Source organism: Ktedonobacter sp. SOSP1-85 (assembly GCF_016587415.1).
GTDB lineage: Bacteria > Chloroflexota > Ktedonobacteria > Ktedonobacterales > Ktedonobacteraceae > Ktedonobacter.
In genome coordinates this window covers 687514-744232 of record NZ_BNJI01000003.1, presented here as the reverse complement: position 1 = coordinate 744232, position 56719 = coordinate 687514, and the positions used below count along the sequence as shown (strand labels likewise).

Below are 56719 nucleotides of genomic sequence, written 5' to 3'. Positions count from 1 at the left end.
ACAAAATCACAATTCTAGTGGGACAATCTACGCTGTTGATAACCCATTCAGATCAGGCGCGCGTCGAGAGGAAACTGCGGATGGTGCTGGTCACCAGCTCGTGATCCTCGGCCTGGGGCAGCCCGGAGACGGTGATGGTGCCGACAATGCCCACATGTTTGATGATCAAAGGGAAGGAGCCGCCATGCGCGGCATACTCACGCTCAGAGATCAGATACTTCTCCTCGATGCTCTTGCTTTGACTGCGCAGATAGGTCCCGATATAGAAAGAGCTATGACCGAAGCGCGTTACGACGCGATTCTTGCGCAGAATCCATTCATTGTTATCGTTGGCCGTTCCCTCCATCGAGAGATGAAAGAGTTGCTGACCGTTGCGCACGATATCGATGGCGACGGGCTTCCCTTTGTGCTTTGCCGCCTCGTAGAGGGCCAGGCCAAGTTTAAGCGCGGTCTCATTCGTGAAGCTGGTAAACTGGAGTTCCTCTTCCTGCTGGCGTAGCTCGCGCAGCAGGGCTTCATAGTTTTGTTCTGTCATTATTTCTTTTCCTTGCTAGTAACTCTTCAGGACTCCTCGCCACTTCGTGGCTCGCAGGGGTAAGGGTGTGTGGTGGAAGTCCGGCTAAGCCGGACTTCCACCACACACCCTTACCCCTGCGAAGCGTCGCAGACGCTGATAATACCACATACAAGGAGGGTCTGAAAGTTATCCTTATTATAAGGTGATGATGCGGCCCTGGTGGGCACTTTTCTGGGCGGCTTCGATGACGCGTAGCACTTCTACGACCTCGCGTGGGTTGACTGGGGGCTGTGTGCCTTCGCGTAAGGCATCGCGCAAGCGGGCGTAGAAGAGAGGATAGCTACCAGGCTCGCTTTCGACCTGGCCATCGAGGCTTACACCGTTGATCTCGCTAACGATATGGCCCCAGCGCTCGCGAGGTTCCTGGCCCCATACAGGCGTATTGGTGGGTGTTTTGCCAGCTTTCAAATCGTCTTCCTGTGGATCAAGGCCCCATTTCTCAAAGGTTCCCAGCAGGCCGCGCACCAGAAAGCGCGGGCCAGAGAGGCGCGCGACCTGGCTGACCCAGAGATGGGCGATGACGCCAGTGGAGAAGCGGAGCGCGACGAAACTATCATCGTCGGCCTGGGCATGTTCGCGGCGTTTGAACATCTCGGCATAGACACTCTCAGGCTTGCCGAAGAGGAAGAGCGCCTGGTCTATGAGGTGACTTCCCAGGTCGAAGAGCTGGCCACCCGCATCCGCCGGATCAGCTGATTCTTTCCAGTTGCCAACTTTGGGTTGCAGGCGATAGCGCTCGAAGCGCGATTCAAAGCGTGTCACAGGCCCCAGGGTATTGGCTTTGAGCAGTTTGCGGATAGTGAGAAAGTCATTATCCCAGCGCCGGTTCTGGAAGACGGTAAGCAGCTTGCCTGTCTCTTTACTGGTCGCGATCAACTGTTCGGCGTCGGCGACCGTGGCAGCCATGGGTTTATCGATGACCACATTCAGCCCGGCGCGCAGGGCCTCCAGCCCCAGAGGAACATGGGCGCGATTGGCTGTGGCGATAACGACCAGGTCATACTCGCTGGCATCGCTCCATAAATCCTGGACGTGGGAGTAGATCTGGGCCTGGGGATACTTTTCCCTGGCCTGCTGCTGGCGATCAGGATTACTGGTGACTATGGCTGTGAGGCGCATACCAGGCGTACTGGCGATCAGGGGCGCGTGAAAGACAGAGCCAGCCAGGCCGAAACCAACGACGGCGACGCGTACAGGCTCGGCTGACTGAGAGGAAGACGAAGGCATATCTATACTCCTTGTTATTGCTTGCTAGTCAGGCTCTCTCTCATTATCCGCATTCGGCAAGCGACTTGCAAGAGTAATACCTATGGGATAGTGGCGGGACAATGCCGCAGACATTGCCCCGTCACTATCCCATATTTCTGCTTCCTCTTCTTAATAGGTGATTTTAAATCTAACGAGGCCCATCTGTTCTAGCTCTATCAACAACTGGCGCACGCTGAGGATGGAGCTACCGGTCAGGCGCGCTAAATCGACGATGGTGCGTTGACCGTCGAGCAAAAAGTAGAGGTGGCGTTGAGAGCGGGTCAGGGGATAGTGACCAATGAGCGAGATAGCGTCTGGACCTTGCAGGAGGCGGTAGGGAACAAGCGTTGTTTCCTGTTGGGCAGACGCCTGCTGAGCCCCCCATGAATTATAGGCTGGCGATTTTGGGGTGTTGGTCGGCGGAGAGTTAAGCACAGACTCATTCTGGAAAGGGAGCAGCGTATTGGGCGCGAATGGCCCTTTATTTGTGCGTGTAGGAGGGATGTTTGGTGTATAGGATCCCGGTGTGAGGGTATTTGATCGTGGCCGTATGCTGGCGGGAGGTATGGGAGCTTGGGGAGGTATAACTATAGGATCTGAGGTTGGCTGACTTCTTTGAGGAAAGATGCCCTCCATTTCCATAGGCGAGGTGAGGGCAAATGTATACCTGCACTGGCCCCATGCAAGCAGCCAGTTTAAAGCCTCTTCGCCGGTGCGTGTTCCCACGCTTGCCTCGACTATTCCTCCATGGAGTAAAATGACGCGCCCTTTTTCTTTCACGCCGGCTTTGCTGCGCTGTAAATCAAGGACACCACTGCGCTGCTCGTCAGCGAGATTTTGTAAAAAAGTCTCTAAGTTTGTTGCCCATCCTTGTTGCGGTTCTTGTTCGGGCATGCTGTACCTCACTGTTTCTTACCCGTAATTGACATTCCTCCAATTATCTTGTAAATGAGCACGGCGACTCTGCCCTCTGCCGAATTACGAGACAATGCGGTCTTTGGAGGAAAAAATAGTAGTGTAAATTATGTTTTGCTAATCTTTTATGGGAAAAAAGTAGTTGTAGCAACTAGACAATTATAACCAGCATAGTAAATATAAGGTGAAGGTACAATGTTTGTCAATGTTTTTTCTATTAAAAAAGCACTTGTTGGTTTGAAGTTATCACTCGCCCTGGACGGGAGCGAAACCCACTTCGACGCGTGTGCGGTCGCCCTGGTGAAAGGTTCGCGAATACTCGTCCTAACTGGAGTAGTCAATAAATTGTAGAGTCCAAGCTGGCTTGAACCCTACAACAATCATCAAATGTGATCCAGTCGACCAATCCGTGGGGCAATGGCAGAGTTGAGTTGCAGGAGGATCAGTAGCACAATGCTGATATATGTATTGATGATGCTAAAGAGCATGGTGACGGCGTAGAGTACCTGGTAGAAGACTATGCGTCGCTCGGTGGCGGAGCGTATTTCGGTGGTCACCTCGTCTTTCAGTAATCCTGCACGGCGGGCATAGCGCCAGCTGGCGAACAGGATGCTTCCTAGCAAGAGCAGGTGAAGCCAATATATGCCCAGGGCGACGCGATAGGTGATAAATGCGGCTAAGAGTCCCGTTGAGAAGGGCATGAGCGAGACAATAAATAAGAAGGCCAGGTGGATCCAGGTGAGGTGGCGATTACTCGTCACAAAATAATTAAGCTGTGTTTGCTGGCCAACCCAGAAAATACCCAGGGTGAGAAAACTCATGGCATAAGGGAGAAAGTGTGGCACAAGATCGACTAACGCATGCAATAAGGGCAATTCTCTCCCCAATCCCTCACTCGTCCATAGGGGTGGCGTAGAAAACCTGGAGCTGGTATTATTCAGAGGAGTGTGCAGGTCGAGAACGAGCAGGGTCATCGCAACGGCAAAGATGCCATCGGAGAGTGCGGCAAGCCGTTCCAATTGTTGGCCGGCGATACGATTATAAAATATTTTCATGGATGGTTCCTTCCTGAGCATATAGGTAATCTCTTTCCTAATGATAAGTCGTTTGCCTTTCCTGATACAAGTGTGAAATCGAAGGGAGCGCGTAGCCGTGCGCCGCTTTCTCAGGAGAGCCTTCGCGCCTGCGGTGCTCAAGGGTAAGGGATGTGCAAAAGAGAATCGGAAACTCTTGCCAGAAAGGATGAGAACTCTAGCAGAAACGAAAAGAATGTGTTATACTAAACGAACACTGTATGGTGCTTTGTTGCTCTAAGTAAACTGACTGAGGTGATGGTGCGCAATACAGAAGTTCAACTATTAGATCCGTATAGCGGATAATGAGAAAGAGAGTTTCCTTTGACTGACCAGACACTGTATTGTCGCGACTGTAACCAGGAATTTACCTTCACTGTCGGTGAGCAAGAATTTTATGCGAGTCGTGGACTGACGAATGCCCCAAGTCGTTGCCCCGAGTGCCGTGCTGCCCGCAAGCAGGCAAATGGAGGCTCACGTGGTGGCTACCAGCGCGAGGCACGCCAAATGTACACGGCTACTTGCGCGAGTTGTGGAAATGAAGCGACTGTTCCTTTTCAGCCACGAGATGATCGCCCCGTCTATTGTCGGGATTGTTATCAGCCCCGTGAGACGTCGTATTCCAACAACCGATCAAGCTGGTAATGCCAAAGGCAGAAGCAATCACGCTTCTAGCCACTAGCCGGTTGAATAATATGGCTACATCCTAAAAAGAGGGTGTGCTTCTCTAGTAGAAGCACACCCTCTTTTTAGGATGTAGCCATACGCATCCTCCAGCAGAAAATCTTTGTTCTTTTAGTTTCTCCTTATGATATTGTGCCATTGCTGCTAGCTTCTGCCGTGCCTCGCGACGCGTGTTTGGGAATGCAAAGGTGGCGCGAGGGGCTACCCCTCGCGCCGCCTTCCTCTGCGTCACCTCACCATCGGTCGCGCTCAGACCCAATTGACCATCCGCGCGCCTCAGAGGCCCGCTCCCTCCTGCGCCCGCTCAACCCAGTCAAGCGCCTCGTCCGGGGTGCCGTGCTGTCCGAGAAAGAGGCTCAGTTGGGCCGCATGCTCCTGGACGTGACGCATGGTATATAACTGGAGCTCTAAAAAGCTTATGGACGTTCCTCCAGGCCAGGGGAAAGTGAACGGTTGATACGCTTTCTCGTCTGTTAGCTCAGCAATCGTTGTTTGGCACTTCTTACGCAAATGCACTAGATAGCCGTGGAGCTCATCTTTGGTATAGGGCTGTTCGGGAAAGACACTTGCCGGGTCAAGCGCATTTATGAACGGCGCGGGGGGAGCAAAGCCTTCGTGTGAGCCGGTGAGATACAAATCGAGCCAGAAGAGAGTGTGATAGGTGAGCGACCAGAATGCTGCGTCTTCCGGAGACTGAGAGTGGTCCGAGGGTGCGCTCCAGAGGCGCTCTCTCCACAGCGAGGCAGGGCAGGCCAGCAAGGCATTTTCAAGCATATCGATGGCCGCGCCGAACTGTTGCCACAAAACGGTGCGGAACGTCATCTCTATCGTTTGTTCAGCCATAACGTATCCTCCTTTTTACTTCTTTTTTCATAATATATCACGAAAAGCGGTGAGAATATGTCCTATTATCGAAAGTTCTGCCGAAAACCCTGGGTTGTTTTAGAGTTAGATCTGCGTTTTCAACTCAGGCTTTTCGGCAGAACACGTGGTGCCTGTTGTGCTATCCTGTAAATCCCTACCTAAAACTGGCCGCTTTTGCAATACATACTATGGCCTGACTCTACTGGTAAATAAGGCCAAATCCGCAACAATTTTAAGATGAACCTGAGAAAATCAGCGCGAATTGTAGGAATCGACCGTCTATCAAGAGACAAATCCGCACCAGAAGAGCCGTTACGCACACATCTCTTGTAAATTCATAGTGGAACAGACAGCAATTATTCGCCCTTCCTGGGTGGTACTTTCCCGAAAAGTGCTATTTTCCCTGAAAAGTTGCTCATTTCCCTGAGAATGTGATACGCTCTGCACATTCGTAGGGATGGTAGTGCATCGCAAGGTTCGATGTGTTTATCTCCGAAAAGTGAGTATTTCCCTGAAGGTTCGGTCAGATTGTATCTGTATTAGTATGCTTGTGTGAGCATTCCCTTCCTGATAGAGTAGCTAGAAGAATTCTCATAAGGAGAAGGAACCAATGAGCATTTCAGAACAGCAGGAAGCGTGTTTTGTTTGTCAGAAACACAAAGGCCAACTTGCTCTTCCTGGCGGGATTATTTATGAAGATGAATTGATCTTTGCAAGCCATCATATTCCTGAAGATGGGCCGACTTCGTATCTTGGATGGCTCATTGTTGAACCCAAACGGCATTTTCCAGGGCTTGCAGAACAGACAGAGGAAGAAGCCAAAGCCTCTGGTTTGCTTATCGCTCGACTGAGCCGCGCCTTAAAAGTGTGCACAGAGGCAGAACATATCTATTCCTTTGTCTTAGGACATCACGTTCCTCATCTGCATATTCATCTTCTACCTCGTTATCCTGGCACTCCTCGTGACTACTGGGGAGTGCGGGTCCCCGAGTGGCCTGATGCACCTCAAGGTGATGCTCAACACATTGCACTGCTGTGTGAACGAGTACGTGACTATCTCACCACTGAAGAAGAAGGCCCTTCTTTCAACTTCCCTGATTGATGTTCATGGAGTTTGTTGCGTAAACAAACTCCATCGTATACATTCATTAAAATAAACCGCTACTGGTAATGGGAAGTTCATCATATTTTTGAATTTGTAGAAAGGGTAACCTTATCTTGCGCATCAATGAGATAAAAGCTTTCTTCGATTATACTTACTGGGCGACGGAAAGGCTGCTCGACGCGGCGTCAAGCCTCAGCGTGACCAAGCTGGATAGGGACGTGGCTGGGCGCCTGGTGCAGCAACCAGCTAAACACAACAATACTGGGCAGCAGAAGCATCGCCAGACCCAGCATCCAGTAGAATGACACCGCGCCTCCCGCAAATTGCATCCCTCGCAGGTCGGTGGGGATGAATGTCACTAACATGATGAGTAAAGCCAGATCGCGTTTGCGTCAGATCGTCGGCAACGCACCAGACACCTGGGGAGGCTTCCCCTCTGAGGAGGCTGCTCCAGAATGTGGTAAGCCATGATGTCGTGCATGCAAGGTCATAGGTCTCTCCAGTAAACCTCGGTTGAGCAGGAAGTACGCTCTTCTTTCTCTATTGGCACATACAGTCAAAGAAAAGCTGACCATGGTCGGCTCTTGATGTCCAAGGGGGAACCAGGTGAAACTCGACAAAAAGGCAAGAGCCGGGCCGTACCAATAACTATTCCCACAAGTACATGATACTGACAGGGGAATGATTCTTTCCAAACCGACTCAGAAGTATTCATCCTCCCCAATCATCAAAAGTGCGTTTGAGCCCAAAGTTCGCTGCAATTATACTTATAAAGCTGCTTGAAATGGGGCCTCAGAAGGGAAAACGTTGACAGTAAATTTGTTGTCCAAGGCTAGATATGAATAGGCAAAACTTGACAATATTGACTGTGGCTCTGAGCTCAAAGGCAGGGTTGAGCGGGGGAAAAAGGGTGATATACTTACAAATTGTAAGATCGCAAGAGAGTGCTTATGGAAAGTGCTGACCAATAATGATATAGAACGCGGCATTGTAGGCCGCGGGAGGATTTGTAATGCCACAGTTTGATTTTACTGCGCTCCGCGAGGGCAAGACCACCTACGCGGACATGGTTGCCGAAGTTAGCTATAAGGATCTGCAAAATTATATCGAGCTGGCCTTTGAGACCGTTGAGACCATTCTCAAGGACGCGACGGATGCCGCGGTGAATTTTGTTCCTAATGATCCCAAGGCGACTGAGGACGGTGAACGTGGCTGGACTATCAGTCACATCGTGGCGCATTTGACTGCTGGCTTTGAAGAGAATGCTTCCGTCTCCTCTATTCTTGCGCGCGGCCTGGCTCTTGAGGCACGCCTGCACGCTGAGGCCCCCTGGGAGACCCTGAAGACCGCGGAACAGGTTCGCGCCCGCCTCAATGAGAGCCGTCGCATGAGCCTGGCTTATCTCTCCGCCTGGCCTGACCAGCCCAATCTGACGACGACCATCACGCGTATTCCCGCCTTTGGCCCGATGAATGCCATTGGTGTTGGTATGCTTGGCTTCTTCCACGCACAGATGCACTATGAGCAACTGCGTGAAACGCTGAACCAGGCTGCTGAAAGCGCGAACGCATAAGTTATAGTAGATAGTGTAAAATGCCTGCGCATTTTACACTATCTACTATACTCCCATGAAGCACATGTTATAAGGAGAGTAAGAACAGCAATCGAACATGTGCGCGACTCTGCTGAAAGGTGTGCTAGTTGTTCACCTTTGGAGGCGTTGACAGAGAGACGATACCATGGTATGCTACACGCATGAGATAAGAAAAAATGTTCTAATTCATGATACTGATGTTTCTTGCGAAAGAGGCGAAGTCCATCTCTCAGTGTCGTGTTGAAAGGGAAGGGGTCTTCATGCTCCTGTGCAAAAAGATCAAACTTGACCTCAGCGAGCAAGACATCGCCACCCTTGAGTTCATGCAAGCAAAATGCCGAGGCCTCTACAATTGGTGGGTCATGAGGCTCAGAGACGGGGAGAAGTGGCACTTCAACGCATGCAAGAAAACCCTGGCCGAGAGCCGTGCCTATGATACTGAACTCAATCAGGTGTATGGCAAGCTGCTCGCCGAAGTCTACTACCGCTTGGATGCAGCCATGTGGGCCTTCTTTCGTCGCCTCGCCAATGGCGAAACCCCAGGTTTTCCCCGCGTGCGCCCTCGCCATGGCTTCTTTACCCTATGTTATCCAGCAATGTATCTCACGCTCGAGGGAAACACCCTCATTCTGCCCACAGGGGGCAAGGGCAAGAACAAGCAGTATCCCGCTATCCGTGCCACCCTCAACGAACTGCCTCCCGAAGACTTTCGAGAGGTAGCCATCAGTCGCGATGGAAGGGGCAACTACTATGCCTCCTTCAGCTATCGGCAACAAGAAGAGACCAAACTCGATGGTGGAACTGTGGCCTTTGATCTGGGCATTAAGACGCTCGCAACGGGTGTTACTGAAGAGGGCCGCTTCTATCACATCGGTGGGTTCAAAGGCTCGCGTTGGTACAACCGACAGCTTGACACACTTCGCTCGAAACGAAGCAAGTGCAAGAAGAAGTCCCGCCGCTTTCTTCATCTGAGCAAGGTCTATAAGCGCGTGTCGCAGAAGAAGCGTAACAAACAGCGCGATAGCCTGCATAAGGCGTCGCATCTCATCGCACGGCGACTGGTTGAGAGAACTGTCGTCGTGGGGGATCTCTCTCAACGGCAAATGGTCATGAAAGAGCATCAGGAGCGAAACAAGGCGCTCAATCGAACAGTGTACAACGACTGGGGCCTGTATGCTTTTGTCCAGATGCTCACCTACAAATGCCAGTTGTATGGGAAAGAGCTTCAGTTTCTAGATGAGCGCAACACGTCCAAGCAGTGTAGTGGCTGTGGGAATCTGCAAGACATGCCACTGCGCAAGAGGACGTATCGGTGCGCGGAATGCGGACTCGTCATGGATCAAGACGACAATAGCGCCGTCAATATCTTGATGAGGTTCCTTGCCCGGCGAGGGCCACACACTCAGGCTCGTCCTGAGTGCGGTGTGCTGCAGACGACCCAAAGCAGCGTAGAAGTCATGGGGACTTCCTGTGAGGGCCAAGTGCAGCAATTGAATCTATTCGAGTGTGGATAAGCACATTTGAGGAGATTTAGAAAAGCAGAGTAACAGTTATGGTACAGACGCAAGATGTGTCTTTCTCCTCGGGGAAGCGACAGGTACAGGGTTACCTGGCGCGACCGGAGGGCGAGGGCCCTTTTCCCGGCGTGATTGTGATCCATGAGATCTTTGGCATGAATGAGAACATTCGGGATATTGCGCGCCGCTTCGCGGATGTGGGATATGTCGCCCTGGCCGTGGATCTGTTCTCCGGACGCAATCGCACGGTGTGTATGTTCCGCTTTATGGGGCAGATGTTTCTCAAGTCGCTCAATAATGAGAGCCTGAACGATTTAAAGGGCTCACTTACCTATCTGACGGAGCAGCCGGGGATAGATGACTCACGCGTGGGCGCGATTGGTTTCTGCATGGGTGGTGGTTTTGCGATTGCCTGGGCCTGTACCGATGAGCGCCTCAAGGTCGTTGCTCCCTTTTATGCCGCCAATCCCAGGCCCCTGGACGCAGTCAAGCGTGCCTGTCCAGTGGTGGGCTCCTATCCCGAAAAGGACTTTACAGCTTCTCAGGGACACAAGCTTGAGCAAGCCTTGGAGCAGTATACCATTCCCCATGATATCAAAATTTATCCCGAGGCAAAGCATTCCTTCTTTAATGACCAGGGGAGCATGTATCACGCCGAGGCGTCCGAGGATGCCTGGCAGAGAGTGATGACGTTCTTTGAAGCGCAGATTGGACCAGTATCCGTATAGATATTGATTGATGTGAACTACCCCTGAGCGAAAGATTCAGGGGCTTCTTCGGAAGCCTGAGTTCACCAGACTGGTTTCCCGAAATGGAAACAGCGTTTGAAAGGTCATGACACCGACGGTTGACGCATCAGACTGTTGCTCTGTCGCCTGGGTTTAAGTAGGACTGAGGCAAGGTCCGGTGATCCAGGCCCAACAAGCCTTTTAAACAGTGTCGAGATGAAGCCGGATTCTCTTCGTGGTTACAGCGAAGAGATACGCATTACCCGGCGCTTGCTGGAGTATTTTCCGAAAGGAATCGCTTTCTATGAATAGTGTGTATGTTCTCTCACCGCAAAGAGCTCCATTGATGCCGTGTCGGCCTGTCGTTGCGCGTTTGCTCCTCAAACAAGGAAAAGCGAAGGTGAGGCGTCGAACCCCTTTTACCATCCAACTGCTGGCACCACCAGAGCAGGGGTATACCCAACCGCTCACGCACGGCGTCGACACGGGCAGTTCCGTGATTGGTTCGACTGTGGCTGATACCATGGGGAAGGTTTTTTATCTCTCGGAAGTCCAGGTACGCAACGATATCGCCGAGACGATGAAAGAGCGAGCGACGAAACGCCGCAATCGCCGTGCCCGAAAAACACGATACCGATCCGCACGCTGGCTCAATCGCAGGAACTCTATCAAGCAGGGACGTTTCTCACCAACTATGAGGAGCAAGATCGACGCTCATCTGCGAGAAATCCGTTTTGTTCAATCACTTTTGCCCATCACCTCCATGGTGCTAGAAACAGGAACCTTTGATCCTCATGCGCTCAAACATCCTGAAGTGCTCCACAAGAAGTGGCTCTACCAGAAGGGGGTCAACTATGGGTATGCCAATACGAAGGCGTATGTGCTCACACGAGACGGTTACACCTGCCAACACTGTGCAGGAAAATCGAAAGACAAGCGGTTAGAAGTCCATCATCTCGTTTTTCGCAGTCAGAACGGCAGTGATGAGGAAGCCAATTTACTCACCCTCTGCAAAACCTGTCACGATGGGCTGCATGCCGGAACCGTGACGCTCAAACACACGGGAAAGCACAAAGGGGATTTGCGTCATGCGACCCAGATGAACAGTATCCGCGTGCAACTTCTCCAACGAGTGGAAGCGGAGGAAACCTGGGGTTTTGTCACCAAAGAACATCGTCTATTGGCAGGACTGCCCAAGGAGCATATGTTTGATGCGGTGATGATCGCCACACGGGGGAAAACACCCGCGTTTGAGACCACGATCGTCATCAAGAAGCGATGCATCCCTGATGGGGATTACCAGCAAACCAAAGGCGTTCGCAGTGAACAACGCATCCCAACAGGGAAATTAGCCGGTTTCCGTAAATTTGACACCGTTCGCTACAAGGGCCAGGAATACTGTATTAAAGGGCGAATGGCAACAGGGTACGCGATTTTGATGGACATTGGCGGCAACAAGGTCGATTTGAAGCCCATCCCCAAGTTTAGCAAGATGAAGAGAGTGAGTGCCCGTTCCTCATGGATGATGAGACAAACAACCATGCCAAGTTCCTCATCCTCTCTCATATGATCGTTGTCTGTAAGTACCGGAAAAAGCTCTTACTGCCATATGGGGAAGAGGTCAAAAACCTTTTTGAGAGCATTGCTGCACGATCAAGCGTCTCTTTTGAGAGAATGAACGTGGATGAAGATCATATTCATTGTCTCAAAAGAAGCGAGCCGAAGCTTTCCCTACTGGTCATCGTATGCTGGTGAAAGCAAGAATCGACGTTTCAGCTTTGGCGTCTGCACGAACAAGAACGAAAAGACAATTTTGGAAGGAAAAGACCTTTTGGAGCGATGGGTATTTTTGCTGTACTGTCGGCAATGCAAGCCAGGGAACCATTCGGCTCTCCATTGAAAGTCAAGGCTGAATGTGGCAATTCATCCACGAAGCTAAAGACTTCGTGGTTTTCTTGCCACAATTGTATAAATTTTCGATATTGAAGTTTCACTGATAGTTGAGAAAGAGATCCTTATGACACAGACACTTCTGACTTTTATGGCTGTTCATGCTCATCCCGATGATGAGGTATTTGGCACGGGCGGCACGTTGGCTATGCTCGCGGCCCGGGGTGTGCGCACCGCCCTGGTAACGTCAAACCTGGGCGAAGAGGGCGAGATCGTTGATCCCGAGCTGGATGAGGCCGCGAAGCAGGCGATGTTCCCGCGCCTGGCTGAGGTGCGTCGGCAGGAGCTTCAGGCCTCTGTTGAGGCCCTTGGTATTCATGAACTGCGCCTGCTCGGCTATCGCGATTCGGGCATGGCTGGCCGTCCTTCTAATAATCATCCTGATTGTTTCCATCGAGCTGTGTTTGACGAGGCAGTCGGACGCTTAGTGGCGATTATTCGTGAGCTGAAGCCGCAGGTGATCGCGACCTACGATGCTTTTGGTGGTTATGGTCATCCCGATCACTTGCAGGCACATCGTGTGGCCCTGGCGGCCTTCGATGCCGCGGCCGATCCTCGTTGTTATCCCGATATCCCCGGTGCCTGGCAGCCCCTGAAGCTCTATTATACGGCGATGTCGCGCTCGATGATCCAGCAGGCGGTGAAGCAGATGCGCGAGAGTGGCGCCGATGGTCCCTGGAATAATCCAGAGATGAATATGGACCGTATGGGCACACCAGATGAACTCATCTCTACCTGTGTTGATGTGCGCCCACATATCGAACAGAAGATTCAAGCTTTACGTGCGCATAGAACGCAGATCGCGCCCGATAACTTCTTCTTTACCCTGCCTCCAGAGCAGCGCGAACTTGCTCTGGGATATGAGTACTTCACCCTGGCGCGTGATCTAACGGATCGCCGTCCTGGTCTCTATGAGCAGGATATGTTCACAGGCATTCTCTAACTTTATCCATGCTTACTCCTTCTGAAAAACAATACCTTTTCCTCGTGATGAGGCATTAGGGCGGTGAACTGTTTTACGGGAGAAACGGTAGTGCAGTTTCTCCACCAGCGCCACTGCTAGTGGCGCTGGTGGAGAAACATCCAACCGAAATGATCTATCTTTTGCTCTTACCGATACGCCTCCGCCTGCAAATTGAACAGCTCGGCGTAGCGGCCATCAAGCGCGAGCAGCTCAGCGTGTGAGCCGCTTTCTTTGAGCACGCCCTCCTCGATCACAAAGATACGATCGGCCAGGCGCACGGTGCTGAAACGGTGGCTGATGAAAATGGCTGTCTTCCCCTCGGTCAGCAGGCGGAATTTGGTGAAGATCTCATACTCGGCCTGTGCGTCGAGTGAGCTGGTTGGCTCGTCGAGGACAAGAATCGGCGCATTGCGCATAAAGGCACGCGCCAGAGCCACCTTCTGCCATTCGCCCCCGCTGAGCTGAGTACCATCCTTAAACCAACGACCCAACATGGTCGCGTAGCCATCGTGCAGTTTTGTAATGACCGCATTAGCCCCACTCTTGCCCGCAGCCCGCTCCACAAGTTCCAAATTCTCAATTTCATCGATCTGGCCCACGCCGATATTCTCGCGCGCGCTCATATAATATGTTACATAATCCTGGAAGATCACACCCACCACGCTCCGCAACTCTTCAATATCGTACTCGCGGATATCGCGCCCCCCCATCAAGATTTGACCCGCGTCCGGATCGTAGAGGCGCGTCAGCAGCTTCACTAGCGTGGTCTTACCAGCTCCGTTTCGCCCCACTAGCGCGATAGCCTCGCCAGCCTTGATGGCAAAGCTGACATTTTTTAAGGCAGCCTCGGTCTCAGGATCTTTGCCAGGATAGGTGAAGCTGACATTGCGGAACTCCACAGCCAGCCCGGGCGAGTTGGAATCGCGCTGCAAGGCATTTGGTCGGGCTGGCGAGATAATGCGCGGCTGATATTCCAAGAATTGGTAGAGGGTGTCCACAAAAAGATTGTTCTCGTAGATCCCTGAGAGATTGCCAAGAATCCCCTGGAAGCTTGAGCCAACCTGCATGGTCGCTTGTGTATACATGGTCAGGCTACCAATGCTGATCGCACCGATTACTGCCCGCAAGGCCACATAGATATAGATGGCCGAATTTGCCACGGCCGAGAGACTGCTCCAGGCAAAACTAGCCAGATAGCGCCGCACAATGATGCGTTTATCTTCTTGGTACAACGCCTCAGCCAGATCTTTAAATTGATTAATGAAAAAGTGTCCCAGACTGAAGAGCTTGATCTCTTTATTATAGGTGTCAGTGGTCATCAGGCGGTTCAAGTACATCATGCGCCGCCGCTTTGGTGACTGATGGCGCATCTTTTTATAGCCCCGCCAACCATAGCGTGTGCTGGAAATAAACGAGGGAATCGGCATAAACAGGGCGATCACCGCTAGCCACCAGGTTAGGTTGAGCAGCAGGAAGAGCATGGAGAAGAGCGTCACTAGCGTCTTGGCGAAATCGAAGAGTTGCGAGATAATTGACATCGGCTTATAGCTTGATTCGTCGGAGGCGTTGCGCAGCTTATCATAAAATTCCGCATCCTCAAAAAAGGCCAGGTCAAGTGTATTGGCTTTCTCCAGGATCATCGCCTGCACGCGATTGCTCACGCGCTCCTGCAAAAGCTGTTGCGCAATATTGCTCAAGGTACTCAAAAGGTTCTGTCCCAAACCCACGACCAGCTGCGCCCCTACAAAAAACCAGACCATGCCCAACGTGTGCGTGCGACTAAACGCGGCAGTGATCACACTATCGACCACGCCCCGCGTAATCCAGACGCTTAGCGCAGGCAAAAAGCCGCTGACAAAGCTGATCAGCGCCATAGTGATCGTGAGCAAAGGGCTGGTAGACCAGACCAGACGAATCACTCTCGGCAATTGCGTAAAGGCTAGAAAAACTCTGCTTAACTGAAATGTATCGTCGTTTTGTTCTTTGGTTTGCTTCCTTTTCGGTGTTTGGGGAGACCGTTGTCCGTTTCCATTACTCGACATGGACGAGGGCCCCTTTCTCGCTGGAGGTAATCACAATGCATTGCTCTCCCATTAATGGGGTTTGAGTACGAATGAAGTGGGAAAGCGAAAAGGGCAGTTGTGTAGCATCGGTATTCTGCATCGGTTGCATCCTTTGTAGATCTACTTTTACTCATCGGATCTCCACAGGCGTTCCTTAGTTGGGGCTAGGAAGAGTGGCTTCCCTTGTCCTTTGACGATGTGCGCTTTCCTCTGAGCAACCAGGAGCGCCAAGACAGCCAGGTCAAGACGCGACAGGTCTCCACTTTCGCTGCTTGCGTGAGTCGTGTGTTCGTTCGGTATTCGTGCAAGCTGATGGTGTTTCGCTTGCGGTCAACTCCGCCGACGGTACAAAGTCCGTATTTCTTGTGCTTGACAAGGGTTCCCCGTTTCACGCCCAATGAGCGGGTTCCCCCATAGGGCTTGCGCACGCCTCCCTTTGACGCTTGCAAACGATGGAGTTGGCGACGATGCAAGATGGCTGGCACCATGTACCACAGACGGGTGCAGGTGGGGTGCTCCGCCCCACTGATCGAGGCGGCGAGCACCCAACTATCCACCGTATGCGACTCAAAGGACTGCTTCGACTTGCTCTTCGTCTTTTTGAGGCCATGCTGCTCTCGAAGTTCCTTCGTCTGCCAGCCCTCGCGCAGATGCAGGGTGAGTCCCATCTCTCGCAAGAGTCGGTAGAGATGCTCCTTCCCCACTTGGACAGGACTAAAGGAGCCGTTCCATGTGCCCCCTTTGCCCTTGCGTGTGACCGCCTGCACATCTTCTACCACCACATCCGTCAATGGAAGGATGGTCCGCAAGTGCGCAAGAATCCTGGCTTTGGCTTCCCATCGACTTCTCGTTGAGGGGGGAATGCGCTGCATGCGGTTGAGACGGTTGTGAAAGCGCTTGGGCCTGCGCCACTTGCGCTGCCGTCTGGCCCTGCGCATCGTGCGCCTGGTCGCAACCGCACCTTTGACATGATCGGGTGCTTCCACCATCAAGTTGAGCACGGTGTCTTTGGTGCCAACCACGCTCAAACCCTCAAACTTCGACCCAGGATCGACCCCCGCGACGAGGGATTGGTTGTCTGGTTCCTGTTTGTAGCTCAGTTGGACGTAAAACAGCCCGAGCTTGTTGCGCTTGGGTCGTGCGTTGCCGCTTTTGAGCAAGTGGCGGGCTTTCGCTGGTGTGCATGGCATGAGCGCGATCCCGCGTGTATCGACAACAGGTATGCGCATAAGGGATTGCCCTTCTCCTGGTCCAGGCCAGGGTGAATATGACCCTTCGTGGTGGCATGAGAGGCGTAGCTACGAGTGTATCCGTAGCATCAGCTTCGGCGTGGCTAGGAGTGGTACGGATTAGGGTGGCGTCCGTGTACATCCTTGTAGCCCCTCACGCTGCTGTCTATTCCGAAAAACAAAGCCCACTAGTCCAAGAATTGCGTTGCTCTAGCCGTTTGAGCAAGCCCCCACATTCAATATGGGGGTTCTTGACTTCTCTTGAAAGCTCTTACTTTCTGTCTAAGCATACGGTAAACTGGAGCATATCGCAACTTTTTAGCTGATGAGTTAATTAGAAGTTAATTGGAGAATGGTGAACGATGACACACGTTATGGATCTAGGAGCTTTGCAGGCTGAGGGAGTGAAATATTGGAAATAGGTCTGGTTTCTATGAGTATGGTTGGCGAGCGTACGCTCGCCAACCATACTCATAGAAACCAGACACAACTTTTTATTTAGGCGTGCATGTGTTCGTGGGAGTGACTGTGGCTATGCGCCATACCCGAAGGGGCTGACCCAGTGGTGAGCAGGGTGCGGCGCTGCTCTAATGGAGCGCTCATCTGTTGCTCAAGCCAGGCAATGAGTTCAGATAGACCAGTTCCGACTTGCATGTTGGTGAAGATAAAAGGGCGTTCTCCACGCTGTTTGGTGGCGTCGTGGCGCATGACCTCAAGTAAGGCCCCGACAAAGGGAGCAAGGTCTATTTTATTGATAACAAGGAGATCCGAGCGACAGATGCCGGGTCCGCCCTTGCGCGGAATCTTGTCGCCGCCTGAGACGTCGATGACATAGATGGAGACATCGACCAGTTCGGGGCTGAAGGCCGCGGCCAGGTTATCGCCACCGCTCTCGACGAAGATCAGTTCCAGCCCTGGCAGGGTCTCCTCCAGCTCTTCAATGGCCTCCAGATTCATCGAGGCATCCTCACGGATGGCGGCATGGGGGCAACCTCCAGTCTCGACACCGCGCACGCGCTCGGGGGGCAGTGTGCCCTGACGCAGAAGGAACTCGGCATCCTCTTTGGTGTAGATATCATTGGTGACGACAGCCAGGTTATGACGCGGCCAGAGCATTTTGCTGAGGCGGTCGATGAGCGCGGTTTTGCCGCAGCCAACTGGCCCGGCAATACCGACGCGAAAGGCGCGAGGGTTTGTGGTTTGTGACATGGTGCCACTTCCTTTCATAACGCTTCAGGTTATCTATTTCCATTGTAATCCTGGTGTTATAGGAATTAAAACAGGAAGTAGCGCTGGGCCATGGGGAGCTCGGTCGCGGGCTCGCAGGTGAGGAGTTCTCCATCGGCGCGTACTTCGTAGGTTTCGGGATCGACCTCGATGGTGGGCATGGATGCGTTGTGGAGCATGTCGGTCTTGCCGATGGTCCGGCAGTTCTGGACCGCGACAGCTTGTTTGCGTAGGCCGAGCTTGCGAGGCAGGTCTGCCTCGATGGCGGCCTGGGAGGTAAAGGTCAGGCTGGTAGCGGCGGTGGCTCCGCCGAAGGAGCCGAACATAGGTCGATACATGACTGGCTGCGGCGTCGGAATCGAGGCATTGGCGTCGCCCATCGCGCCCCAGGCGATAAAGCCGCCCTTGATGATCAGTTCAGGCTTGACGCCAAAGAAGGCAGGCTTCCAGAGTACGAGGTCTGCCAGCTTACCCGCCTCGATGGAGCCGACATGTTTGGCTATACCATGCGTGATGGCCGGGTTGATGGTGTACTTGGCGACATAGCGCTTGACACGGAAGTTGTCGTTGCGCTCCGAGTCCTCTAGCAGGTGTCCGCGCTGCTGCTTCATCTTATGTGCCGTCTGCCAGGTGCGCAGGATAACTTCGCCCACGCGCCCCATGGCCTGGGAGTCGCTAGAGATCATGCTGAAGACTCCCAGGTCGTGCAGAATGTCCTCGGCGGCGATGGTCTCGGGCCTGATGCGACTCTCGGCGAAGGCCACGTCCTCGGGAACCTGGGGATTCAAGTGGTGGCAGACCATGAGCATATCCAGGTGTTCCGCGATAGTATTAACCGTGTAGGGGCGCGTCGGATTTGTGGAAGAGGGCAGAATATAGGGATACGAGGCGATGCGGATGATATCAGGGGCATGTCCACCGCCCGCGCCCTCGGTGTGATAGGTATGGATGGCACGCCCGGCGATGGCGGCGATGGTATTCTCGACGAAACCAGCCTCGTTGATGGTATCGGTATGGATCGCGACCTGCACATCGTACTGATCAGCGACACGCAGGCAGATATCGATGGCAGCGGGCGTCGTGCCCCAGTCCTCGTGCAGTTTGAGACCACAGGCCCCGGCTCGGATCTGCTCACTGAGTGGCTCCGTCGTCGAGGTGTTGCCCTTGCCGAGGAAGCCCAGGTTGACCGGCCAGGCCTCTGCCGCCTGGAGCATGCGCGCCAGGTTCCAGGCTCCCGGCGTACAGGTCGTGGCGTTGGTGCCGGTCGCGGGACCAGTGCCGCCGCCCAGCATGGTTGTGATGCCGCTGGAGATGGCCTCGTAGATCTGCTGGGGCGCGATAAAGTGGATATGGCTATCGATGCCGCCCGCTGTAACGATCATGTTCTCGCCTGCGATAACCTCGGTTGAGGAGCCGACGACAAGCTCGGGATCAACCCCGGCCATGGTATCGGGATTTCCGGCCTTGCCGACCTTGACGATGCGCCCATCTTTGACGCCGATATCACCTTTGACGATGCCCCAGTGGTCAATGATCAGAGCATTGGTGATAACCAGGTCCAGCGCTCCATTGACTCCTTCTCGCGTGGCGCGGCTACTCTGGCCCATGCCATCGCGGATAACCTTGCCGCCGCCGAAGGTGATCTCGTCGCCATAGGTGGTAAAATCTTGCTCCACCTCGATGACCAGGTCGGTATCGGCCAGGCGCACGCGGTCGCCCACGGTTGGGCCGTAGAGGTCGGCATAGGTCTGGCGTGGGATGTGCAGACTCATAGGGCGCTCTCTCCTTTCTCTGTAGGCGCTTCTGATGCCAGGGGACCATTGACACGTCCGGCGTGCCCATATACAATGCGCGCCCCTGCGAAGGGGACAAGCGTCACAACCTTTTCGTCGCCTGGCTCGAAGCGTACCGCTGTGCCAGCGGGAATGTTCAGGCGCATGCCATAGGCCGTGGCGCGCTCAAACTGGAGGACGGAGTTGACCTCGTAGAAGTGGAAGTGGCTACCGACCTGGACGGGGCGGTCGCCTGTATGCGTTACCTGGAGGTCGACGATAGTACGTCCGGCATTCGCCAGGATATCGCCAGCCTCGTCGTCAAGAAAATATTCACCTGGTTTCATATCTGCTCTCCTCCTGAATGGGGTCGTGAAGCGTCACCAATTTGGTGCCGTCGGGGAAGGTGGCCTCGACCTGGACCTCCGTAATCATCTCCGCGATGCCATCCATCACATCTTCACGGCTCAGGATAGTTGTTCCAAACGTCATAATCTCAGAGACGCTGCGCCCATCGCGGGCTGCCTCCATGATTTCAGCCGTCAGAATGGCCATCGCCTCGGGATAGTTTAGCTTGAGGCCGCGCTGCTGGCGTTTGCGCGCCAGCTCGGCGGCCACAAAAATCAAGAGTTTCTCCTGTTCGCGTTGCGTTAGTTGCAAGATAAGCTCCTTTTCTACTTAATAGATTTTGCGTGGCATGGTGGCGCTCCGGCCGTAGAGGGCTGTGCGTGCCTTGTGCCAGAAGTTTGGTAGCTGCTGTTGGAGGGTGCGGCCCTGCTTGCTGAGCGCGCGGATGACCAGGCCATGCGCGGAGAGCGTGCTTACGCCCCAGAGTGTCTCCTGAGAGCTGATCTCCTGGGCCATTTCTGCCAGTTCGCGCTCCAGTTGTGTCCAGCGACTGGCGTCAAGGCCTACGCGGCAGATATAAAAGGTACAGAAATGGGTGTAGGGTCCCAGGCGTGTGGACGAGGTAAGGGGCCGCAGAGCTGGCTCCAGGTGGGCTCGCTCACAGGCAATCAGGCGTTCGGGTGTGTATATATCCAGGTCCAGGAAGAGCTGCTGGTAGGCGAAGCGCTCCTCGCTGCGTCCTGGTGCCACGATCTCCCAGTAGAAGAGGCCTGCGTCCTGGGCCAGCTCGATGCGTGTCACCTGTTGATAGCGAGAGCCAGCAAAAGGTATCAGGGGATCGGGCAGGTATTCGAGCAGGGCATGCTCGCCGACGCGGAGCAGAGTGTTCTGGCGAGCCAGGGAATCACCAAGACGACTGCGATAGAGGCGCGTGGCGCTCGTCGAGGTAAGCTGTGCGTAGGCGCCCGCCTCCAGGGTTGCGTGTAGCTCCAACTGATCGCCGCCCAGGACTCCACCCGAGAGATTGTGCAGGTGAACCAGCGCGCCCCCCTCTGGCAGAGGAAAGGCGCGAATCACGCGTAGCGGCGGGCGCTGTTGCTCAACGCGCAGGCGCGTTATTGTGTGGGCCTCGGAGCGCGCGAAGCGCAGATGAAGCGCTCCCCGGATGTCCGGTCTGAACTGAGCAGTTTCAAGTTGAGTGTGATTGATTTGATTTTCAGACTCTGTATGAAGCATAATAGCCAAAGCAATCCAGGCAAATAGAGAGAACTCTCGTTGAGGCGCGGTACGCTCCGCCTGAGGCAAGACCCACACGATCTTCCTCACTTCCTCCACGCGATGAACAGCGGTTGATCTGGACGCTTGCGGGCGTCTATAGCAGGTAGGCATGGGGTTGGCAGGCTCCGCGATGAGCCATCTTCGGCACTGAGTTTCGAATCGATCACACTTGCTGGCGCAGTCCATACCAGCAAGTGTGATCGATAGCTTTTTTAGCTGATAAAGAGCCGGGTGGTAAGGGTTGGGTGGCGCATGCTCGCCAGATCCGGGAGGAAGGTAAAGCTAGTGATCTCATCCAGGGAGGTGTGATCGATACGCTTTCCAACCTCGATTAGAATTGGCTTGAGATGCCAGATAATGCTACTGGCCTGGTTCTGGCCCACAGGTAACAGGCGCTGACAGGCATAGACCAGGCTGGTCAGGGTTTGTTGTAGATAGGCCAGCACCAGGATTGATTCCTCTATCTCCAATATACCACCAGCCAGGCCAAAGGCTGTGCAATAGTGGGCCTCGCTCTGGGTTAACTTTGCCATGCGTAGCGCCAGCGCCAGGAGTTCGCCCCGGTCGCTCTCCTGAGCCAGCAACTGGACAAGCTGGAGGAAGCGCCTCCCTAGTGTGATGCTTGCCGTACGTGACTCGCGTGCGCTCTTGAAGGCGCTTAAACGCATATTGAGCATTTGCCAGGCGGGAGCGAAGTTAGCAGGCGGAAGCTTGCTAAGGCGGCAAGCTTCGCGGCAGAAGACGCCCTCCAGCAACCCGTTCTCTTGCATATAGTCAGAGAAGAAGGAGAAGAGCTGCTCGCTGGTGAGATGTCCGTCATCGGCGAGCGTCTCCAGGCCATAAGAGTGCGCGGTACTGCCGATGGGAAGGGCGCTATCTGCCAGTTGTAGTAGTTGTAGGAGCTGAAGATCCTGGCTATGTACCAAGCGCGACCTACTTTCTTTCTTAGTTATCAGGGGTTAAAGAGAGTGTACTGTCTAGAAAGCCTAAATACAAGGAAAGAGTACTAGCGGATAATTACACTGGCTTCTGCCCCAGCGTGATGAACGAGGTCAGCGCGTGAAAGAAGCCCCCAGAGCGGTTGGCCTCTTCAATGTGGGCGATCCATTTATCGGCCTCTTCCATGGTAACGCGTCCATGTTCCTGGGCTGTGCGCATACCCTCGATCAGGCGCGTAAAGGGGCGGATCGTCTCGTAATCGGTGGTAACCTGGGTGATGGTCTCAACGGTCACATTGACGAGACCGGCGCGCTTGTACATGCTATAGAGGCGATGCGCGATATCTGGCTGCTTCATGCCCGCGTTGCGGAAAGCGAGAAAGCGGTTCGTCACCTCGGGATAGGGCGTATCGATCACACGTGTCAGGTGATCTGGCTCGACGATGAGGATATAGCCGCCGGGCCGGATGACGCGTAGCATCTCGGCGAGGGCCTGTTCTGGCTCCTTCAGGTGCATAAAGACCCGGTCGGCGCGGCAGCGGTCGAAGCTATTGTCCGCGAAGGGCAGTTCATAGACGCTTCCCTGCATAAAACGTACGGAAAGGTGGCCTCCCTGGCTGCGCTGCTCGGCCTCGTCAATCATCACCTGGCTATAGTCCAGGCCCGTAACCAGGCCGCCCGGCGTGACCAGCCTGGCCATCGCGCGTACCTCCTCACCTGTCCCGCAGCCAATGTCGAGCACCTGCTGGCTGGGCTGAAGTGTGAGCAATTCGATCGTGCGCCGCTTATACTGGCGCGTGAAGTCGGTCGCGTGCTGTGCGTCCAGGCACTCCACATAGCCCTGGGGAGCGCCCGCCTGGTCCACGCGATCAAAGCCTGATTCCGCCCGTCGTTGTTGGCTCATAAGATATGCCCCTTTTCAGGAAGAGTTACATATTGATTTGTTTTTAGAGGGCTTCCTGTTTGAGAAAATCAATAATCGTTGTAAGCGCCTTCTCATGCTTTGTGTTAAGAGCATATTGCAATTCATGAGTCATTGTTTGTAACAACTCAATATAGAACGTATCCATTGCTCTCTCATTCTCGGGGTATAGATAGCGTTTCAGCTGTATGCTTTCTTCATATGTATCCAGAAGCTGATACTCTAAAAGGCCCAAACGCTCTACTGAGAAATCATGACATATCTCTTGATATTTGTTTAAAAGAGTACGGTCAAGCTGTGCTTTGTAGAACTTGTACGCGCTGAAGTGTTTTCCTCGTTTCCGATACTTCATATACCGGATAGCCCCTAAATGATATCCATATAGGGTGTTGAGGGGTTCTTCAAGCATAGTGGGGAGAAAAGTAGGTGCCACGTGAGGAGGAAGCGCCTCTCTTCGATATACACACGCCTGCTCAGCAAAAGAGGTATTTTCTGTTCTGTCAGCGATGTTGATATCAAGTTTAGTGTAGAGCGGAAAGTTCTCAAAAAGTATCATAAACGCTGTGTAGCCAACGCGGGCAACCAGGGGGAAGGCCATAAGTACTGGACCGATCTCTTCAAGGTAGTGCCAGAGTTGGCTCATCGTTGCATCAAAGTTCTGCGAGACAATATGTAAATCCACGTCAGAATAACGATCATGCGTCTTTTTTGCATATGATCCGAACAAATATATTTCGTAGACATAGGGATCTGATGCAAAGGCCTGGATTGCTTGGGATAGGAGTTGTTCTACCTGGCTGGCTTGTTCCATTTGGCCTGATCTCCTTCCATATGTTCCTGAGTATCAGGAGAGTTGTAGCATACCATTTACTCAACAGGATCATCAAGAGGGAAACAATAGCTTTCGAGCATGTGAGGACCTTACTTCTAGCTGCCACCCATTTACATGAGTAACCTGAAAGAAGGATTGAAACATCTAGAAGAGAAAATGTATGGCTGGTATGATGGACGGGTATTGAGTAAGAAAGGATAGGAAAGATAATATCATGGTGCAGCCAACTGCCTCTCTCTTGCGTTTCATGTGGAGCGATCCTGAGAGACAATCTACTGCTTTGACCGCGTTCGCTCAGTGGGTAAAGGATGGTAATTCCAGGCGTGAGAGCGAGAATAGATTGAAAGAACTGGCAACTATGTTTGTACGAGAGCAAGCAACAGATGAATTGCCAGAGCTAGATCTTGAACAGATTCGCTGGGGTCAAATCATGGAATTTTTGTTTATCAGCGAAAAGCGAAAGCGTTTACATGAGCAGTTGCCGCCTGTTCCCCCAGATGAGCTCTGGACTGAACTCACTGACGAAAATAACGGAGGGCCTTTATCATCTCACCCACAACAGGACAGAGCGATCAAAGATACCGTACCTGTTCCTTATCTACCCCTGGAGCAGAAATTACTGGCATTGGGTGGTAGGCGTATGGTTTATCAAAGTGAGCGTACTCCGGGAGCTTTGTTGGAGCGTGGGGAAGTTTGCGCTGGCACCGTCGAATTGGTGCCAGGAGAAGCAAGTGAATGTCATATTAATTCCGCCGACTTGTGGAACCAGAATCGGCAGGCCCTTGCCATTGTTACTGGCTATGGCCTCTCTGAAGATGGTCTGTGGCGGCAACATAGCTGGCTTATACGAAGAGATCCTGAACCAGGCAAGGATCGCATTATCGAGACAACCGTTGCCCGAATAATGTATTTTGGTGTCGTGCTCAATGATAATGAAGCGCAAAATTTTCTAGATGCAAATGTATAAGTGTAGCTCTTATTGTTACTGCTGCTTCATTTCGTTTGGGAGGGTGTATGACTGCTAGTGAGAAAGCATTTCTTGGCGAGAAGGTGGCGTGGGTTGCTGCGGCAATACAGATGCCCGAGGAGTTTCGCAAGCGGGCGAAACTAGCAACTGAGGAATTAGGAGCTAAAGTCATTTCTCTGCTACCCGATTTTTTTCATCAGCCACCTAGAATTCCTGAGAATGCCAAAATACAATTTTCTGGCCTTGGTTTCACGCTATTAGGGCTACCCTGCTTTTGTTACGTCTGATGCCAGAAGATCAAACTGTTAGAGGAAAATTGAATAGCTGGGCAATGAACCCATCCTGATGCGAGCCACTTTAAAAAGTGAACTAGAGCAAAGCTGACCTCTATGCACGCCAGTTTCTTAGTAAAAGCTGGTTCAAAATATTAGCGGTATGTCGTCTAAGTGAACTTACAGGCGCGTGTTAGACCAGAGTAAGGAATGTGCTTGCATAGGTGAGGGCGATTGCGGTACTATGCGTTTTGAGGTTACAGGAATTACGCAAAAGGAAGTGTGATATGATGCAGAATTCTTCTACGACGCCGGAGCCGGTGGCGCTATTGAAGGCGCGGGTCTTTGCCCTGGTGGAGGCTTGCCCGACGGGACGTGTGACGACCTATGGTTGGATTGGTAAGGCGCTAGGCTATCCACGCGGGGCACGCATGATTGGTTGGATCATGAATGATGCGCACGAGGGGGTACCGGCGCAGCGTGTGGTGAATAGCAAGGGTGAGCTGAGTGGAAGCTGGGCCTTTGGGCAGAAAGGGCGTATGCGCGAGCTGCTGGAGGCCGAAGGCATTGAGTTCTCTGGCGAGGATCGCGTGGATATCAAGCGCTATGGCTGGGACCCCTCGCGTGACCTGGATGCGGAGGAACTGCAGCAGATTGTGAGCGCCGCCACGCCTGACAATAGCGGCTCCAGCAAGCGCCTGCTCTTCCTCCTGCAAAACGATCCCGCCTCGCCCCTGCGTGAGGAGTTACAGTAGGCCGCTACTGGCGTACGTGGCTACTGTTTGTAGGGGCCATGCTTGCATGGCCTTATCCTGAAAGCCATGAATTGTGCTGGTGGAGTGAGTCCAAGCAAGCTTGGACCCCTACAAGTTGGCAGGTGCTGTAATTGATTCCGTGCATTAAGAGGGGGTGAGATGATGGTTGGCGATGTGAGTCTGGAGGAGCTGAGGATGTTGCGCAGGCCGCTGCGGCTGTGGCTGGCGCGGCATGGGGTGACGCAGTGGAGCGTGGGGAAGCGCTATTGTGGCTGGAGCGATCCCCCGCTCATCGCAGAAGGAGAGGTGCAGGCCCGCTGGTTGGCGCAACGCTTCGAGAGACAGGCTATCGCGAAAATATATAGTAGCGACGCCCGACGCGCTGTACAGACAGCAGAGATCATCAGTCAGGGGGCGCCTGAACCTGTGGCTATAGAGCAAACGCAAGAGTGGCGAGAGATGCATTTTGGCGCCTGGGAGGGCCTGACCTATACAGAGATTATGGCCAATGCTGCGGAGCAACCAGGCTTTTTCAGTGACCCGGTAGGTGAGGCGCCGCCGGATGGGGAGAGCTTTGAGCGCCTGGTCACGCGTGTACGCCAGGGGCTGCACAGAATATTTATGGATGTGAATGCCGAGGCCGGGTTGCGTGGAGAGGAAGAGGCTCACTATGTGCTTGTCAGCCATGGTGGACCGTTGCGTGTACTGCTCTGTCTCCTACTGGCTTTTCCTGTGGAGCGCCAGTGGCAGTTTCGCCTGGACCCTGGCTCGCTGAGTGCGATAGACCTCTTTCCAGGCCAGAGAGAGGGCGAGCCTTTAGCAGCCATACTGGCGCTTCTGAACGAACAGCGATAATATATAATCAGGAAAAGAGAGGGGAGGCGCAGGAGGGTCGCTCTCCTGCTGGGGTGTGGGGAACTGATTGCTTACTCGATGGATATAGCAATAGAGCAGGGAGAAGGAGCGCAGTCAAAGTGTCAGGTACCCCATGCCTAAAGGCATGGGCTTGTGAAAGCAAGCTCGGACCTGTCCAGACTTAGCCATGGACCTTCTGCGCGAGGCAGGAGGTTATCAGGCTACGATAGAGGAGAAGTGTTCAAGTTCCTACCTACAGGTGCGTGCCAGCCGGTAGCCCTAGAATCTCTGGGTTAAACAGCAAAGCGGGGTCTATGCAGTGCTCAGAGAAAAGTACCGCCCTCTATCATTGTCGAGGCAACCATTACCCTGGAAACAGGAGGCTCAACGTGAGCAATGTTTTTGTGATTGATCGTGACTATACACCTTTAAATCCGGTGCATCCAGGACACGCGAGGCGCTTGCTCAGGCAAGGGAAAGCAGCCGTGTTTAGACGTTACCCGTTTACCATTGTGCTCAAACGGGTGGTAGAACAGCCAGAGGTCCACCCCTTGCGCCTCAAGCTCGATCCAGGCAGTAAAACGACGGGAATTGCCCTGGTGAACGACACCAACGGCAACATTGTGTTCGCGGCTGAACTCTCACATCGAGGGCATGCCATTAAAGATAGCCTTGATAGTCGTCGTGCAAGTCGCCAGGGGCGGAGGCAGCGTAAAACACGCTACCGCAAGCCGCGATTTGACAATCGACGGAGGAAGAAGGGATGGTTGCCACCCTCGTTAGAAAGTCGCCTTGCCAACATTCTGACGTGGGTGGCTCGCCTGTGTCGCTATGCTCCCATTGCCGCTCTCAGTCAGGAGCTTGTGAAGTTTGATCTGCAATTGATGGAGAATCCCGACATTGCAGGCGTGCAATACCAGCAAGGAACCTTGCAAGGCTATGAAGTCCGGGAATACTTACTGGAAAAATGGGAACGCACGTGTGCCTATTGTGGCAAACAAGAGGTCCCGCTTCAGGTAGAGCATATCCATCCACGTGCCCGTCGTGGGACGAACAGGATGAGCAATCTTACCTTGGCTTGCCAAGCATGCAATACTGCCAAAGGCACTCAGGAGATCGACGTCTTCTTGCAAAAGAAACCTGACGTGCTCAAGCGTTTTCTCGCTCAGGTCAAAAAGCCACTCAAGGATGCCAGCGCTGTCAATAGCACACGCTTTGCTTTGCGAGAACGGCTTCAAGCTCTCGGCTTGCCTGTCGAGTGTGGGAGCGGTGGCTTGACGAAGTTTCATCGTAGCACGCGAGGACTGCCCAAAAACCACTGGCTGGATGCAGCTTGCGTAGGCAAGAGCACGCCTGAAGTGCTTTCGTATAAGGGAGTCATCCCACTGCGAATCAAAGCGACAGGGCATGGGAGGAGGCAAATGTGTGTGCCTGACAAGTATGGCTTCCCGAAGCGGCACAAAGAGCGCAAAAAGACATTTCTTGGGTATCAAACGGGTGATCTGGTCAAAGCCATAACGCCCAAAGGACCATTTGAAGGACGGATAGCTATTCGTCATCGGCCTTCATTCCGACTGGAGAAGGTCGATATTCACCCCAAATATATGCGTTGTGTGCAACGATCCGATGGCTATGAGTATACACAGAAAGGAGTGCGCCATGCTCCTCCCCATAGCTAAAGCCAGGGGTCCCTGCATGGCGCAATTTTTAGATGGAGAACGAGCCAACACCACACAGTATGCCAACCGAGCGGGACTCAGGGTCCTGGCGACCGGGAGGAACGAGCTATGGTAGCGTGAGCAGGGGGCGGCAAGCGTCGGGATCACAGCCCCCGCGCGGACCAAAGTGGCGACCATCGCTATCCCCAACAAATACTTCATTGGGTGAGCAGTATGCCGAGTTCGTCGCGGCAGTACAGTTCCTCTCCGTATTGCCAGTACCTTCGAGGTCGGGACGAGCGCCGCAGAGCACGCAGGATGCTAACACAAGCAGTCAGACAAGGATTGGTGCCGCCTATTTCCCTATAGTTGGATTGATCTTTGGCTTGCTCTTGTGGCTGGTCACCTGGGTATTGGGCTTTCGTCTGCCACACCTGGCGTTGACTGCGCTGTGTGTCGTCGGGCTGGTGATCCTGACGGGTGGGCTACACCTGGATGGCTTGATGGACTCGTGCGATGGATTACTGGGAGGGAGAACGCGTGAGCGCAAACTGGAGATCATGCGCGATAGTCGCGTAGGTAGCTTTGGTGTCCTGGGGGGCATCTGCACACTGCTGCTCAAGTGGGCCTTTCTGGGGAGCATCTCGGGCGCGCACCTGGTGCCCTCGCTCATGTTGACGCTGGTCCTGGGGCGCTGGGCCATGCTGCTCGCGCTGTATGTCTTCCCCAATGCGCGCACGAGTGGTCTGGGTGTCAGCTATAGGCAGGTGGTTACACGCGGACAGGTGTTGCAGGCAGGAGTTATCTCGCTGGTGATCGCACTGATAGCGGGCGCCTGGCTGGCTTCGGGGCTGGGCCTGCTCATAGGTCTGCTAATCTGGGTGTGTGCTGGTATCTGCGCCCTTCTGTTTGGCAACTGGATAAACGCGCAGATAGGCGGTCTGACAGGCGATAGCTATGGCGCGATTGAAGAACTCACTGAGGTTGTGTTGCTCCTTGTGCTGGCGCTACTCTAAGCGACATATGCTAGTCAGGAACCCCAGCCTTTAGGCATGGGCTTGTGAAAGCAAGCCTGGACCTGACCAGTCTCAGCCAGAGCGGACTTGATGGATAGAATCATCAAGGCTATCGGGCTACGTTAGGAACGAAATAGGTACGTTGGGGTGCTTTGCCAGCTCCAACCGCTACGGTACAGCATTAAACATCCCTAGAGGGTTAAGGACGTGTGTTGTACGTAAAACCGTTCGCTAACTTTGACGAGGCACACATTACCTACGAAAGTAGAGGCTCAACTTGAGCAATGTTTTTGTGATTGATAGTGACTATAAACCGTTAAACCCAGTGCATCCAGCACGTGCAAGGCGCTTGCTTACACAGGGCAAAGCAGCCGTGTACAGGAGATACCCATTTACCATTGTGCTCAAACGGGTGGTAGATCAGCCAGAGGTGCAACCCTTGCGCCTCAAGCTTGATCCTGGCAGCAAAACCACGGGGATTGCCCTGGTGAACGATACCAACGGGAACGTTGTTTTCGCGGCTGAACTTGAGCATCGTGGGCACAAAATTAAGGGAAGCCTGGATAGTCGTCGTGCGGTTCGTCGCAATCGGCGCAACCGCAAAACAAGGTATCGCAAACCGCGATTCCAGAATAGAAGGCGCAAGAAAGGGTGGTTGCCACCATCGCTGGAAAGTCGTCTTGCCAATATTCTGACGTGGGTAGCTCGCTTGTGTCGCTATGCGCCCATTACCGCTCTGAGCCAGGAACTGGTGAAGTTTGACATGCAACTGATGGAAAACCCAGAAATTACCGGCATAGAGTACCAGCAGGGCACGTTACAAGGCTATGAGGTGAGGCAGTACCTCCTTGAGAAGTGGGGCAGAACATGCGCCTATTGTGGCAAGCAAGATGTGCCCTTGCAAATTGAGCACATTCATCCTCGCGCCAACGGTGGCACCCATAGGATAAGCAATCTTACCCTGGCCTGCGAGCCATGCAATAGTGCCAAAGGTGCGCAGGATATTGCGGTGTTTCTTGCGAAGAAGCCTGATGTGCTCAAGCGCATTCTGGCTCAGGTCAAAAAGCCTCTCAAGGATGCCAGTGCAGTGAATGCTACACGCTTGGCCTTGCTTGAACGGCTCAAAGCATGTGGCTTGCCTGTCGAGTGCGGCAGTGGTGGGTTGACCAAGTACAACCGAACCACAAGAGGGCTAGCCAAGACGCATTGGCTCGATGCCACCTGCGTGGGCCAAAGTACGCCTGTTGTGCTGTCTCACCAGGGAATTGTGCCATTGCGCATTACTGCCACCGGACACGGGCGAAGACAAATGTGCGTGCCTGATGAGTATGGGTTCCCCAAGCAACACAAAACACGCAAAAAGACGTTTTGGGGCTATCAAACGGGCGATATGGTCAAAGCTCTTACCCCGAAAGGAACCTTTGAAGGGCGTATTGCCATTCGTCACCGCCCTAGTTTCCGGCTTGGCAAAGTCGATATCCACCCCAAATATATGCGGTGTGTGCATCGGTCTGACGGCTATGAGTACCAACAGAAAGGAGTGCGCCATGCTCCTCCCCATGTCTAAAGCCAGGGGTCCCCGCATTGCGCAATTTTATGATGGATCTGTTGATGAATGAGGCTAAGGGTGGATTTGATACACTTCTGAATCTGGGCTGTGCACAATCACGATCGCCTTCGAGATTGTGCAAGCCAAACTGTTCGCCCACCAGCAGTAGGGTCTTCGACAGCATGTGCCACAACATCGAAACCGAATTGATCAAGCAATATCTGGTATTCCGCTGGATCGAGGCTGGCATGGTAGAGTGGTTCCCCCCGATACTCACCAATCACCTCGCCGTGCCGTGGACCAGTATTGAACAGAAGGAAAGCGGAAGGGGCTGCATGGGCGGCGAACACCTTGAACATTTTTCGCTGATCATCGGACTTGAGGAAGAAAAAGCTGTCCCAACCGAGAATGCCGTCAAATCGCCGGTGAAGCGCGATTGCTCGCATATCCGACACAATCCACTCCTGCTCCGGCATGCGCTTGCGACAGAGGGCGATGAGCGTCGAAGAGGTATCGACACCAGTGACACGAAGTCCATGCTGCACGAGATTGTGAGCGACAGGCATTCCTGACCCACATCCAAGGTCGAGAACGGTTGCGCCTTCGGTCAGGCATTTGACGAACCGATCATGCCAACCCTTGTCATTCCATTTTCTGCTATTGCGATCAGCATCCCATTCAAGAGCGTATCGCTCATATATCTCAGGGATCTGTTCGGCGAGGTGCTTTGTCATGGTCTGTAGTATAAGCGTTTGCTCATCTTCTCGCAAGTTCTCGCGATAAATTGGCTGAAGGTTTGACCAAAAATACAGTGTCAAGAACCTCTGTGTCAAACCTTCACCTGATTTTCGGCGGTTTAGCCTGTTTCGTCCAGGCTTAAGCGAACTTACTGGCAAAGGCTTTAATGATGCTGGCGGCGTTGCTGATCAGTGGTTGACCGTGGCCGAGGCAGATAGTTGCAACATTCAGTTCAGCAACTTTATGGATTGAGCGTTTAGCCTCGGCTATATCGGGAGTCGCTGCAACCATGGGTAGGAGGAAACGACCCAGGGGGGAGCGCATCATAACATCCCCTCCAAAGAGAATACCGCGCTCCGCGTGCCAGAAGCCACACTGGCCCGGGCTATGTCCCGCCAGGTCAACAACCTCCAGGCCCGGAAGCACCTCATCGAGTCGATCACCCTCCCTAAGTTCATAATCGACCGGAACAGCTACAGTATGGCGTAGTTTGGGTATCACCCAGGCATCATAGACGATGCGGTCAAAGGCACCTAGCTCCGCCTTTGAGGGATGCAGGGGTCTCTTCTCGCCACGAATGACCGCGCTCTCATAGCGATGGTGGGCGTAGACCTGGGCGTCAGTTGCCTCCTTGAGAGCGGCCAGGCTGCCATAGTGATCCCAGTGGGCGTGCGTGATAAGGATGCGTTTGACCTGATTAAGCTGATATCCTGCGTTCTTGAGCTCCTTCTCCATCTGAGGAAGAGAGCCGGGAACCCCCGTATCGACAAGCGTCAGGCCATCGGTGGCCTCGATGACATAGCTGTGGGCGAGGCGCAGACCCTCGATACTAGAAATACCATGTTGAATGTGTTGCATAGCTATTCTCCTTTATTTAGTACTATTCAGTACTAATATGTGCGCAAAAAAAAGAGCACGCTTCTTTCTATTTGACAGACCGTCATTTAAAAAGAAGGCCACTCTGGTTTCAGTGATCAGGAGGATTGGAACAGGTGAAGCAGGGCATCGCGTTCTTGCCGGAGCGCTGTGGCGCTCTTCTCGATGCTAGCCACCATCAGGCTCCCTTCAAGCCATGAAATGAACAGAGAGGCAAGGGCTGATGTTGGCAGGTCAGAACGAATTTCTCCCAGGCGCTTTCCCTCGTTCAGGAGCCTTTCAAGCCCCTGGTTTTGCTGGCTGAAGAACTGGCGCAGACGTTCGCGCAGACGTTCGTTGGTCTTGCCAGCTTCCACCATGAGCGACATAAGGGGGCAACCGCCGATGCATTCGCGCTCTACAAGTTCAGCGATCAACCCATCGGTATACGCTCGTAGCTTCTGTAAAAGTGTGCCGTCCTTGTTTTCAAGCACGCATTGGCGGAAGAGCAGTTGCAGCGAAGCGATATGTTTCTCTAGCACAGCTAGGGCCAGTTCGTCCTTGCTCTGAAAATGATAGTAGATATTCGATTTAGCAACGCCACTCTGTTTGACCACGTTATCCATACTTGTGGTAGTAAAGCCATGAGCAAGAAATAGCTCGGCCCCTATCTTGATGACCTGGTCACGATTCGATGTGCTTCTCATAGTTAGTACTATACAGTACTAACTATGAGGATGTCAAGGACCAGTAAAAAATTGGAATGATGTGTAGTATGTTACGCTTAGAGGATCTTGCGCACTAGCGGGAGCTTGCGGAGCAAGTAGGTGCACACAAAACAGAGTGGGATCGAAATGAATATAGCTAGAGCAAATTTGAGTAGTGGATAGAGGTGCAGACTACCTAACGCATATTCCGCCACACAAACCAGGATAAGGGCGTGAATGATATAGACAGCGTAGGTTTGCCTACTAAGAAACTTTCCCAGGCTGCCCTGCCGGTTCATACGCTGACGAAAGAAGATGAGCAAGCCCATGCTCATGCCAACCCCCATGAGTGCTTCCCAGAGCGCGTAGACAAATGCCTGCCAGTGCAGACCGCCAACGAAGGCTCCCCAGCTACTCAGTAGCGCTGGGATAAAGAAGATAAGCGTAGAGCCTAGCGCGACGCCCAGGCCAACCTTTCCCATTGAGGCTGGTATACGCTGAAACCAGCCGTGACGAGCTGCCAGGAGACCGACAAGGAACAGTCCGATATACTGAGGGAAGTTAGAGGGGATGAGATTTAGCAAGGGAATGGTCCAGCCGAAAGGGAGCCAGATGCGCATCAGGAAGGTGATAAGCGCCAGGGAGAGTGTGAATATCAGGGTAGCGCGATAGGTGAGTGGCTTGCTGGTCGCCAAGGTGAATGTGGAAGCTGCGCGTTTGCGAGTCAACCAGCGCCAGAGCACGTACAGGCAGTCAAAGGCTAACAGCGCTTCGACGAACCAGAGCGGTCCAGTGCCAATGGCAATGGCGCCATACTTAAGCAGGAATGATCCATAGGGTATGGGGGTGCCAGCGCCAAGGTAGATGATCAAGGGATTAAGGATGAATGTAAAGATCAAGAGCGGCAGCCCCAGGCGTAGAAACCTATCCCTGAGAAAGGCTTTCGGTCCCTTGCGATTATATGAGCTGGGGGTAAAGTAGCCTGAGATCAGGAAGAAACAGCCCATGAAGAAAGACTGGTTAAAGAGAACTAGCAGCCCCAGGAGCAAGTTTGTGAGCAGGTCATGTGTTGTTTCCCTGTAGTACCAGGGACCGGCGATATAGGTGAGCGCAAGATGATGGATGATGACCAGCATGGTTAGTAAGACGCGAGTATGGTCGACAAAGAAGAGGCGTGGCCGTACTGTGGCTTCTGATGCGAGCGGCGCTTCAGGCCTATAGGGTGTTTCCTGACCAATCTGGGTTGACATGGAGAGTCCTTTCAAGTAGTGACACTTTAGGCCAATTGTGTCCAAGTGTCAGCCTGTTGTATGCTTTACCTGATGTATGAATTCACTACTCAATTTTATCAATGGCGACGACGGCGATGAGAAAGATGGCACCGGCAGCAATGCCAAAGCCGATCCAGCCCTGTGGTCCTCCCATAAAAACTACAAACAAGAGGGCAAATGGAGTGAGCATGAGCATGGAGGTGATTGCCAGTATAAAACGGTAGATGTTCCGCATGTCGCGCCTGGGAGGGCGAACCTTCTCATTGGCTATATTGTCTTGCTTCTGGATAGAAGACATCTCGTACTCCTGATGTTCGCTTGCTGATTGCATTTCATATGCTCTATAGGAGGAATGATTGGTGGGGCTGAGAGTTGACATACTGCTTTTCCTTTCTGCTATCTAAGCTATAGTTGCTTTACGCAGCAATACATAGGAGATTGAGAGGCAGGCAACGAGCGGCAAAAGGAACCATGAAGCTAGATCAGCGGTGCTCCGATGGGTTAACCAGCCGAAGATGTTACCCCACCAATTGTACTGTGTACAGGCAAATGAGCCAATTGTGCCAAGTAGTAGCACCGCACCACTCGTAGTCAGCAGGCCAGTACGACCAGCGCGCTGATAGAGGCTACCGATAATAAAACCTAGAGCATAAAGGGTCGCCAGGGCAATAAAGTACACCCAGAATTGAGCCAGGAACGAGCCATCGCTAACATAGGGCAGGTGGAAGAAGTGCAGCCTCACGCCCCAGCCCCCTGTGAGATCTGCTTCAATGAAGGAGAGTAGAAGCAGCACAATGGCTTCGATTGCGCAAACTGTTATTGCGACTAGCGTTGTCCCCAGAATATAATCTGTGCGGCGCATGGTAAAACCAAGGGCGAAGGAAAAGGTGCGATACACAACGAGCGCGCCAATGATGAGCATATAGATGTAAATGGAGGCTAGGCCGCCTGTATAAATGCCCGCATCTGTATGCGCGAACAAACTTATGATCAGGTTGACGGCGAAAGACGGTAACAAAGCCCAGCACCAGGGCGCGAGAAGCCACCAGAACCAGTCTTTGGAGTGTATATGGAGTATAGCTTGCATGCGATTCATAGGACTTCCACAGCCTTTCTTTCGGGTCGCTCGCTCGTGAGGTGGACGATCAATTGTTGCAGAGAGATGGGCGCAAGTTCCAGTCCAAGTGTCTCGGCCTGCCGCCGCGTATCTGTATCCAGGTGCCCGAGGAGAGCGGTCTCGGCAAGCGAGCCAAAGGCTTTGCGCTCAAGTATCTCCCTGCCCGCTGTAAAGGCATCGACCTTTGAGGCTGTTCCAACGATGGTGAAGGCTCGTTCGCGGAGCGCGTCGGCTTCCTCGTCGATAATTAACCGGCCCTGATCGATGACAAGGATATGCTCCAAAATTCGGCTCACCTCGTCGATCAGATGGGTGGAGAGGACAATGGTGCGTGGATGCTCGGCGTAGTCCTCGATCAGTCGATCATAAAACAGGCTGCGTGCTACGGCATCAAGTCCCAGGTATGGTTCATCGAAGATGGTAAGTGGCGCGCGGCTGGCGAGGCCGATAATAATACCCAGGGCGGAATGCATGCCCCTGGAGAGTGCCTTGATGCGACGCTTCATAGGCAGGCGGAAATCTTCTACCAGGGCGCTGGCATACTCGCGATCCCAGTTGGGAAAGAACGAGACGGAGAGGTCCAGCATATCGCAGACACGGAAGCCCTCGGGATACTTCTGGCTCTCCTTAACGAAACATATCTTGCTGAGCACGCGATTATTCTCATAGGGTTGTTCTCCAAAGATCAGTAATTCTCCACTTGTTGCAAAGATCTGGGCCGTGATCATCTGCATAATCGTCGTTTTTCCGGCCCCATTGCGACCAAGTAGCCCATAGATCTTGTTCTCTTCAATGGCGAAACTAACCTGGTCGACTGCCGTGACTTTACCATAGGTCTTGGTTAGCCGCTGGGCTTCGACAACCTTGCTCATTGGCTACGTTCCCCTCTCTGTATCATATCAATCAGCTGTTGTGTAGTGACACCCAGTTTGTGGGCTTCACGCATCATAGTCACAATATATTGCTCATAAAATTGCTCCCTACGTTTACGCATTAATTGCTCGCGAGCGCCGCTCGACACAAACATACCAACACCGCGTTTCTTATACAAGATGCCCTGGTCTACTAGGAGATTGACGCCCTTCGCGGCCGTGGCCGGGTTGATCTGGTAGAAGGACGCAAACTGGTTCGTAGAAGGCACCTGCGACTCTTCGGGTAGCTCGCCGCCGAGGATATCGTTTTCGATCCGCTCGGCAATTTGCAAAAAGATTGGTCGATTGTCATCAATTATCTGTGCCATAACTTACCTACTTAACTGGTTAGTTACTCATGTAACTAACTATATAAGCTAGACAGGAAAAAGTCAAGAGGTTGAGATGAATCGAGGAAAATTGACAACAAAAAGGCAGTGTTGAGACCCCTCAACACTGCCTTTTTGTTATAACTCTTGTTATGCGCGCAGCCAATCGATGTGAATGACGCTGTCGTGTTTCAGGCCCTCGGCCTTAATGATATAGCGCTCGCCTGGCAGGAGATCGAGCATGTTGTCGCTCCACTTGACCCCGTCCTCGGCTGTGAGCCAGACGCCCTTGGCGGGGCGCTGCGTTTGCAGCGAGAGTGTGTCCGGACCCAGGCGTTCTACGCGGATGTCAGGCTCGGACAGGGTGAGATATTTGAAGGGTTCAGGCCAGAGGGTCGCTCGTGCCAGAACCTGGTCTCCCTGAAGCAGACGCGCGCCCAGGACGTGGCCTGTAGCGGTCGCAATGGGGGCCGTTTGCAGCTCGGTTGCCTGATTGGGCTCAAGTGTGTAGGCACGTTGCTGCTCGTCGACTAGCTCGCCTTCGAGGGTCCACCACTGGAGGGCCAGGTGGACATCGAGGGGCTGCTGGGTGGCGTTGACGGCCCAGACGGCGGCGTGTTGCTTATCCTGCGTGGCGAGGCCGACGACGATAGGAGCCAGCTCGCGGCGCACACTGTAGTAGGCAGGCTTCGGGCGCAGGTAGTAATCGACCATGGCCCAGCTGGTGACGGGCCAGCAGTCGTTGATCTGCCAGACCAGGGCGCCTCCGATATACTCTTTGCCTGGTCCTTGCCATTGGCGACGCCAACCTCGGATGCCTGAGCAGAGTGCTTCCGATTGGACAAGTTGGGTGGCGTAGATGTAGCTATCGAGATCGGCCGGATTACGCATCGTATCGGAGAGGTAAACGGCCAGGCGGCGTGATCCGTCAGAAGCCTTATTATGGTGCTCCAGGGTGCGACTGAGTGGATAGCGCTCCTCTGCTGAGGTAAAGGCTTCAATCGTTGAGCGAACTGGTGTGGCTTGCATACCGAATTCGCTGATGAAACGGCCTCCAAGGCTGGAGTAGTCCTGGTACTTCCTCATAAAACCATGCCAGACATCCCAGACGTGTTGATCACCTACTTCGGGATTATTGCCATTGGTGCCACCATAGGGACTGCCGCGCCAGTAGGGGCGTGAGGGATCGAGGCGGGCGCATACTTCGGGGAGTACGCGTTCGTAGAGTTCACGGGCGGAGAATTGTATGGTGGTAAAATCGCCTTCAAACGTGGCATCATAGTGTCCCGTAGATGAAGCGACCATATAATCTTCGTTATTGCCGCACCAGAGCGCGATACTGGGGTGATGATGCAAGCGACGAACAGCGGCCTCGGCCTCCTCCTTAACACTTGCCTGAAACCAGTCTAGCGCGGGATACATGCCACAGGCAAACATGAAATCCTGCCAGACCAGGATACCAAGTTCATCGCAGGCGTCATAGAAGACATCCTCTTCATAGATACCGCCTCCCCAGACACGCAGCATGGCCATATTGGCATCCGTCGCCAGTTGCACCCAGGCGCGATAGCGCTCGGGCGAGATGCGCGGCGTCAGTGAATCAGCGGGTATCCAGTTTGCGCCCCCACAGAAGATAGGCGTATTGTTGATGGTAAAGTAAAACGAGTTCCCTGGTTGATCGGAGAAGGGATGCTGGCTCAGCTCCAGGCGGCGTAGTCCCGTGCGTATCTCGCGCTGGTCCAGGGTGCTGCCTTGCTCATCGTGAAGTGTTACCACCAGGCGGTAGAGAGGCTGCGCGCCATATCCACGCGGCCACCAGAGTTGTGGCTGGACAAGCTGTAGCCTGGCTTGTAGACGATACTGCCCATGGTCAGGTAGAAGCTCCAGGGCCGTGCCAGGAAGTTCCTGCTCGCCAACGAGCGTATTCTGTGAATCATAGACACTGACACTGCACGAGACATTAGCAGGATCCGTGCCACCAAGCTCAATATCTGTGGTGACAGAGAGTAGAGCGTTTTCCAGATCGGGGCTGACCTCAGTCTGAGACAACACATCGACTATGCGGCTCTTATAGGCGAGCAGCGAGATGGCGCGCCAGGGACCTGCGGTAAGTAAGATTGGACCCCAGTCCCAGCCATAGTGATATTGTGCTTTTCTGACATATAAGCGGCTACTATCGCCATTCCAAGATGTGTGCTTGCCATGTTGGGCTTCTAGGGCTTGACCCAGTCTGAGCGCGGACTCAAAATTGATCAAGAGCTCATTCTGACCGGGGCGGAGCAGGTTAGTGACCTCGACGTGTAGAGGCACAAACATATTGGTGTTGCGCGCGATCTCCGCGCCATTGAGCCAAACTGTTGCATAGGTATCCAGGCCTTCAAAGTGTAACTCAATATGTTCGGCGGCCTGGATATCATCTGTAAGCGTAAAGGAGCAGCGATAGAGCCAGTCACGCTCGCCGATCCACTGAATATCATTTTCAAGGGTGCCCTGGAAGGGATCGGGAATGCGACCAGCGTCGAGCAGAGCCTGGTGAACCGTCCCGGGAACTGGCGCGGACAGCCAGCCCTCTTCGCTTATACCATCGCTCTCAACAGAGAGGGACATATTCCGTTCTTTTACCAACCAGTTCGTTGCCAAAGGTAGACTCAGTTTTTTCAAGATAAACCATCTCTTCTTAGCTCATCATAGAGCAGGTTATGGACGAGAACGTCAATGTTGATAATAGTATCATATTGACCTGGGTCAATGTCCAGGTGGTTGAGAGATTCTCAGCCCGTGTTTGAACTAGACAAAGAAGAAGTGGTAGAGCAGGCCGAGGCCTACGAGCACAACAAAGAAGAGTACGACGGCGTACTCAGTCAGGCTACCGGAACGAAAGTGGATGAAGGAGAAGTGCTGACTACGCCTGGAGAGGGGATAGAGCCAGGGGATGCCAGCGAAGGTCATGGTATCTTCAAAGCTGTGTAGGAGGCAACCAAGGGCGGTTGCGAGGTAGAAGAGGAAGGCGGCATGCATCATCTCGGCAGAGAGGGAGAAAATAGCGGCATTGAAGAGACCAAGTCCTAGCGCGAGCAGGATGCCCCAGAAGATGGTGGCGGCAACGATGCCAGGCAGGCTGTGGGTGAGTGTGCGATGTTTGCAGAAGCTGGTTACAATGCGGCTGACCCAGGGGAAAAGATGGCTGATGATGCTCTTGGGATGATCGATATCGGGCGCGACCGAGCCAAGCACGATCCCGCCATAGAAGGCACTTTTATAGAGGAGATCGGTGAAGGTGAGCGATTGTGAGGCCAGGGGGAGAAGCTGCTCCGTCAGCGCCAGGTTGACCGGGCTGCCAGCCATTGAGAGGTGCGTAACATCGAAGATGAGCGTGTTGACGACAGTGGCCGCGGCAAGACTAAAGGCGATATGGTTATGCCCTTTCATGCCTGGGAAATCCTCTCTAGTGCTTGAGGTGTGGTGCACCTACGCAATCGGGATGATTGCTTTGATAGTAGATCTATTCTTTTTGAGATGTTGGAATATGGAAATGGTGATATGCTTCAGTATATCATGAAAGGAAGCATAGGGATTTAGGAGGGATGAAATTTGATGAGTAGCGATGAGAAGCGGCCGCGGTTGGTGCTGGTGCTGGGTGGGGCGCGTAGTGGGAAGAGCACCTTCGCCGAGCGTATGGCCGAGGCGAGCGGGCGAGAAGTGGCGTTTATCGCCACGGCCATGGCGAGCGATGAGGAGATGCGCGAGCGCATCGCCCGGCATCGCGCCGACCGTCCGGAGCAGTGGGTGACGATTGAGGAGCCGCTGAACCTGGCGAAGGCGATCCGCAAGGGGGCGCAGGTGGCCGATGTGCTTGTGCTGGATTGTATGACACTCTGGCTCTCCAACTGGCTCTTTCGTGAGAGCGGGGTGGTCTGCGAGGGTGAGATTGCACAACCGGGCGCGCTCTTTGACCAGGAGTTGTTGGGCGAGGTAGAGCGGCTATTGGAGGCGGTGCGAGAGCTTCCTTCGGGCAAAACATTGCTGGTGGTCTCGAATGAGGTGGGTCTGGGGTTGGTGCCGGATACTCCTCTGGGACGCATATATCGTGATGGGCTGGGGAGGGTCAATCAACGCCTGGTGGAGGCTGCGGAGCGCGTGTACTTGCTCGTGGCTGGTCTGCCTGTGGAACTGAAGTATTTGCGCGCCACGCCCCCGTGGTGGTAGAATAGAGCCTGTTGTTGATACACATCAAACACATTGGGTGGCCCGCAGAGCTATAGCGGGCAGAATAGGGAAGCCGGTGCGAGTCCGGCGCAGTCGCGCTACTGTAACTGGCGAGCGACTCACCAGCCCCGAGAAGGGGTGCATAAACATACCACTGCGCTCTGTTGCGCGCGGGAAGGTCGGTGAGAAGCGTTTGCAGCCAGAAGCCAGGAGACCTGCCCAATAGTGCCGATCTCATCCTTCGCGTCAAAGGAGCGAGTACATGGAACAGCGTTGAGGCTTTGAAAGGTTGCGAGGCGACTCCTGCCGCACGCTGGAAACCTTTTCCCCATGTCTTCTGCAATACCTCCAAAGGGCGCGAGGTGACGACGGGCAGTGTCGTTGTCTATCTTGATATATTTGGAGGAGTACGACTCATGTCTACCCGTGTCATCTCTCATCGTCTGTTGCCCCTGATGTTAGTGGCGCTCTGCGCGCTGCTGGCGGCCTGTGGTGGCTCTACGCAGACGAGTTCATCCGCCACACCCGCGGCGACGCAGGCCCCGGCGAACGATTACTACGGCAAACCCATTAATATGCCTAAAGCGGCCCCCCAGCGCATTATATCGCTCACAGCCAGCACCAGCGAGATCCTGGGCGCACTGGGCCTGCAAAGCAGGGTTATTGGGGTGGATGCCTTTACAAACTATCCCACCGACCTGGCTAAGCTTCCCAAGGTCTCCAGCACCCAGGGCTACAACGTCGAGCAGATTATCGCGCTCAAGCCTGACCTGGTACTCTCCTCTGGTGGGCTGACCAAGCAATATGATAGCAAACTTAAGGACTCTGGCGTCAACATCGTTGACCTCTCCCTGACGAATTTCAGCCAGACCTTTGACCAGATTCAACTGGTGGGGCGCCTGACCTATAGTGAAGCCAAGGCTAATGACCTGGTCGCGCAATTGAAGAAGGAGCGCGATGATATCGAGCAGAAGGTTGCGGGCGCTCCCGCACCAAGGGTCTTGCTCGAGGTTGATGATAGCACGTCTGGTAAGCCTTATGTCTTTGGTGGCGGCTCGTTTGGTGACGAACTATTGCAAGATGCCAGCGCCACCAACATCTTTCATAGCAATACCGCCAACGAAGGGTACCCCCAGGTCACCGACGAGGCGGTTTTGAGCGCCAACCCCCAGATCGTGATTCTTACGGAAGACCCCGCCTATGGTGGCACCCCTGATAGCGTTTATAAGCGCGCCAACTGGAGCACCATCCAGGCGGTTAAGGACCGCAAAGTCTACCGTGTCAACGCTGACATCATGCAGCGCCCTGGCCCGCGCCTCGTGCAGGGTTTACAATGCGTTGCCCAGATCGTTCACCCCGACAAATTCCCCGGCGCGCTCCCCGATTACTGTACCGGTACAGTCTAAATAAAGAGTCAGTGATGGGGGAGTGACTGGAAGGACCAACGGCCTCTCCAGTCACTTCCCCATCACTCTAATACGCGCCGCAGGCGCGAGGAGTGGTGGTCATGACAGAAGAAGAACTGGAACACAACGAGGAAATAGAGGAGGGGTACGATCCAGAGGAGGACGTAGAACTAAGCGAAGAGGAGCGGCTGAAGCGCCAGCGCGCCAGCCATGCGGCCCGGCGCGAACGCGCAAAGAGCGCGAAGAAGAAGGGATTGGTCATTCTCAACACCGGGAAGGGCAAAGGGAAGACCACAGCGGCGCTGGGCCTGCTCTTCCGCGCCTGGGGCCAGGGCCTACGTGTCTGCATGCTGCAATTTATCAAGGCGCGCACAGCCAACTGGGGCGAGGAGAAAGCGGCGCGCACGGCGGGCATCGAGATTCACCCTTTGGGCGATGGTTTTACCTGGCTCTCCAAGGACATCGAGAAGGATAAAGAGCTGGCGCGCCAGGGCTGGGAGATCTGCAAACTGAAGATCCTCTCGGGCGACTATGACCTGATAGTGCTGGACGAGATGACCTATGTCCTTAAATACGGCTGGCTGGCCTGGGAAGAGGTGCACCAGGTGCTGGAGCAGCGCCCAGAGGGGATGCACATTGTTATCACAGGGCGCTACGCCATCCCTGAACTGATCGAGTATGCCGATACGGTCTCGGAGATCACGGATATAAAGCATCATTACGACGCCGGAGTCAAGGCCCAGAAAGGCATCGAGTTTTAGCCCATGCCAGAGACAAAAGGGCAACGAAGTATGTATGAAGCGCTGGTGCTCTTGCTGGCGGCTGCTTTTGACCTCATAGGCGAGCCCGCCGCCAGCGTGCATCCCGTCGTCTGGTATGGCAGGCTCATTCGAGCGCTTGAGAGCCGTGCCCCTCGCGGCCAAGGGGCACAGCTAAGGTATGGCGTCATCATGCTGCTGGTAGCTTTTCCACTGGTTCTTGTGCCGGTGAAGTTGTTTCAAGGTCTAATAGGAAGCATAGAGAAGAAGGCCAAAGACTATGGAGGAGCGCGAGTAGGCTTGCTCGCTTCGGCAGTATTCATGGGAATGGCCCTGAAGCCTTTTTTTGCCTTGCGGATGCTGGTAGAGGCGGGTACGCAGGTACGCAGGTTACTCGAGCAGAGGGATTTGGAGGAGGCTCGTGAGGCGTTAAGAAGTCTGGTAAGCCGGGATCGCTCACACTTAAGCCCTGAGCTGGTCGCGGCGGCGGCAGTTGAATCGCTGGCAGAGAATGTGAGCGATTCGGTCGTCGCGCCCCTTTGGTACTATGCCCTCTTTGGCTTGCCGGGTGCGGCGCTCTACCGACTGGCCAACACCTTTGACTCGCTGATAGGCTATCATGGTAAGTACGAGTATCTGGGGAAGGCTGCCGCGCGGCTGGATGATCTACTCAACCTGCTTCCGGCCCGCCTCAGTGCGCTGCTCATCATCGCCTGTGCGCCGCTCTATGGAGGATCGCGAAAAGAGGCATGGCGCGTGTGGCGCCGTGACGCGGGCAAGACGGAGAGTCCAAACGCCGGGCATCCCATGTCGGCGGCAGCGGGAGCGCTGGGCGTGCGTCTAGAGAAGGTCGAGCATTATATCCTTGGGGAGGAGAGGCGGAACATAACGCCCGCCGTTATCGCCCAGGCGGAGCGTATGACCTGGTGGGTTGGAACCTGTGCCTTCCTGCTCGCGCTGGTCGTGCGTATATGGAGGCGAGCAGGAAGAGGCTAGATGCAGCAACATCCACCACCTACAAAGGAGCAATTAGACGGGCGCGAACTGCCGGTGCATGGCGCTTTGGATTACGGAGAATTGGAGCGCCTGGACTTGCGCCCGGAGGAGATACACGATTTCAGCGTCAATGCCAACCCCTATGGCCCCTCACCGGTGGCCCGCCAGGCTTTGGCTGGCCTGGCGCTTGAGCGCTATCCAGATCGTGCCTGTCTCGCATTGAAACGTGCGCTATTGCGTTATGAGATTGATGCTCAACAGGTAGGGATAGAGTGGTTAGTATGTGGCAATGGTGCAAGCGAACTTATCTGGAGTATCGCGCGTACCTTTCTCTATCCAGGAGCTGCGGTCGCGCAATTGATGCCGACATTTGGCGAGTATCAGGCGGCGTCACAGGCTGTGGGGGCCAGTGTGAGCGATTGTATACTACGGGAAGAGGACGACTTTCAGGTAGATATACCCGAAGTTATACAGTGGTTGAGGAGGTTGCACCCGGCATTATTCTGGCTCTGTAATCCCAATAATCCAACCGGGGAGTGGCTACCTCCGATGAAGTTGCGTGAGCTGGCTCGAGCGTGTGCGGAGCTAGGAACGCTGCTGGTCATTGATGAGTCGTATCGCCATTTTCTCTTTCCCGCCGAAGAGGAGACGGCACTGGAGCTGGCGCAGGAGGAGGGACAGGTGATTGTGTTGCGCTCCCTGACTAAGGATTTCGCCCTGGCGGCGCTGAGGATCGGCTATGCCGTGGCGCCTCCCGAACTGGCAGCAAAGCTGGCAACTAACCTGCCAGCCTGGAATGTCAATGGAGCCGCGCAGGTAGTGGCTACAGCAGTCCTCGCGGACAGGGAGCACCTGGCACATAGCCTGCAAGGATTAGCGCGGGAGCGAGAGGCCTTCTTTGGAGCCTTGCAAGGCCTGGGATGTAGGGTGGTGCCAACGCGCACGCACTATGCGCTGGTACGCGTGGGGAATGCAAGGCAGCTGCGAGAGGCTTTATTGCAGGGAGGTCTCCTGGTGCGCGACTGTACCTCGTTTGGCCTACCACAGTATATACGGGTCGCTACACGGCAGGCACATGAATGGTCCAGGTTGGCGGGAGCGTTAGGGGTATTACAGAGTGAGGAGAAGGAGCTATGGGAGAATTAGCACGTACCATCATGGTACAGGGAACGGCCTCGACCGTTGGCAAGAGTACGCTGGTCACAGGCCTGTGTCGCCTCTTCGCCCGCCAGGGCTGGCGTGTGGCACCATTTAAGGCTCAGAATATGGCCCTCAACTCCTTTGTCACCCCAGCGGGAGGCGAGATTGGGCGCGCCCAGGCAGTCCAGGCCGAGGCGGCAGGCATTGAGCCAACAGTCGAGATGAATCCTATTCTACTCAAGCCCGAGGGAGACTCGCGCAGCCAGGTTATTATGCTGGGGCGGCCTCTAAGCACGATGGAGGCGCGTGAGTATTATCGCCAGCGTACAGGCTTTGAAGCGGTGGTAAAGCAATCTCTGCAGAGCCTGCGTCGTGCCTATGACCTGGTAATAATTGAGGGTGCGGGCAGCCCGGTCGAGATCAACCTGGCGCGCTATGACCTGGTCAATATGCGCGTCGCACACTGGGCAGATGCCTCGGTGCTGCTGGTGGGGGATATCGACCGGGGCGGCATCTTCGCCTCGCTGCTTGGAACCTTAATGTTGCTTCAACCCGAGGAGCGTGAGCGCGTCAAGGGCCTGATTGTGAATAAGTTTCGTGGCGACCTGGAGCTATGGCGGGAGGGTGAGCGGATGCTGGAGGCGCGAGCGGAGATACCCGTGCTGGGAACGGTGCCTTTTGTGAGGGATCTGGGAATCGCCGAGGAAGACAGTGTCGCGCTGGAAGAGGGAACAGCACTCCTGGCGCAGAAACAGCAGGGAGAAGCCACTCGACAACTACAGATTGTGATACCACGCCTGCCGTATATGAGCAACTACGACGAGTTTGATGCCTTAGCGGCGGAGCCAGGGGTGTGCCTGCACCTGGTAAGCTCGCCCGAGGAGCTTCCTGAACGGCCTGATTTGATCATCCTTCCCGGCACAAAGAATACCTTTGCTGACCTGGCCTGGCTCTGGCGCACAGGGCTGGGTATGCAAATTCGTCGTCTGGTGCGGGAGGGTGTAGCGATCCTGGGCATTTGTGGCGGCTACCAGATGCTTGGTGAGCGCCTATGTGATCCAACAGGTGCGGAGGGTTGCGCAGGAGCGGTTGAGGCTGGCCTGAGTCTTCTACCGGTGGAGACGATTTTCGCCTCTCTGGAAGAGAAGGTGACTTCTCAGAGTGTGGCCAACTTGACGAGAACTGCTTGCCGGGGCCTGTTTGCCTTTGTGCCTGAGCAGCCGTTGCGAGCCTATCAAATTCATCTCGGTCGCACGGCGGATGCGAATTCGACCTCCCTTATGCCGCTGCTAGAGGTAAACGGCGTGGCGGATGGTTTTCTTAGCGAAGAGGGTTGGGTCGCGGGCTGCTACCTGCATGGCTTGTTTGAGAATGACTTCTTTCGCCACGCGATTTTAAGAGCGTTGGGAGAGCGGCGCGCAGCCCCGGTGCCAGAGATGCGGCCCTTTGAGCGTATGCAGGCCTACGACAGGCTGGCAGACATCCTGGAAAAATACCTCGACCTTTCCTCATTTATTTAATTTCTCATTATGTGCCAGGTATTGAGAGTCAATCCTATTGCGGGCATCTGCCCGCAATAGGATTGACTCTCAATACTATTTCTTCTCTGCAAGTTTGCGTAGGGTGAGGCCGCAGCCCATGTCCCAGAAGTTGCGTACCAGGCAGTGGAGCTTGGGATACCAGTAAGCGCGCGACGCGCCCGCCGTCTGGTCCCAGATAGGATCAAAGAGCATAAAGACAACCATCATCTGGTAATCGCGCCAGAGCATGGCCCAGTTGTAATTCTCAACGCCAAACTTGCGCAGGCGTTGGAGGTAGCGAATCAGGAAAAGTTCCTCGGGGCGATGGACCTTGCGCTGCTCAGGTGACCAGAAGGTGGGCATCAGGTAGGCCAGGTCATAGGTCGGGAAATTGGCGCTAACGGCCTCCAGGTCGAGAATATAGGTCTGCCCCTTGGGTTCCTCGGCCTCGCCCGCGACCTCGCGTGGGCAGAGCAGGTTGCTCAGGTAACAATCGCCCTGCGAAAGGGTAAGCTGGTGACGGTTGGTGACCCGCTCCTCCAGATATTCCTCCCAGAGAGCTGGCATACGTCCAAGCACATATTCATAGGTCGCACGGATCTGAGGCGAGACCTCGCTGGCTGCGCTTTGTTTAAAGGAATTCCACTCGCGGGTGCGGCGCTCGATATGCTGCTGGTAGCTCTCTTTATCGCGCCACCAGGGACGAATGGCCGTCGCCTTGTATTTACCCAGATCGGGATGCTCCCACCAGTAGGCGTGGAAGCCAGCGAGAGCATCCGCGATGCCATCGAGCTGATCGGCGCGCGGAACACCCTGCCCCTCAAGAAGCTGCTGGCGCGTCACGGGCGCTACATGTGTGGGCGAGAGATCCTCGAAGAGGAGATAGGAGTTCCCACTCTGCGCATCATAGTTCAGGGCGAAGCAGGGGGCGAGCATCGGCAGGTTTGCGCCTAGCTGAGCGGCCAGGCGATAGAATTGGACCTCGTTCTCTCCATCGTGATTCTTCTGGAGTTTGAGCACGAGATCTTGTGGCGGTGTAGCAGTTGCATCTTCGCTATAGACCAGGCGTAGATGGGCAGTGCTTGAGTTAAAGGCATCAGAGACCCGCTGCTCGGAAGAGACAACGCTGCCCTGAGAAAGATAGCCAGCCTCGCGCAGGATGGTACTTAACCAGGCAGGTGTCGCATCAGCGAGACGAGAAATAACTTCGCTCATAAAATGTGTGTATCTTCCTCCCTTATAGTGTCCCCTCATGGTAACGCTTTTTAGTTCCCCCCACAAGTCCTAGTGCCAGCTCATAGCAGTTGACGAGTATCTTGTTCAATGTATACACTTCATTTACTATAAGTATTCATAGTGTGTCAAAGTGTTTTTTTGATTGTCTTCATTATGTTCTTATTCCGGAACCCAACGTCACTCTCGTGACTAGCGCTCCGCGCTCAGGGTTTCGGATCAGTAGTGTTGTAGTCCGGGGCGTAATTTTTTCAGGGAGCTATCTTCGTATGTCTACGTCTTCGCTATCTGTTGATGAGTTAGTGGGTCAAACGCTGGGGACATACCAGGTTGAGCAGTTGTTGGGGCGAGGGAACCTGAACGCAGTCTACCAGGCTCGTCAGGAGGGATCAGCGCGCCCGGTTATGCTCACGACCTACTTTTTACCCTCTACTCTGTCTCCTCAGGCGCGGGCGCGTTTCATCGCTCGCTTTACCACGATTGCTTCGAGCCTGTTGCAATTGCGCCATCCCTGTGTTCAGCCGCTTGAAGATTTTGGCGAGCACCTGGGATTGCCCTACATGGTTTCGCCGCTGGTCTCTGGCAATACGCTGGCAGAGTTGGTACGCGAGCGTGGGCAACTGACGCCTTTGCAGGCTTCACGAATCTTGCGCCGCCTGGCTGAGGCCCTGGATTACGCACATAATCACGGATTTGCACATGGAGCTTTACGACCGCTGAATATCTGGGTGGATGCTAAGAGTCTCCAGGTGGTGGGTTTTGGCCTGGTGTCGATGCTGGCTATGCAGGGCCTGGCTCCTGTGGAGCATGCCTATCCTCACCTGTTAAGCCTCTCGGGCTCCTTCCTGGGTGCGCCCGAGTATATGGCGCCCGAGGTGGTCAAAGGGCAGGGATTGGACCCTCGCGCCGATGTCTATGCCCTGGGTGCCATAACCTTTGAGATGCTTTGCGGGCGCCCTCCCTTCAAGGCCAGCGATCCATTTGAGCTTGCCAACATGCATGTGCAGCAATCCGCTCCCCTGATAACGGAATTTAAGGCGGATGTGCCCAATGGCCTGGACCTGGTCTTGCAGCGTGCTCTGGAGCGTAACCCCGCGGAACGCTATAGCTCTGCGGGCGACTTCGCTGCTGCCTTTACGCGAGTTGTACAGTTGCTTAATGCTCCCCAGGGGATGCAGCAGTCGGGCAGGCTGGCACCAGTGTCTATTTCTGGGCAGAGCATGCCGGGCATAACAGGCCCCATTTCGCTGGGTGGGATACCTCCACGCACGCCCGTTAGTGGTACGTCTTCAACGTCTATGTCGATGCCCGTTCTGCCACGCAAGATTCACTGGCAGCTCTTGCCTCCTATCGTGACCTCCAAGCTAGAGACGGTGCCGCTGAGGCCCGAGGCATTGGCCAGGCAGAGCTTGCAGGCGCAGCAACAGGTCATGAAGCCTGTTATGGCACGCAGCACACAGCCGCTATCACAGCCGCAGCGACCTATGTCCGAGAACTATGCGACGGTCGCGATGGAACCCGTAAGTGCGAAGGCGAGCGAGACGCAAATCTCTCCCATAGCGCCAAGAGTGACTCCAGTCTCAGCGAAAGTAGCGAAAGAGGAGCGCATCGAGACTTTAACGGCTCGGCTGGTTGCCCTGTTGAAGGCGCAGATTGAGCGTGTGCCGAAGAGCCGTAAACATATGCTGGCTGTGCTTATCGTTGGCATCCTGGTCCTGATGATAGGCGGTATGAGCCTGGCCTTCGCCTCGCAGGGGAGCGGGCAGCAGGTGAGCAGCCAGAAGGCGAGCACAAGCGCGCCGGCGCGTACGCCAAAGCAGGCTGCCTCGCCAAAGCAGGTTGCTACGCCTCCTCCGCCCTCGCAGGGGACGCCGGTTGTCCACACGGGACGGGTCATTGGTAATACCAACCAGGGGTTTGGGACCGCGCAGACGTTTACCAATCCCGAGGATGGGCGAGATAGCCTGTTGATCCGCATGCCCGATGGCAACTTCGTCGCCTACGAGATCGGCTGCACCACGGATGGCGGAACGCTCACCTATGACGCGAATAGCAATAAGCTGGTTTGTCCACCAGATGGTTCGACCTTCGATCCCGCCAATAGTGGCAACGTCGTCAGTGGCCCTGCCACGACGCCACGCAAGCAGATTCAGCTCCATGTCAACCCCGATGGAACGGTTACCATTGGCTAGAATACTCTTTCTTGTGCCGTGAGTGCTTGCTAACAGGGAGGGTGCAATGCATACGCTGAGCGTATGCATTGCACCCTCCTTATTTTTGGTGGGGGGAATATGGTGTTTTGTCTTTGTGTATTGTTTGCATCAGCTATAAGTCAATGACCTCCGCTCTCAGAGCGGAGGCTTGCATCTGGATTCCACCGCAACTCTGCATACCTTTGCAGGCGTGCAGCTTTGGCTTCCTTATCCGATGCATCAGGGGCAATTGACAAGTACCCCGTCGTGCTCCAATCCTGTCGAAGCACGAGCGTTCGCATGGTGATATTCCTCGCACCAATCAGATCGGCATGCAGGGTGTAGTGACACTGCTGACAGACAAAGAGCAACCCTTTCTTTGGGCGGTTGTCATCAGCGGTATGCCCACACATGGGGCATGCTTTTGAGGTATAATCTGCATCCACTTTGATGGCTTGTGACCCTGCAAGAGCTGCCTTGTAACTGATGAGCGCATGCAATTCAGCAAACGACCACTGTGAGTACACCCGATTCGCTTTGCGGGCCTTGGGCGAGACCTGCTCATACCCCTTGCCGTTTTTCTTGCGCTGCGCTTTCTTCGCTTCGTCCGCTCTCGAATATCAGTCAACTGTTCCAGCCCAATGAGGGTGCGGGGATGCTGCTCAATGATCTGTTTGGCAATCCTATGATTGGCTTGCAACTTTAACCGTCTCTCTCGCTGCTTGATTCGTCTCAACCGACGGATCGCACCACGAGTGCCTTTTTTCTGCAAGCGTTTGCGCAGCCGTGCATAATGGTTTGCTCGATGTCTCACCCGCTTCCCTGGATGAAAGGTCGCCTTGCCTGCCGAGGTGGAGGCCACTGCTAGATAGCGAATGCCCACATCCACGCCGACTACCTCGCTCAGGTGTTCACAGCTTGGCTCAGCAACGTCGATCTCCAAGGAAACAAGCAAATAGAAACACCTCTTAGGTGTATCGTACCAGAGTTTTGCATCACCGATACTGGCTCCATGCCGAATGAGTGCCATATGCTCATCGTAGCCTTGGTACGGAATAATGGTACGCCCGTTGAGCGTGCCGATGCTGACCTGCTGGTTTCGCTGAAAGGTGTAGTCTCGCTCATAGGTATACTGAACAGTGGGTGAGCTATAGGTGGGAGGCTTGTCCAGTCCTTTAAAGCGTTTCTTAGTGATCTTCTTTCGACGATGTTCAGCATTCTTTTTCAGCTTGGTCCACAGTCCCTTGTAGGTGGCGGCAACCTGTCGTTCCACGCTACAGGCTAGTTGGGAAGGAAGGTGATAGCGAGCGCGCAACTCTGCATACATCCCACGATGTAAAGCCAGGATACTACTGGTTTTGCCCTGCTCGAAAGCATACTGGCTCACCGCATTGAGCGCATCCCGATAGGTCAGTTGCGTCTGGCGTAACGTCTGCAACTGTTCAGGAGTGGTCATCAGCTTCAGTTTGGCGGTGATCATCTGTTTCATGCAGTTCGCTTTCGAGAGGAACGGGAAATGGTCCCGTTCCTCATTCTCCTCCACCGGTATGCTGCTACGAAGGTATTCTTGTTGGGCTTGCTCTTTGCGGTAATGCTCCGCTTTCTTGGGGGCAAGTGGCCCACCCAGGTAGCCCACGAGATAGCCCAGGTATTCAGCCACATCCTCGCGCTCATCGGCTCCCAGGTGATAGCGTTCCTGTTTGTCGGGGACTGCGATGAGGTGTAACACATTGTTCTGTGTCATCTGTGAGAGGCGGTTGAGTATGTTCAGTGGCGACAGAAAGACCGATAGAGACGAAAGAAGTTGCTGATATGTTGGGAGTTCCCCCTCGGACAGTGACGAGGTTAGCCGAGAGGGGAGAAATTCCCGGTTTTAAGGTGGGCGATGTCTGGCGATTTCATCGTCAAGATATTCTGGACTCCATAGAGGAACAAAAACAGAAATGGCGACGTCCCTCGCAAGAGTGAATACTTCTCTTTGCCCGTTATTGCTGTCCCAATTCGATCTATATGAGCACGGTATCCGCGCTCATATCTCCGACACTGCCCACGTAGTACGAACGAGACCAGAAGGTACCGCCTCAAAACTGTTTCTTTCTTTCGGGAAAACACTGAAACACGTTGCGGGCGGTCGTGCCTTTTAACGTGCGAGCAATCTGCGAGGGAGAAACATTCGGGGGCTACGTACAAAGAGAAGCATATGATCTGCTTGCACATTGAGCGCACATATCGTCCAGGTAGTGGTTTCGCAGATGTGGCGGATTTCCTGTTCGACAAATGGAGCAATTATTTCGGACAACAGACAAGGTAATAGGCGAATGTATAGGTGACGTGTTTGGTATATTGTTCTTTAGAAAGAGCCTGTGAGGGCTGCCTTATCCCTACTTGAAAGATAGAGATATCCGACGGCCCAATCATGAATAGATGCAGGAATGAGGAGCGTTGGCAGAAAGGATGGTCGAGGTATGGTGCTAGCAAGTTTGCTGGATGCACTATGGGCTGGTATCGTCTGGATCGCTATTGGTGCTGTAGCCGGGGCAATTGGTGATTATGTGATGCGGGAAGAGCGGCTGGGTACGGCTGTTACGGTTGTGATTGGGATTGGTGGCGGAGTGATTGGAGGCTTGTTTCCAGGTCTTATAGGCATAGGTGATAAGGGCAATTTCTGGACCTATCTGACCTGTGTGTGTGGCGCTATTGCAGCCCTCGTATTCGCGAGGAGACAGGTAAGGAAATAAAAGATAGGAAGGATGGGTAGGTAGCGCGGGCATTCGTCCGCGCTACCTACCCATCCTTCCTATCCTTGACATTTGTGCATGTTCCGCCCTATACTTGTGCTATGTTCATAGTTATTTAGTAGATTAGTAGAATAGCAGTGAGTGAGACGAGAATATGCGATGATTGAGTTTCACCTGGAGCAGCGTACCGGCGTGGCTCCATATATGCAACTGGTGCAGCAGGTCAAGCGCGCGCTGCGCCTGGGTTTGTTGCAGCCGGGCGATCAGCTACCTACGGTACGCGAGGTCGTGACCATGATTGCCATTAATCCCAATACTGTATTCAAGGCTTATCGAGAGCTGGAGCGTGATGGGCTGGTGGAGAGCCGGCCCGGTCTGGGAACCTTTGTGCGCACACAATTGCGCGTACCGGACCGCGAGAGCCTGGAGCGGGTGCGTGTGAGCTTGCAGCAGTGGCTTGAGCAGGCCGCCGGGGTTGGCCTGGACGACGAGAGCGTCGTGGACCTATTGATGGATACGCTACAGAAACGGCGCGCGGCCCTTTCATAGGGGGAGAAAAAAACTTGTAGGGGCAGAGCTTGCTCGGCCTGAGCCCGTGCAAGCATGGATCCTACATATGATCAAAGGCATTGAGTCCATGCAAGCATGGACCCTACATATGATCAAACAGTCTCAAGAGGAGAAACTGTATATGACACTGGCATTGGAAGCAAACCATCTCGGCAAAAAATATGGTAAGCGCTGGGCTTTGCAAAACTGTGATCTACACATCCCGAGGGGGGAGTAACTGGCCTGGTGGGCCTGAATGGCGCGGGCAAAACCACGCTGCTGCACCTGGGGGTGGGCCTGCTGGCTCCCAGTGCGGGCAGCATTCGCGTCCTGGGCGAGACGCCCGCGCCAAACGCCACGGCGCTCATCGCGCGCATCGGCTTTGTGGCCCAGGAGCGCCCGCTTTATCGCTCATTCTCCGTCAAGGATACCCTGACGCTGGGGCGCAAGCTAAACACGACCTGGGATAACGATCTTGCGGAGCGTACATTGGCACGCCTGGATATTTCCCTCAAAACGACGGTCGGTAAACTCTCGGGTGGGCAGCGCGCCCTGCTGGCTCTGGTAATGGCTCTGGCCAAGCGCCCGCGTCTGTTGCTACTGGACGAGCCGTTCGCTAACGTTGATCCCCTGGCGCGGCGCGAATTGGTGCGCCTGTTTATGGATGCCGTGGCCAGTAATGGCGCCAGCGTCGTAATTTCATCGCACCATATCGCCGACCTGGAGAATATCTGTGACCGCCTGGTGCTGCTCTCTCAGGGACAGGTCAAGGTCGAGGAAGACCTGGAGACGTTTGTTACCTCGCACAAGCTGCTGATTGGTCCCCACGACGACTTTGAGCGCATCGCCTCCGAGGTAAGTGTCATACAGGCCGGGCATACCGGGAGGCAGAGCAATGTCTTCGCGCGCCTCTCCGGTCCCTTCTCTGATCCCCGCTGGGTCGTGCAGGGCCTCTCGCTGGAGGATATTGTGCTGGCCTATCTCGACGCGCAGCCGTCCCTGCCCACGCCGAATAACCACTCACAGCAGGAGGCAGCACGATGACCTGGCTTACCTGGCGACAGTACAGAGTGGTGCTGCTCTGTGCCATTGTGGCACTTACGCTTTATGCCCTGGCGGTAGTGATAGTGCTTAATGCAAATGTTCAACCGGGACCGTGGTACATGTTTAAATCGATGGTTCTAGGTTTTGGCAATCTCTGGCCTCAGTTGATCGGGCTGATTGTGGCGACCTTTATAGGCGCGCCACTGATAGCGCGCGAGCGTGAGCAGGGGACGCACCACCTTGCCTGGACGCAAGGTATTGCTCGAACACGCTGGTTGGCGGTAAAGCTCGGGCTGCTTGTTTTGGTACTTGTGATCTTAAGTATAGGTTTTGCGTTGCTTGCGAATAAGCGTTTTGAGTTTGAGACCAATACTGCTGCAAATCACTCTATGATTACTGTGCTTGGCGTACGAGTAGTAGGTTCCTGGCGCGGCTTCTTCTTTACCAGTATCGTGCCTGTGGTGCTTGTCGTCTTCGCACTTATGCTTGGGGTGGCGGTCGGCTGCTTTGTGCGTCGCAACGTGCCAGCTATGACCATAGCATTTACCCTCTTTCTCGTCGTCTTTCTGGCCCTGACCAATTGGTATGCCTACCTCCTTCCGCCCCGGACCTATATCTGGGATCAACAACATGACTACCCTCAAGATCTGTTACAGGAAGCTGCAATTGTAAAGATGGTGAATATTGATCAACAAGGGAATGAGATTAAGAATATAAGCGCATATTGCCATCTCTCCTCATCGAACTCCCAAGAGATAAATGAATGTATAGGTAGTACGCCTATAAAAATCACCTATCAGCCAGAAGAGAACTACTGGCCGCTGCAATGGATCGTGAGCGGCATCCTGCTTGTGCTCTCGCTGGGGTTGGGTGTAGTGATATTCATACGAGTACGCTCCTCGGTTGATTGAGAAGGGATTTTGATTATGACCTGGCTTACCTGGCGGCAGCACCGTGTCGCTCTGCTCATAGGTGTACTCTTGCTGGCCTTCTATGCGTTTATCCTGCTGGGGCGCAACTATGACGCCTTTACGTTTCAGTATGAAGTTGTCATGTTGCTGCCGCTGCTTGTAGCGGTTTTTGTGGGCGCGCCGCTGGTGTCCCGTGAGCGAGCGCAGAAGACGCATTATGTGGCCTGGCTACAGGGAACCTCGCGTACGCGCTGGCTGGTGATCAAACTGGCGTTGCTTGTAGCAGGCGTACTGGTGCTCGCTACTGTCCTGGCTTTTCTAGAGAATGTTTTACAGGATATGCTTGTGGGGGATGGCCCGTTTGAGATCTGGTCGCGCTACCTTGTCACGGGGCCGGTTGTTGTTGGGCTGACTCTCTTTGGCTTGATGCTAGGTGTACTTGTGGGTAGCCTTACCCGGCGCAGCATCCTGGCTATGGCGCTGACCTTTGTGCTCTACGTGGCTTGCTTTCTGCTGTTTAGTGGTAATTATGGCAACCTGGTACCTCCCCATGTGCAGTATATGGAGTATCATGGAAATGGGTATTGGGGTCAGCAGATGGAACTGGTGATATACGCGGGCTTTGCTGATCGGCAGGGGCAGGAGACGGGGGATATTCATAGCTATTGCAACTGGCATGACTCAGCCTCTAATGGCAATGTAAATAAATGCATCCGGGACCTTAACCTACAGTGGAAGACTGTCTACCAGACGGAAGATGACTACTGGCCGCTGCAATACGCGGGTGGTGCGCTCTTGCTTGTGCTCTCGCTACTCTTTGGCATTCTAGCTATCATACGTGTGCGAACCATCCGAGATTGAGGAAATATAGCTAATAACGAAGAGAAAGCGCATCGCGATGCGCTTTCTCTTCGTTATTAGCTATAAGGCGTATTTGTTTCATTGTAGCGAAGACTAGCAGGATAGGAGAGGATAGTAGAGTGCTGATCAAAGCATGTTTAAATGGGAGTCGCGAGCGAGATGAACATCCTGGATTGCCCTTGATGCCTGAAGAACTGGCGCGCGAGGCGCGTGTGGCGATAGAGGTTGGCGCAGGAGCCTTGCATATTCATCCACGGAACAGTCAGGGAGCTCAATCGCTGGCCCCTCAGGTTATTGGTGAAGCGCTACAGGCTGTGCGCAAGAGTTGTCCGGGTAT

General features: G+C 54.1%; 58 protein-coding genes, 1 pseudogene and 1 riboswitch (1 of these 60 cut by a window edge). Of the genes and pseudogenes, 30 read left to right on the top strand and 29 right to left on the bottom strand.

The window, feature by feature from the left end; genetic code table 11:
* Nucleotides 1-52: 52 nt before the first annotated feature.
* The 4 genes from KTE_RS41395 to KTE_RS41380 form a co-directional block, all read right to left on the bottom strand.
* Complete coding sequence (locus tag KTE_RS41395; protein WP_201392423.1) at nt 53-535, bottom strand: heme-degrading domain-containing protein; 483 nt, start codon at nt 533-535, stop codon at nt 53-55.
* 177 nt (nt 536-712) lie between these two features.
* Entirely contained in the window at nt 713-1804 is a 1092-nt protein-coding gene (locus KTE_RS41390) for a Gfo/Idh/MocA family oxidoreductase (RefSeq protein ID WP_201392421.1), read from the bottom strand.
* A 150-nt stretch (nt 1805-1954) separates the two neighbouring features.
* Nucleotides 1955-2719, bottom strand: a complete 765-nt coding sequence (locus KTE_RS41385; protein WP_201392419.1) for a DUF4388 domain-containing protein — start codon at nt 2717-2719, stop codon at nt 1955-1957.
* A gap of 404 nt (nt 2720-3123) precedes the next feature.
* On the bottom strand, nt 3124-3795 hold the full coding sequence (locus KTE_RS41380; RefSeq protein ID WP_201392417.1) for a TMEM175 family protein: 672 nt from the start codon (nt 3793-3795) through the stop codon (nt 3124-3126).
* 342 nt (nt 3796-4137) lie between these two features.
* Between KTE_RS41380 and KTE_RS41375 the strand changes: the two genes are divergently transcribed.
* Complete coding sequence (locus tag KTE_RS41375; protein WP_201375075.1) at nt 4138-4458, top strand: zinc-ribbon domain containing protein; 321 nt, start codon at nt 4138-4140, stop codon at nt 4456-4458.
* A gap of 315 nt (nt 4459-4773) precedes the next feature.
* On the opposite strand, the gene KTE_RS41370 is transcribed toward KTE_RS41375, so the two are convergent.
* Nucleotides 4774-5340: a DinB family protein gene (locus KTE_RS41370; RefSeq protein WP_201392415.1), complete on the bottom strand. Its 567-nt coding sequence runs from the start codon at nt 5338-5340 to the stop codon at nt 4774-4776.
* A gap of 631 nt (nt 5341-5971) precedes the next feature.
* Here KTE_RS41370 and KTE_RS41365 point away from each other — a divergent pair.
* On the top strand, nt 5972-6463 hold the full coding sequence (locus tag KTE_RS41365) for an HIT family protein (RefSeq protein WP_201392413.1): 492 nt from the start codon (nt 5972-5974) through the stop codon (nt 6461-6463).
* Nucleotides 6464-6651: 188 nt separating this feature from the next.
* On the opposite strand, the gene KTE_RS41360 is transcribed toward KTE_RS41365, so the two are convergent.
* On the bottom strand, nt 6652-6831 hold the full coding sequence (locus KTE_RS41360; protein ID WP_201392411.1) for a hypothetical protein: 180 nt from the start codon (nt 6829-6831) through the stop codon (nt 6652-6654).
* A 647-nt stretch (nt 6832-7478) separates the two neighbouring features.
* Between KTE_RS41360 and KTE_RS41355 the strand changes: the two genes are divergently transcribed.
* The 7 genes from KTE_RS41355 (at nt 7479) to mshB (ending at nt 13198) form a co-directional block, all read left to right on the top strand.
* Nucleotides 7479-8039, top strand: a complete 561-nt coding sequence (locus KTE_RS41355) for a DinB family protein (RefSeq protein ID WP_201392409.1) — start codon at nt 7479-7481, stop codon at nt 8037-8039.
* Nucleotides 8040-8320: 281 nt separating this feature from the next.
* Nucleotides 8321-9574 carry an RNA-guided endonuclease TnpB family protein gene (locus KTE_RS41350; RefSeq protein ID WP_201392407.1) on the top strand — a complete coding sequence of 418 codons (1254 nt, stop codon included), beginning with the start codon at nt 8321-8323 and terminating at the stop codon, nt 9572-9574.
* Between the two features lie 38 nt (nt 9575-9612).
* Nucleotides 9613-10305 carry a dienelactone hydrolase family protein gene (locus KTE_RS41345; protein ID WP_201392405.1) on the top strand — a complete coding sequence of 231 codons (693 nt, stop codon included), beginning with the start codon at nt 9613-9615 and terminating at the stop codon, nt 10303-10305.
* Nucleotides 10306-10609: 304 nt separating this feature from the next.
* A complete protein-coding gene (iscB, locus tag KTE_RS41340) occupies nt 10610-11875 on the top strand; it encodes an RNA-guided endonuclease IscB (RefSeq protein WP_201392403.1) in 1266 nt (421 codons plus the stop codon).
* Nucleotides 11824-12060: a transposase gene (locus KTE_RS50285; protein WP_201392401.1), complete on the top strand. Its 237-nt coding sequence runs from the start codon at nt 11824-11826 to the stop codon at nt 12058-12060. The genes iscB (KTE_RS41340) and KTE_RS50285 overlap by 52 nt, the downstream gene beginning before the upstream one ends.
* A complete protein-coding gene (locus tag KTE_RS50280) occupies nt 12051-12218 on the top strand; it encodes a transposase (RefSeq protein WP_201392399.1) in 168 nt (55 codons plus the stop codon). The genes KTE_RS50285 and KTE_RS50280 overlap by 10 nt, the downstream gene beginning before the upstream one ends.
* Nucleotides 12219-12322: 104 nt before the next feature.
* A complete protein-coding gene (gene mshB / locus KTE_RS41325; RefSeq protein WP_201392397.1) occupies nt 12323-13198 on the top strand; it encodes an N-acetyl-1-D-myo-inositol-2-amino-2-deoxy-alpha-D-glucopyranoside deacetylase in 876 nt (291 codons plus the stop codon).
* 167 nt (nt 13199-13365) lie between these two features.
* Here the strand turns inward: mshB and KTE_RS41320 are convergent, their stop codons facing one another.
* The 11 genes from KTE_RS41320 to KTE_RS41275 form a co-directional block, all read right to left on the bottom strand.
* On the bottom strand, nt 13366-15261 hold the full coding sequence (locus tag KTE_RS41320; protein WP_201392395.1) for an ABC transporter ATP-binding protein: 1896 nt from the start codon (nt 15259-15261) through the stop codon (nt 13366-13368).
* A complete protein-coding gene (locus KTE_RS49155; RefSeq protein ID WP_255553067.1) occupies nt 15251-15382 on the bottom strand; it encodes a hypothetical protein in 132 nt (43 codons plus the stop codon). Before KTE_RS49155 ends, KTE_RS41320 begins: the two co-directional genes overlap by 11 nt.
* Before the next feature lie 64 nt (nt 15383-15446).
* Nucleotides 15447-16511, bottom strand: a complete 1065-nt coding sequence (locus KTE_RS41315) for an RRXRR domain-containing protein (RefSeq protein ID WP_201392393.1) — start codon at nt 16509-16511, stop codon at nt 15447-15449.
* 498 nt (nt 16512-17009) lie between these two features.
* On the bottom strand, nt 17010-17720 hold the full coding sequence (gene ureG, locus KTE_RS41310) for an urease accessory protein UreG (RefSeq protein ID WP_201392391.1): 711 nt from the start codon (nt 17718-17720) through the stop codon (nt 17010-17012).
* Nucleotides 17721-17785: 65 nt separating this feature from the next.
* Nucleotides 17786-19510, bottom strand: coding sequence for an urease subunit alpha (ureC, locus tag KTE_RS41305; RefSeq protein WP_201392389.1), 1725 nt, complete (start codon nt 19508-19510; stop codon nt 17786-17788).
* Nucleotides 19507-19857 carry an urease subunit beta gene (locus tag KTE_RS41300; protein ID WP_201392387.1) on the bottom strand — a complete coding sequence of 117 codons (351 nt, stop codon included), beginning with the start codon at nt 19855-19857 and terminating at the stop codon, nt 19507-19509. Before KTE_RS41300 ends, ureC begins: the two co-directional genes overlap by 4 nt.
* A complete protein-coding gene (locus KTE_RS41295) occupies nt 19844-20170 on the bottom strand; it encodes an urease subunit gamma (protein ID WP_201392376.1) in 327 nt (108 codons plus the stop codon). Before KTE_RS41295 ends, KTE_RS41300 begins: the two co-directional genes overlap by 14 nt.
* Nucleotides 20171-20188: 18 nt before the next feature.
* Nucleotides 20189-21172, bottom strand: coding sequence for an urease accessory protein UreD (locus KTE_RS41290; RefSeq protein ID WP_201392375.1), 984 nt, complete (start codon nt 21170-21172; stop codon nt 20189-20191).
* 176 nt (nt 21173-21348) lie between these two features.
* Entirely contained in the window at nt 21349-22062 is a 714-nt protein-coding gene (locus KTE_RS41285) for an urease accessory protein UreF (RefSeq protein WP_201392373.1), read from the bottom strand.
* A gap of 91 nt (nt 22063-22153) precedes the next feature.
* The gene (locus tag KTE_RS41280; protein ID WP_201392320.1) at nt 22154-22978 is read right to left on the bottom strand and encodes a methyltransferase domain-containing protein; all 825 of its coding nucleotides are present in this window, start codon (nt 22976-22978) and stop codon (nt 22154-22156) included.
* Between the two features lie 43 nt (nt 22979-23021).
* Complete coding sequence (locus tag KTE_RS41275; protein WP_201392318.1) at nt 23022-23807, bottom strand: nucleotidyltransferase domain-containing protein; 786 nt, start codon at nt 23805-23807, stop codon at nt 23022-23024.
* A gap of 379 nt (nt 23808-24186) precedes the next feature.
* On the opposite strand from KTE_RS41275, the gene KTE_RS41270 reads away from it, so the two are divergent.
* The 7 genes from KTE_RS41270 to iscB (KTE_RS41240) all read left to right on the top strand — a co-directional run bounded on the left by KTE_RS41270 (nt 24187) and on the right by iscB (KTE_RS41240) (nt 30918).
* Nucleotides 24187-24795, top strand: a complete 609-nt coding sequence (locus tag KTE_RS41270) for a hypothetical protein (RefSeq protein ID WP_201392317.1) — start codon at nt 24187-24189, stop codon at nt 24793-24795.
* A gap of 47 nt (nt 24796-24842) precedes the next feature.
* The gene (locus tag KTE_RS41265; protein ID WP_201392315.1) at nt 24843-25082 is read left to right on the top strand and encodes a hypothetical protein; all 240 of its coding nucleotides are present in this window, start codon (nt 24843-24845) and stop codon (nt 25080-25082) included.
* Between the two features lie 272 nt (nt 25083-25354).
* Nucleotides 25355-25822, top strand: coding sequence for an MGMT family protein (locus KTE_RS41260; protein WP_201392314.1), 468 nt, complete (start codon nt 25355-25357; stop codon nt 25820-25822).
* Nucleotides 25823-25981: 159 nt separating this feature from the next.
* Nucleotides 25982-26677 carry a histidine phosphatase family protein gene (locus KTE_RS41255; RefSeq protein WP_201392313.1) on the top strand — a complete coding sequence of 232 codons (696 nt, stop codon included), beginning with the start codon at nt 25982-25984 and terminating at the stop codon, nt 26675-26677.
* Between the two features lie 389 nt (nt 26678-27066).
* The gene (gene iscB / locus KTE_RS41250) at nt 27067-28356 is read left to right on the top strand and encodes an RNA-guided endonuclease IscB (protein ID WP_201392312.1); all 1290 of its coding nucleotides are present in this window, start codon (nt 27067-27069) and stop codon (nt 28354-28356) included.
* 32 nt (nt 28357-28388) lie between these two features.
* Nucleotides 28389-29351, top strand: a complete 963-nt coding sequence (gene cobS, locus KTE_RS41245) for an adenosylcobinamide-GDP ribazoletransferase (RefSeq protein ID WP_201392311.1) — start codon at nt 28389-28391, stop codon at nt 29349-29351.
* Between the two features lie 277 nt (nt 29352-29628).
* Nucleotides 29629-30918 carry an RNA-guided endonuclease IscB gene (gene iscB / locus KTE_RS41240; RefSeq protein WP_201392310.1) on the top strand — a complete coding sequence of 430 codons (1290 nt, stop codon included), beginning with the start codon at nt 29629-29631 and terminating at the stop codon, nt 30916-30918.
* Between the two features lie 98 nt (nt 30919-31016).
* Here the strand turns inward: iscB (KTE_RS41240) and KTE_RS41235 are convergent, their stop codons facing one another.
* From KTE_RS41235 to KTE_RS41190, 10 genes are all read right to left on the bottom strand, one after another.
* Nucleotides 31017-31718, bottom strand: coding sequence for a class I SAM-dependent methyltransferase (locus KTE_RS41235; RefSeq protein WP_236600964.1), 702 nt, complete (start codon nt 31716-31718; stop codon nt 31017-31019).
* Between the two features lie 58 nt (nt 31719-31776).
* A complete protein-coding gene (locus tag KTE_RS41230) occupies nt 31777-32496 on the bottom strand; it encodes an MBL fold metallo-hydrolase (RefSeq protein WP_201392307.1) in 720 nt (239 codons plus the stop codon).
* 116 nt (nt 32497-32612) lie between these two features.
* Nucleotides 32613-33200, bottom strand: a complete 588-nt coding sequence (locus tag KTE_RS41225; RefSeq protein WP_201392305.1) for a TetR/AcrR family transcriptional regulator — start codon at nt 33198-33200, stop codon at nt 32613-32615.
* A gap of 77 nt (nt 33201-33277) precedes the next feature.
* Nucleotides 33278-34450 carry an acyltransferase family protein gene (locus KTE_RS41220; RefSeq protein WP_201392303.1) on the bottom strand — a complete coding sequence of 391 codons (1173 nt, stop codon included), beginning with the start codon at nt 34448-34450 and terminating at the stop codon, nt 33278-33280.
* Nucleotides 34451-34535: 85 nt separating this feature from the next.
* Nucleotides 34536-34850, bottom strand: coding sequence for a hypothetical protein (locus KTE_RS41215; protein ID WP_201392301.1), 315 nt, complete (start codon nt 34848-34850; stop codon nt 34536-34538).
* A 21-nt stretch (nt 34851-34871) separates the two neighbouring features.
* On the bottom strand, nt 34872-35567 hold the full coding sequence (locus KTE_RS41210; RefSeq protein ID WP_201392299.1) for a hypothetical protein: 696 nt from the start codon (nt 35565-35567) through the stop codon (nt 34872-34874).
* The gene (locus tag KTE_RS41205; RefSeq protein ID WP_201392297.1) at nt 35564-36460 is read right to left on the bottom strand and encodes an ABC transporter ATP-binding protein; all 897 of its coding nucleotides are present in this window, start codon (nt 36458-36460) and stop codon (nt 35564-35566) included. Before KTE_RS41205 ends, KTE_RS41210 begins: the two co-directional genes overlap by 4 nt.
* Complete coding sequence (locus tag KTE_RS41200; RefSeq protein WP_201392295.1) at nt 36457-36828, bottom strand: GntR family transcriptional regulator; 372 nt, start codon at nt 36826-36828, stop codon at nt 36457-36459. The genes KTE_RS41205 and KTE_RS41200 overlap by 4 nt, the downstream gene beginning before the upstream one ends.
* 150 nt (nt 36829-36978) lie before the next feature.
* Nucleotides 36979-39435, bottom strand: a complete 2457-nt coding sequence (locus KTE_RS41195; RefSeq protein WP_201392293.1) for a glycoside hydrolase family 2 protein — start codon at nt 39433-39435, stop codon at nt 36979-36981.
* A gap of 180 nt (nt 39436-39615) precedes the next feature.
* Entirely contained in the window at nt 39616-40257 is a 642-nt protein-coding gene (locus tag KTE_RS41190) for a metal-dependent hydrolase (RefSeq protein WP_201392292.1), read from the bottom strand.
* Nucleotides 40258-40422: 165 nt separating this feature from the next.
* Here KTE_RS41190 and cobU point away from each other — a divergent pair, with 165 nt between their 5' ends.
* From cobU to KTE_RS41160, 6 genes are all read left to right on the top strand, one after another.
* On the top strand, nt 40423-41034 hold the full coding sequence (cobU, locus tag KTE_RS41185) for a bifunctional adenosylcobinamide kinase/adenosylcobinamide-phosphate guanylyltransferase (RefSeq protein ID WP_201392290.1): 612 nt from the start codon (nt 40423-40425) through the stop codon (nt 41032-41034).
* An 18-nt stretch (nt 41035-41052) separates the two neighbouring features.
* Nucleotides 41053-41272: riboswitch (cobalamin riboswitch) on the top strand.
* Nucleotides 41273-41450: 178 nt separating this feature from the next.
* On the top strand, nt 41451-42440 hold the full coding sequence (locus KTE_RS41180; RefSeq protein WP_201392288.1) for an ABC transporter substrate-binding protein: 990 nt from the start codon (nt 41451-41453) through the stop codon (nt 42438-42440).
* Nucleotides 42441-42541: 101 nt separating this feature from the next.
* A complete protein-coding gene (gene cobO, locus KTE_RS41175; protein WP_201392286.1) occupies nt 42542-43201 on the top strand; it encodes a cob(I)yrinic acid a,c-diamide adenosyltransferase in 660 nt (219 codons plus the stop codon).
* Between the two features lie 3 nt (nt 43202-43204).
* Nucleotides 43205-44194: an adenosylcobinamide-phosphate synthase CbiB gene (cbiB, locus tag KTE_RS41170; protein ID WP_201392284.1), complete on the top strand. Its 990-nt coding sequence runs from the start codon at nt 43205-43207 to the stop codon at nt 44192-44194.
* Nucleotides 44195-45340, top strand: coding sequence for a histidinol-phosphate transaminase (locus KTE_RS41165; RefSeq protein ID WP_201392282.1), 1146 nt, complete (start codon nt 44195-44197; stop codon nt 45338-45340).
* Nucleotides 45328-46854 carry a cobyric acid synthase gene (locus tag KTE_RS41160; RefSeq protein ID WP_201392280.1) on the top strand — a complete coding sequence of 509 codons (1527 nt, stop codon included), beginning with the start codon at nt 45328-45330 and terminating at the stop codon, nt 46852-46854. Before KTE_RS41165 ends, KTE_RS41160 begins: the two co-directional genes overlap by 13 nt.
* Nucleotides 46855-46929: 75 nt before the next feature.
* Here KTE_RS41160 and KTE_RS41155 read toward each other — a convergent pair whose 3' ends face one another.
* Nucleotides 46930-48069, bottom strand: a complete 1140-nt coding sequence (locus KTE_RS41155) for a phosphotransferase (protein WP_201392278.1) — start codon at nt 48067-48069, stop codon at nt 46930-46932.
* A 287-nt stretch (nt 48070-48356) separates the two neighbouring features.
* Here KTE_RS41155 and KTE_RS41150 point away from each other — a divergent pair, with 287 nt between their 5' ends.
* On the top strand, nt 48357-50279 hold the full coding sequence (locus KTE_RS41150) for a protein kinase (RefSeq protein ID WP_201392276.1): 1923 nt from the start codon (nt 48357-48359) through the stop codon (nt 50277-50279).
* 140 nt (nt 50280-50419) lie between these two features.
* Here the strand turns inward: KTE_RS41150 and KTE_RS41145 are convergent.
* Nucleotides 50420-51768 (bottom strand): annotated as a pseudogene (locus KTE_RS41145) (RNA-guided endonuclease InsQ/TnpB family protein).
* Nucleotides 51769-52049: 281 nt separating this feature from the next.
* Between KTE_RS41145 and KTE_RS50275 the strand changes: the two are divergent.
* From KTE_RS50275 to KTE_RS41110, 7 genes are all read left to right on the top strand, one after another.
* A complete protein-coding gene (locus tag KTE_RS50275) occupies nt 52050-52247 on the top strand; it encodes a helix-turn-helix domain-containing protein (protein WP_374226872.1) in 198 nt (65 codons plus the stop codon).
* Between the two features lie 497 nt (nt 52248-52744).
* A complete protein-coding gene (locus KTE_RS41135; RefSeq protein ID WP_201392272.1) occupies nt 52745-53017 on the top strand; it encodes a hypothetical protein in 273 nt (90 codons plus the stop codon).
* A 159-nt stretch (nt 53018-53176) separates the two neighbouring features.
* Nucleotides 53177-53566 carry a GntR family transcriptional regulator gene (locus KTE_RS41130; protein WP_201392270.1) on the top strand — a complete coding sequence of 130 codons (390 nt, stop codon included), beginning with the start codon at nt 53177-53179 and terminating at the stop codon, nt 53564-53566.
* A gap of 246 nt (nt 53567-53812) precedes the next feature.
* Entirely contained in the window at nt 53813-54610 is a 798-nt protein-coding gene (locus KTE_RS41125; protein ID WP_201392268.1) for an ATP-binding cassette domain-containing protein, read from the top strand.
* Nucleotides 54607-55521, top strand: coding sequence for an ABC transporter permease subunit (locus KTE_RS41120; RefSeq protein WP_201392266.1), 915 nt, complete (start codon nt 54607-54609; stop codon nt 55519-55521). The genes KTE_RS41125 and KTE_RS41120 overlap by 4 nt, the downstream gene beginning before the upstream one ends.
* Before the next feature lie 15 nt (nt 55522-55536).
* On the top strand, nt 55537-56382 hold the full coding sequence (locus tag KTE_RS41115; protein WP_201392264.1) for an ABC transporter permease: 846 nt from the start codon (nt 55537-55539) through the stop codon (nt 56380-56382).
* 119 nt (nt 56383-56501) lie between these two features.
* Nucleotides 56502-56719, top strand: the beginning of a protein-coding gene (locus tag KTE_RS41110; protein ID WP_201392262.1) for a 3-keto-5-aminohexanoate cleavage protein. It continues 514 nt past the right edge of the window; only the first 218 of its 732 coding nucleotides appear in the window; the start codon lies at nt 56502-56504; its stop codon lies off the right edge, out of view.

Bases quoted from the DNA above. Each gene is read 5' to 3' on its own strand.
- KTE_RS41395 (WP_201392423.1), bottom strand. From the start codon at position 535: ATGACAGAACAAAACTATGAAGCCCTGCTGCGCGAGCTACGCCAGCAG.
- KTE_RS41390 (WP_201392421.1), bottom strand. From the start codon at position 1,804: ATGCCTTCGTCTTCCTCTCAGTCAGCCGAGCCTGTACGCGTCGCCGTC.
- KTE_RS41385 (WP_201392419.1), bottom strand. From the start codon at position 2,719: ATGCCCGAACAAGAACCGCAACAAGGATGGGCAACAAACTTAGAGACT.
- KTE_RS41380 (WP_201392417.1), bottom strand. From the start codon at position 3,795: ATGAAAATATTTTATAATCGTATCGCCGGCCAACAATTGGAACGGCTT.
- KTE_RS41370 (WP_201392415.1), bottom strand. From the start codon at position 5,340: ATGGCTGAACAAACGATAGAGATGACGTTCCGCACCGTTTTGTGGCAA.
- KTE_RS41365 (WP_201392413.1), top strand. From the start codon at position 5,972: ATGAGCATTTCAGAACAGCAGGAAGCGTGTTTTGTTTGTCAGAAACAC.
- KTE_RS41360 (WP_201392411.1), bottom strand. From the start codon at position 6,831: ATGTTAGTGACATTCATCCCCACCGACCTGCGAGGGATGCAATTTGCG.
- KTE_RS41355 (WP_201392409.1), top strand. From the start codon at position 7,479: ATGCCACAGTTTGATTTTACTGCGCTCCGCGAGGGCAAGACCACCTAC.
- KTE_RS41350 (WP_201392407.1), top strand. From the start codon at position 8,321: ATGCTCCTGTGCAAAAAGATCAAACTTGACCTCAGCGAGCAAGACATC.
- KTE_RS41345 (WP_201392405.1), top strand. From the start codon at position 9,613: ATGGTACAGACGCAAGATGTGTCTTTCTCCTCGGGGAAGCGACAGGTA.
- iscB (WP_201392403.1), top strand. From the start codon at position 10,610: ATGAATAGTGTGTATGTTCTCTCACCGCAAAGAGCTCCATTGATGCCG.
- KTE_RS50285 (WP_201392401.1), top strand. From the start codon at position 11,824: ATGGATGATGAGACAAACAACCATGCCAAGTTCCTCATCCTCTCTCAT.
- KTE_RS50280 (WP_201392399.1), top strand. From the start codon at position 12,051: ATGCTGGTGAAAGCAAGAATCGACGTTTCAGCTTTGGCGTCTGCACGA.
- mshB (WP_201392397.1), top strand. From the start codon at position 12,323: ATGACACAGACACTTCTGACTTTTATGGCTGTTCATGCTCATCCCGAT.
- KTE_RS41320 (WP_201392395.1), bottom strand. From the start codon at position 15,261: ATGTCGAGTAATGGAAACGGACAACGGTCTCCCCAAACACCGAAAAGG.
- KTE_RS49155 (WP_255553067.1), bottom strand. From the start codon at position 15,382: ATGCAGAATACCGATGCTACACAACTGCCCTTTTCGCTTTCCCACTTC.
- KTE_RS41315 (WP_201392393.1), bottom strand. From the start codon at position 16,511: ATGCGCATACCTGTTGTCGATACACGCGGGATCGCGCTCATGCCATGC.
- ureG (WP_201392391.1), bottom strand. From the start codon at position 17,720: ATGTCACAAACCACAAACCCTCGCGCCTTTCGCGTCGGTATTGCCGGG.
- ureC (WP_201392389.1), bottom strand. From the start codon at position 19,510: ATGAGTCTGCACATCCCACGCCAGACCTATGCCGACCTCTACGGCCCA.
- KTE_RS41300 (WP_201392387.1), bottom strand. From the start codon at position 19,857: ATGAAACCAGGTGAATATTTTCTTGACGACGAGGCTGGCGATATCCTG.
- KTE_RS41280 (WP_201392320.1), bottom strand. From the start codon at position 22,978: ATGAGCCAACAACGACGGGCGGAATCAGGCTTTGATCGCGTGGACCAG.
- KTE_RS41275 (WP_201392318.1), bottom strand. From the start codon at position 23,807: ATGGAACAAGCCAGCCAGGTAGAACAACTCCTATCCCAAGCAATCCAG.
- KTE_RS41270 (WP_201392317.1), top strand. From the start codon at position 24,187: ATGTTTGTACGAGAGCAAGCAACAGATGAATTGCCAGAGCTAGATCTT.
- KTE_RS41265 (WP_201392315.1), top strand. From the start codon at position 24,843: ATGACTGCTAGTGAGAAAGCATTTCTTGGCGAGAAGGTGGCGTGGGTT.
- KTE_RS41260 (WP_201392314.1), top strand. From the start codon at position 25,355: ATGATGCAGAATTCTTCTACGACGCCGGAGCCGGTGGCGCTATTGAAG.
- KTE_RS41255 (WP_201392313.1), top strand. From the start codon at position 25,982: ATGATGGTTGGCGATGTGAGTCTGGAGGAGCTGAGGATGTTGCGCAGG.
- cobS (WP_201392311.1), top strand. From the start codon at position 28,389: ATGGAGAACGAGCCAACACCACACAGTATGCCAACCGAGCGGGACTCA.
- KTE_RS41230 (WP_201392307.1), bottom strand. From the start codon at position 32,496: ATGCAACACATTCAACATGGTATTTCTAGTATCGAGGGTCTGCGCCTC.
- KTE_RS41225 (WP_201392305.1), bottom strand. From the start codon at position 33,200: ATGAGAAGCACATCGAATCGTGACCAGGTCATCAAGATAGGGGCCGAG.
- KTE_RS41220 (WP_201392303.1), bottom strand. From the start codon at position 34,450: ATGTCAACCCAGATTGGTCAGGAAACACCCTATAGGCCTGAAGCGCCG.
- KTE_RS41215 (WP_201392301.1), bottom strand. From the start codon at position 34,850: ATGTCAACTCTCAGCCCCACCAATCATTCCTCCTATAGAGCATATGAA.
- KTE_RS41210 (WP_201392299.1), bottom strand. From the start codon at position 35,567: ATGAATCGCATGCAAGCTATACTCCATATACACTCCAAAGACTGGTTC.
- KTE_RS41205 (WP_201392297.1), bottom strand. From the start codon at position 36,460: ATGAGCAAGGTTGTCGAAGCCCAGCGGCTAACCAAGACCTATGGTAAA.
- KTE_RS41200 (WP_201392295.1), bottom strand. From the start codon at position 36,828: ATGGCACAGATAATTGATGACAATCGACCAATCTTTTTGCAAATTGCC.
- KTE_RS41195 (WP_201392293.1), bottom strand. From the start codon at position 39,435: ATGTCCCTCTCTGTTGAGAGCGATGGTATAAGCGAAGAGGGCTGGCTG.
- KTE_RS41190 (WP_201392292.1), bottom strand. From the start codon at position 40,257: ATGAAAGGGCATAACCATATCGCCTTTAGTCTTGCCGCGGCCACTGTC.
- cobU (WP_201392290.1), top strand. From the start codon at position 40,423: ATGAGTAGCGATGAGAAGCGGCCGCGGTTGGTGCTGGTGCTGGGTGGG.
- KTE_RS41180 (WP_201392288.1), top strand. From the start codon at position 41,451: ATGTCTACCCGTGTCATCTCTCATCGTCTGTTGCCCCTGATGTTAGTG.
- cobO (WP_201392286.1), top strand. From the start codon at position 42,542: ATGACAGAAGAAGAACTGGAACACAACGAGGAAATAGAGGAGGGGTAC.
- cbiB (WP_201392284.1), top strand. From the start codon at position 43,205: ATGCCAGAGACAAAAGGGCAACGAAGTATGTATGAAGCGCTGGTGCTC.
- KTE_RS41165 (WP_201392282.1), top strand. From the start codon at position 44,195: ATGCAGCAACATCCACCACCTACAAAGGAGCAATTAGACGGGCGCGAA.
- KTE_RS41160 (WP_201392280.1), top strand. From the start codon at position 45,328: ATGGGAGAATTAGCACGTACCATCATGGTACAGGGAACGGCCTCGACC.
- KTE_RS41155 (WP_201392278.1), bottom strand. From the start codon at position 48,069: ATGAGCGAAGTTATTTCTCGTCTCGCTGATGCGACACCTGCCTGGTTA.
- KTE_RS41150 (WP_201392276.1), top strand. From the start codon at position 48,357: ATGTCTACGTCTTCGCTATCTGTTGATGAGTTAGTGGGTCAAACGCTG.
- KTE_RS41135 (WP_201392272.1), top strand. From the start codon at position 52,745: ATGGTGCTAGCAAGTTTGCTGGATGCACTATGGGCTGGTATCGTCTGG.
- KTE_RS41130 (WP_201392270.1), top strand. From the start codon at position 53,177: ATGATTGAGTTTCACCTGGAGCAGCGTACCGGCGTGGCTCCATATATG.
- KTE_RS41120 (WP_201392266.1), top strand. From the start codon at position 54,607: ATGACCTGGCTTACCTGGCGACAGTACAGAGTGGTGCTGCTCTGTGCC.
- KTE_RS41115 (WP_201392264.1), top strand. From the start codon at position 55,537: ATGACCTGGCTTACCTGGCGGCAGCACCGTGTCGCTCTGCTCATAGGT.